Raw genomic sequence first — 57,671 nt, 5'->3', positions numbered from 1 at the left:
GCTGTCTGGTACTTTCGTGAACAATGCTCCTGCAGAAGTTAAGTTCAGCACAAAGAATGAAAGCAAACAGCTGACAGGCTTGAGCTGGAAAGACTATCTGAACAGAGCTATATGGGTAGATGGTAAGAAGCAGATTTACAATGCACAATCTATGCCAAACGCAGCATTTGAAGTGGACCCATTTAGCAACAATATCTATGCAATGACAAATTGCGTTCCTGTATACTCTATCGAGCAGTCTAATGACTACCTGAAAGTTGATCCAAACACAGGTGTTATCACACTGACTCAGAGCGGTAAGGACAAAGTATTTACCGGAAATTACACTGCAAAATTGATTGTAACCATCAATCAGCCACGTTGGGGCGCTATCAATGGATTAGGTACAGCAACAAATGGTCAGTATAAACTGACATTCAACGTTGTCATCCCAGCAGGAATTCAGTAAAGACTACAGTAATGGCAAAACAGTATAAGCAAAACAGTATAAACCCCTAGCCTTACTGTATTATAGCAGATAGAGTGCGCCGTGAGGCGCACTCTATTGAAAACCAACAGAAGTGCCTGGGACATACCGGTTTGACATTACTGACTCACATTGAAAAGAAACTGTTCAGGGACACAATTTTCATCCCATCTCTCTGAAAGATAGATCTGTAAAATAGTAGGTATACTTAAAATTGTTTTTTTGGGTATTCAAGCAGACCCAGAGTCTGTTTGGTCTTGCTTTTTAGCAAGTATTTATCACGTTTCATTCAATTATTTACCCCGCCTCTGCCACAGACAGAGACGGGGTATTTTTTTCATCCCAATGAAATGAAAAGATCGCCCTGATGATTTATGGAAATCATCAGGGCGATTTTTTGTGCCAACAAAAACAAAAAAGCGTGTGAGCAAATGCTTTTGCATTCAGCAACACACGCTTTATATTTTTCAGCCCGGTTTCTTGTCCGGATCTAAGTTCGTGGAGCATGCGAGACTCGAACTCGCCACCTCTTGACTGCCAGTCAAACGCTCTAGCCAGATGAGCTAATGCCCCAAAAAGATATCCTTTTTCTTTGGACACCACAAAGGTACAAAAAAGCATTTAAACAGAAAAAGATTTTCTCTATTTTTTTCATTCCGATTCAAAAAAACATTCCGAGAAACATTTTGCACCGGCAAAAGAAGTACAGTTCTTCGGAAAACGCAAATTACTAAAATCTATTAAAAATAAATCCAATCATATCCTTTGCTGTTTTTCCGGTAAAGCATACCTCAAAAACAGTCTGCCACTCCTCACATTTCTCCCTCGAAAAACTTAATTGAGAAAAACCTTTTTCCACGCCATGAAAACCGCCATATTTCCGCTCATTTTTAGAAACTTATATTTTCAAAAAACATAAAAAATTATTATCTTTGCATAGAGATAAAAAGCAGATTTCTTCCTATAGAAAAGTCCCCGTTTTTTATCTCAAAATTCCCTCAGCAAATCCCGGTAATCCCCCTCTACAAGCCTGCAAACGACAATTAAATACACGCTTTATATTGCAAAAATAATTTAAAGCAAAATCAACCTAAAAACTATTTTTATGATGAAAAAAACTACTTTTCTGGCCCTATTGCTAGCCGGAAGCAGCATGGGAGCCTATGCACAAAACGAGAAAAAAAGCGAATTTTCTCCACACTGGAGCATGCAGATTCAGGGCGGCGCCGCCTACACCTTAGGAGAAATAGCATTTAAAGAAATGATATCTCCATCGGCTGCCATCTATGCCGGATATCAGTTCACCCCGCTTTGGGGACTGCGTGCCGGTCTGACCGGATGGCAGGCTAAAGGGTCATGGGTAACCCCGCAATATGACTATTCGTTTAATTTCGTTCAGGCCAATATTGATGCCACCCTGAACCTGGGCAATCTTTTTGGAGGCTACAAGGCTACCCGAATTGTCAACCCGTATTTGTTTGCCGGTGTGGCTCTGAATGGAGGTTTCAACAACGACGATGCCATCGCGTGGAACAACCAGGGACACAAACTGGAGTATCTGTGGAGCGGTAAGGAACTCTTCCCCGTGGGCCGCTTCGGCCTGGGAGCCGACTTCCGTCTGACCCGCAATCTCAGTTTCAATCTGGAGGCCAATGCCAATGTGCTTTCGGATAAATTCAACTCAAAGAAAGCCGGAAATGCCGACTGGCACTTCAACCTGATGGCCGGATTCTCCATAAAGTTCGGCGGCAAGAAGAAAGCCGAACCGGCACAGGAAATCATTGCCGCACAGGAAGTAACACCGGCTACGCCTGCCACACCGGTCACTCCGGTCGAAACACCGAAGGAGGAGCAGAAAGTCGTTCAGACGGAACAAGTTACAGAAAACGTCTTCTTCAAGATCAACTCGGCCTCAGTCAGCAAAGAGGGCATGGACAAAATCGCCAAAATCGCAGATTTCATGAAAGCCAACCCCAATACGAAAGTAAATGTATGCGGCTATGCCGACAAGCAGACCGGAACCCGCAGTTATAACAAGACTCTGTCCAAGAAACGCGCCGAGGTTGTCAGCAAGCTTCTCGAAAGCAAAGGCATCAGCAAAGAGCGGATCATCACCGACTACAAGGGCGACAGCGTACAGCCATTCAGCAACAACGTCGAAAACCGCGTAGTTATCTGTATCACGAAAGAATAAAAAACGAAAAATGAAATCCGACAGGACAACGCCTCATCGAGGGCATCTTGCCGGATTTTTTATTTCGGTAAAAACAAAAAAATAAGGCATTCAAGAATTTCTTCTTAAATGCCTTGCTTTAATTTTGTAGCGGGACCGGGGATTGAACCCGGGACCTCATGATTATGAATCATGCGCTCTAACCAGCTGAGCTATCCCGCCGTAAGGTTGCTGTCCTTATCGTTTTGCGTTGCAAAGGTACGCATTTATTTTTAATCTCCAAACTTTTCCGCAAAAAAAATGCATTTTTTCTGCAAAAAATATCCTTTTCCGTTTTGCGAAGATACGATCCGATGAACTCTCCACGCCTCGACAAGCTCTATAAACATATCATATACAGCATTTTATCCATAAAAATCACCAAACGGGACTTTTTATCGGAAAAATCGCACTTTTTCCAGAAATAAAAAAGAAAAAAAACGATATAAGGAATAAAGTTTACCAAAAAAAGACAGGCGCATGCTTTGTTCTGCAATTTTTATCTTAAATTTGCACATCATTCTCACGTGGATCAGATAAAATGAGATTATTCAAGAAACTAGACATATTTATATTCAAGGCATATGCATTGCTTTTTGTAGGCACCTTTTTTATTTGTTTGTTTGTCTTTATGATGCAGTTTATGTGGCTTCACATAGACAAACTGATCGGAAAAGGATTGAGCCTTGACGTGCTGGCCCAGTTTTTCTTTTATGCCAGCCTCACCCTGGTTCCCATGTCTCTGCCGCTGGCCATTCTGCTGGCCTCACTCATCACCTTCGGTAATTTCGGCGAACGGTTTGAGCTTTTGTCCATGAAGGCTGCCGGAATCTCGCTTATCCGCATTTTCCAGCCCACCGCCATCCTGGCTTTGCTGCTCAGCGCCGGATCGTTCTACTTTCAGAATGTAACCAGCCCGAATGCCACCAAGAAACTGGCAGCACTCATCTACTCCATGAAGCAGAAATCGCCCGAACTGGAAATCCCCGAGGGAATATTCTATAATGAAATCCCGGGCTACAATCTGTTTGTGGAGAAAAAGAACAAGGAAACGGGTATGCTCTATGGCGTGATGATTTATAACAACACGAACAGTTATGAAGACACGCAGATTGTGCTGGCCGACTCGGCCCGCCTGCAAAGCACTGCCGACAAGAAGCATCTGCAGCTCACCCTGTATCAGGGAGAGCGCTTCCAGAATATGAAGGGACAGAACTCGGCTCTGAGCAATGCCAATATCCCGTACATGCGCGAGACATTCATCGAGGAAACCGACCTGATTGCTTTCGACGCCAATTTCAATGCGCTGGATGCTTCGCTGCTCAGCGGTAATGCCCAGACCAAGAACATTGTACAGATCAAGGAAGGTATCGACTCCCTCACGGCCATGAAGGACAGTGTGGGACGCGCGGCCTATCGCGAAGCGCAGTTCAGTTTCATGAACAAGGCGACTTCGGTAAGCAAACAGGATTCGGCACGCGTACAGGCGGCCACTCCCCTGCCGTTTGACTCGGTTCTGGCCAAGCTGACTCCCGAAAACAAACAGCAGATCATTCAAAAGGCGGCCTACAAGGGAGCCAATGCCACTTCCGACTATGAGTTCCGCCAATATACCACCAATGATGTGAACCGCGCCTTGCGTCTGCACTGGGTGGAATATAACAAGAAAATGACCCTGTCGCTGGCCTGCCTCATCTTCTTCTTTATCGGAGCTCCGCTGGGTGCCATCATCCGGAAAGGAGGTCTCGGTGTACCGGTTGTCGTATCCGTAGCCATCTTCATCTTCTATTATATAATAAATGTATCGGGTGAAAAGATGGCCAAGTCGGGCGAATGGAACGTCACTTTCGGTATCTGGATGAGTTCTGCCATTCTGATGCCTATCGGTGCCTTCCTGACCTACAAGGCAAACAAAGACTCTGTGGTGTTCAACTTCGAGGCTTATCAGGCATTCTTCAAGAAACTGCTGGGCCTGAGAGTGACGCGTCACATCAACCGGAAAGAGGTGATTATCAACGATCCGGACTATCCGGTGGTGAAAGAACAGATTCGGGAGCTCCTGGAACACTGCCGGGAGTATGCCGCCAAGAACAGATTGCGCCTGGCACCGAATTATTTCAAGCTGTTCTTTACTTACCAGACCGACCATGAGATGACCGAGGTATGTAACCGGCTGGAAGACCTGGTAGTCGTCCTGTCCAACTCGCGCGATGCCGCCATTCTGGAGTATCTCAACAAACTGCCGGTGTTGTCTCCGCATGCACACACCAGACCGTTTGAACGCAAAAAGCTGAACCAGCTGCTGGGAGTTCTCGTACCTCTGGGCCTGTTCTTCTATTTCCGCATCTGGTTCTACCGGCTCCGCCTGTATAAGGATCTGAACAACATCCAGACCTACGGCGAGCGAATCATCAACCGAATTGAGAATATAATAACAACATAAAGATACCTATTATTAAAATGGAGAATTTTAAATTAAACACAATTGAAGAGGCTCTGGCCGACTTCAAAGAGGGTAAGTTCCTGATCGTAGTAGACGACGAGGATCGTGAAAATGAGGGCGACTTCATCACCGCTGCCGAAATGATCACTCCCGAAAAGATTAACTTTATGCTGACCAACGGAAGGGGTGTTTTGTGTGCTCCGATCACCATATCTCGCAGCCAGGAACTGGAATTGCCGCATCAGGTAAGTGACAACACTTCTATTCTCGGCACTCCGTTCACCGTTACCGTGGACAAGCTGGAGGGATGCACCACCGGCGTTTCCGCTCACGACCGTGCCGAAACCATCAAGGCACTGGCCGACCCGAACAGCAAACCGACCGATTTCGGACGTCCGGGCCACATCAACCCGCTTTATGCCCAGGATAAGGGTGTTTTGCGCCGTGCCGGACACACAGAGGCAGCTGTCGATCTGGCACGCCTGTCGGGATTGCAGCCGGCCGCAGCCCTGATTGAGATTTTGAACGAGGACGGAACTATGGCCCGCATGCCGCAGTTGCAGCAGGTGGCCCACAAGTTCGGCATCAAGATCATCGCCATCCGCGACCTGATTGCCTATCGCCTGAAACAGGAATCTATGGTAGAACAGGGACCGGAAGTGGATATGCCTACCGAGTACGGACATTTCCGCGACATCACTTTCCGCCAGAAGAGCAACGGTCTGGAGCACGTGGCTCTGATCAAAGGTACCTGGACTCCCGACGAACCGATTCTGGTGCGCGTACATTCTTCTTGCGCCACCGGAGATATCTTCGGCAGCCAGCGCTGCGACTGTGGTGCCCAGCTGCATGAGTCTATGCGAATGATCGAAAAGGAAGGCAAGGGTGTGGTTCTTTATATGAATCAGGAAGGACGCGGCATCGGCCTGTTCAACAAGATGAAGGCATACAAGCTTCAGGAAGAAGGTATGGATACCGTCGATGCCAACACACATCTGGGATTCTTACCCGACGAGCGCGAATATGGCGTAGGAGCACAGATTCTGCACGATCTGGGCGTGCGCAAAATGCGTCTGCTCACCAATAACCCGGTAAAACGCGTGGGTCTGGAAGCTTACGGTCTGGAAATCGTAGAGAATGTACCTATCGAGGTTGGTGTGAACCCTTACAACGAAAAGTATATGCGCACCAAGAAAGAGCGCATGGGTCACAACCTGCACTTTAACAAATAATCAACAAACTGTATCACTATGGAAGAAAAAGAAATGTTTATTCTGCAGCAAACTCTTGGAAAAGAGCAGAATGCAGTATTCGCAAAACTGATGCGCAGCGTGTACCTTTGGATGGTATTCGCTCTGGTCATCACCGGGCTCACAGCAGCTTATGTAGCCAACAGTCCGGCCTATATCAGTGCTTTGGTAAATAATCCGATGCTGTTCTATGGAGTCATCATTGCCGAACTGGCAGTCGTGTTCATCCTCTCAGGACGCATCCACAAGATGTCGTTCCTGACAGCTTCCCTGATGTTTATATTCTATTCTCTGCTCACCGGTGTATCGCTCTCTACGATATTTCTGGCTTATACAGAGAGTAGCATCGCCACCACATTTCTGATTACTGCCGGCACCTTCGGCACCATGAGTCTGGTAGGCTTTGTCACCAAAAAGGATTTGAGCAAGTTGGGCGGCATCCTGTTCATGGCTCTTATCGGCCTGATCATCGCTACTTTGGTCAATATATTCCTGGTTAGCGACACTCTGGGCTGGATCATCAACTATGTAGGTGTGCTGATCTTTGTAGGATTGACAGCTTACGACACTCAGAAAATCAAGCAGATGATGCGCGAATACGGCACAGACATCAATGAACAGACCCAGAAAATGGCTTTGATGGGAAGCCTTTCCCTCTATCTGGATTTCATCAACATGTTCCTGTACTTGCTGAGAATCTTCGGAAATAGAGACTAAAAGTTGCCAGAATGCACACTGCAGTTGGCAAAATGTTATCAAATTTACGAAAAACTATTAAAGGAGTAGGTTTTTCGAGCGAAAAGAGCTACTTTTGCAACAGCAATAACAAAATTATAATAAACAGAGAGAAAAATGAACCAATTATCAGATCGTCTCAACAGACTGTCACAGTCTGCGACATTATTAATGTCTCAAAAAAGCAATGAACTGAAAGCTCAGGGTATCGATGTGATCAACATGAGTGTGGGCGAACCGGACTTTAATACCCCGGACCATATCAAGGCCGCTGCCATCAAGGCAGTAGAGGAGAATTTCTCACGTTACTCTCCAGTTCCGGGTTATCCGGCTTTGCGTCAGGCCATCGCCAGCAAACTGAAGAACGAAAACGGGCTGGACTACACTCCGGCACAGATTGCCTGCTCTAACGGTGCAAAACAGTCTGTCTGCAACGTGGTGATGACAGTGGTCAATGCAGGAGACGAGGTGATTATTCCGGCACCTTATTGGGTGAGCTATCCGGAAATGGTGAAATTGGCTGATGGTACTCCGGTGGTCGTAGGCGCCGGCATCGAGCAGGACTTCAAGATCACTCCGCAGCAGCTCGAGGCAGCCATCACTCCGAAAACCCGTGCCCTGATTCTTTGCTCACCGAGCAACCCAACCGGTTCTGTTTATTCTAAGGAAGAGTTGGCCGGACTGGCTGCCGTTCTGGCAAAACACGAGCGCGTGATCGTGATTGCCGATGAGATTTACGAGCACATCAACTATATCGGCAAGCACGAGAGCATCGCCCAGTTCGAGGAGATCAAGGACCGCGTGGTCATCATCAACGGTGTGTCCAAGGCGTATGCCATGACGGGATGGCGTATCGGTTTCATCGCCGGACCGGAATGGATCGTGAAGGGCTGCAACAAATTGCAGGGTCAGTACACCAGCGGACCGTGCTCCGTGTCGCAGAAGGCTGCCGAGGCTGCCTACACCGGCTCACAGGAATGTGTTGAGGTGATGCGTCAGGCATTCGAACGCCGTAGAGACCTCATCGTAGAGCTGGCCAAGGAAATTCCGGGATTGGAAGTAAACAAGCCTCAGGGCGCATTCTACCTGTTCCCGAAATGCAGCTCTTACTTCGGTAAGAAGGACGGTGACCGTGTGATCAACACTTCTACCGACCTGGCTCTTTACCTGCTGGAAGTGGGCCATGTGGCTACAGTGGGCGGCGACGACTTCGGTTCTCCGGAATGTTTCCGTATGAGTTATGCAACCAGCGACGAAAACATCAAAGAAGCCATGAAGCGTATCAAAGAAGCTTTATCTCGCTTGAAATAAAAACTTTGATCCATGTCTTGGCTTCTCCCGGAGCCAAGACATTTTTTATTTTCTACAAAAACCATTTCAACCGGTTCCGGACTTATTTATGAACATGCGGAACCGCATTCATCGGTAATCATTTTCTCCGTCAGAAAGGGGTTATTCGAATATTATTCACGGATACAGTCAATTATCAATTATGAGCAAACGTACAATCTGGATTGGAATGTTCGCTCTGTTGTTTGCTACCGACGCAGCGATTGCGGGGCAGGCGGCAGGAATATTCCCTCTGCTTAAGAAGAAAAAGAAGAAAGCCCAAAAAGAAGTTCAAATCTCCGAATACAAGAAACTCACCGGAAGGGATTCCGTAGCCTTCGGCGGAGTGATGAATGTGGTCAAGAAAGAAGATACTTTTTATCTGGAAATCCCCGCGGCGCTGATGGGGCGCGAGTTTCTCGTGACGAACCGCCTGCAGCGCGTTCCCAAGGAACTGAATGAGGCGGGGGTGAACAAGGGCATCAACTACGAGAACCAGACCATCCGCTTTGAATGGAACCGCGCGGACAAGAAGGTGGCCATACGCCAGCAAAGAAACACGCCGGAGTTTCCGCAGGGAAATGCCATCGGCGCTTCCGTGCTCGACAATTATATCGACCCGCTCATTGCCAGCCTGAAGGTGGAAGCCGTGGCTTCGGACTCTTCGAGCGTGCTGGTCAAGGTGAACGATCTGTTCAACGGCAAGCAGAACTGCCTGAATGACGTGTTCAACCTGATCAATCTGGGCACATCGGCCAACACGGACCTGTCGCGCATCCTGGATATCCGGGCCTTCTCCAACAATGTGACGGCTACTTCGGAGCTCACCACCATCGTGCGCGAAGGCATGAGCAAGGTGAACATCACCGTGGTGGTCAGCTCCTCACTGACACTGCTTCCTGAAATCCCGATGCCGGGACGCGAGGAATCTTCTCTTGTGGGCTACTTCACCACGCCGCGCCTGCACTATTCCGACACGCAGCAGGAGCTGAAGGAAAAGAATTACATCACGCGCTGGCGACTGGAGCCCAAGGACAAGGAGGCTTATCTGGCGGGGCAGCTCGTGGAGCCCGTCAAGCCGATTGTGTTCTATATCGACGCGGCCATGCCGAAGCACTTGCGGCCGTATATCGAGAAGGGTATCCTGGACTGGAACGTGGCTTTCGAGAAGGCCGGATTCAAGAACGCGGTGCAGGTGCGCGACTACACGGACAGCATCGCCGCCGAGGGGGACGACATGAAATATTCGGTGCTGACTTATGCCGCATCGGACAAGGCCAACGCGATGGGGCCTTCCGTGATCGACCCGAGAACGGGCGAGATTCTCGAGGCGGACATCATCTGGTGGCACAACGTGCAGTCGCTGCTGCGCGAATGGATCATGGTGCAGACGGGACCGACCAACCCGCAGGCGCGCACCTTGCAGCTGCCGGAAAGCCTGATCGGCGACGCGGCGCGCTTCGTGGCCTGTCACGAAGTGGGTCACTCGTTAGGCTTACGCCATAACATGCGTGCCTCAAACGCTTATCCGACAGATTCTTTGCGCTCGGCAGAGTTTACCTCACGAGTAGGTGGAACTTCTACTTCCATCATGGATTACGCGCGCTTCAACTATGTGGCACAGCCGGGCGACGGCGTTACCGTCACATCGCCGCACATCGGAGTTTATGACCTGATGGCCATAGAATGGGGCTATCGCTGGTTCCCTACAGAAGAGGAAGGAAAGAAACCTTTGGTAGATTTTCTGAAGAAGCACAACGGACCGCTTTACCGTTACAGCGAGGCTCAGCCGGCACGTGCCGCAGTCGATCCACGCTCTTTGAGCGAAGACTTGGGAGACAACGCCATGAAATCGGCCCGCTACGGTATTGCCAACCTGAAGCGTATCATGCCGGAACTGGTAAACTGGACCACTACGGGACAGCCGGGCCAGACTTACGAAGAGGCGGCCAAGCTGTATTCGGGAGTCATCTTCCAGTGGGGTCTGTATCTGTATCATGTCATGGCCAATGTGGGAGGTATCTATCTGGAGAATACCACCGTGGGCGACGGCGAGCAGACCTTCACGTATGTGGAGAAGGACCGGCAGAAAGAGGCGGTGCAGTTCCTGCTGGAGGAAATCTTCACGTATCCGGACTGGCTGTTCAATGCTCCGATCACCAACTATACTTATCTGCTGAAGGACACTCCGGTAGGTCTGGTGGAGCAGAATCCGAACCTGGCTTTCAAGAACCAGCTGAACTACGTGTTCTGGGATCTGCTGCACAACGAGCGTCTGGTGCGCATGATTGAGAATGAATTCCACAACGGCAGCAAGGCATTCACCGCCATCGACATGATGGACATGCTGCACAAGCATATCTTCGGCGCCACCCTCTCCGGCAAGAAGACGGATGTCATGACCCGCAACATCCAGAAAGCTTATGTGGACGCGCTCATCACGGCGGCAGCCGAGGCCGAGGGCGTGAAAATCAACAAGAGCCTGTATGAGAACTCTTTGTGGGACAAACCAAGATTCCTGTGCTCCTGCGGCGAACATCATCTGGAGGGCGAGGCCGAACGCAGCGGCGGTATCCGCAACATCGACCTCTATGGCAAGCAGGCCAACCGCATCAGCGACGCCATCAGTGTGAAGCGCGGCGAACTGGTGCGCATCCTGAATCTGCTGAAGAGCAAGCGCAACAGCGGAGACACAGCCACAAAATTCCATTACGAGGACCTGATCCTGCGTATCCAAACCGCATTAGGACTGAACAAATAAAACAACGTATATGAAAATAATCCAATGTATTCTATTTATATTGCTCTCGGTGACAGGACTGCAGGCCCAGACCCGCACGATCAAGGGAACCATCCTCGACGGAGAGTTTAACAACGAGCCTCTGCCCGGCGCCACCATCTCGGTGCCGGCCTCGGGCGGCAAGGCTATGAACGGCACCACAAGCGACCTGGAGGGTAACTTCACGCTGAAGGTGGATGCCGGAACCGCTTATCTGGAAGTGCGCTTCATTGGCTATCAGACTCAGAAAGTAGCCCTGAAGCCGAACGTAAACCAATACAAGGTCGTCCTGAAGAGCGCTTCCAAAGAGATGGACGAACTGGTCGTGACCGGCTATCAGAAAATCGACCGCCGCAAACTGACGGCAGCGGTAACCACGCTGAACATCTCCGACGAGAAAATCGGAGCGGTAAAGAGTATCGACCAGGCACTGGCCGGACAGATCTCGGGTCTGTCGTCCGTTTCCACTTCCGGAGCGCCGGGAGCACCGACAAAAATCCGTATCCGCGGTACGGCGTCCATCAACGGAACGCAGGAGCCTCTGTGGGTGCTCGACGGAATTCCCCTGGAGGGCACCGACATCCCCGATATGGAGGACCTGAAGGATATTGATAATATTTATCAGACTTCCATCGCCGGCATCAACCCGTCGGACATCGAGAGCATCACCGTGCTGAAGGATGCCGCAGCCACAGCCATCTACGGTGCCCGTGCCGCCAATGGTGTGATTGTCATCACCACCAAGAAGGGTAAAGCCGGAAAGCCGCAGATCAACTTCTCCACAAAACTGACTTACAGCCCGAACATCAACATGGACCGCCTGAATCTGCTGAACTCCGACGAGAAGGTGGATCTGGAGCTGGACTTGCTCCGCTCGGACTATACCTTCCGTGAGAATAAAGGTGACGTGGCCCGCATATTGAACAGCATGGGCCTGACCAACGCTTACAAGCAGGGCGGCTGGGATGCGCTGACTCCGGAGGCACAGACGGCCATCAACCAGCTGCGCCAGATTAATACGGACTGGAATGACATTCTGTTCCGCGACGTATTCAATCAGGAATACAACTTCAGCATCTCGGGAGGCAACGAAAAAGCCAACTATTATACTTCCGTAGGTTACTACGACGAGCAGGGTAACGTCACCGGCGTGGACAACAACCGTTTCAACGTAACCCTGAAAACCAATTATCAGGTAAACAAGCGCCTGAAGCTCGGTGCTTCGGTATTTGCCAACCAGCGCCAGCAGAAGAGCTACATGACCGACTACAACGGTTTCGTGAATCCGGTGTACTACTCGCGTCTGGCCAACCCGTACATGCGTCCGTTTGACGAGAACGGAAACTACATCTACGACGTGAACGTGCAGGGCGGTAAAGAGGACTCCGAGCTGGATTTCAACATATTCGAGGAGCGCGCCAACACCTCGAACGAGCGGACCGACCGCTCAGTGATGGCCATCTTCGACGGAGAACTCAAGCTGAACGACTATTTCAAGCTGACCTCTCAGTTCGGTCTTCAGGTGGATGCCTCAACTTTGGACAAGTACGCCGGCGAGAACAGCTTCGCCATGCGTAAGGATCACGAGCGCGCCCAGTACTCATATTCTGACGGAAAGCGCAGCTTCCTGCCCGAAGGCGGTATGCACAAGGTGACCGAAACCCACAACAATCAGTGGACGTGGAAGGCGATGGCCGAGTATCAGCAGCGCTTCAAGAACAAGCATGATGTGCAGCTCATGGCCGGAACAGAGATTCGTCACTCCGAATACAGCAGCACCTTCTCGGCCGCTTACGGTTATGACAACCGCACGCTGACCTCGCAACCGGTTATTTTCCCGAACGAGGATGTGGCCAAATATTTCCCGCTGCATCAGGAATCCTTTACGGAAAATGCCTTTGTATCCTGGTTCGCCACCGGTTCTTACACCTACAAGGCCCGCTATACTTTGGGCGGAAGCATCCGTTTCGACGGTTCCGACGTGTTCGGTGTCTCCAAGAAATACCGCTATCTGCCGCTTTATTCGGTCAGCGGTTTGTGGCGCGTCAAGGAAGAAAACTTCCTGAAAGACGTTGATGCCATCAATGATTTGGGCATCCGCGCCTCATACGGTCTGCAAGGTAATATCGACAAGACCACCTCGCCTTACCTCATCGGAAGCTACCTGCAGGGCACCATCCTGCCGGGTTATTCCGAAGACATGATTGAATCGGAAACGGCACCGAATCCGTCCCTGCGCTGGGAAAAGACCCAGAATGCCAATGTGGGTATGGATCTGGCTATCCTGAACAATGCCATCCGTCTGGGTGTGGACTATTACTATCGCTACAGTTCCGACCTGATCGGCATGAAGATGCTGCCGCTGGAAACCGGATTCTCCTCAACGACCATCAACTGGGCCAGCATGGAGAACAAGGGTGTGGAAGTATCACTGGCCACACGGAACATCCGCACGAAGGACTTCACCTGGTACACCAATATCAATCTGGGCTTCAATGAAAACAAGGTATTGAAGGAAACCGTGGCCGAAAACGCCACATACCCCGGCCGTGAAGGTTATCCCGTAGGCGCCATCTTTGCCTACAAGACCGCCGGACTGGACGAAGACGGTTATCCACTCTTCCTGACCAAGGACGGAAAGAAGGTGACCGCCACCGAGTTCCTGAAGCTGAACCAGCACGGGGCCAGCACGCTGAGCGCGCAGGAACAGCGCGACCTGTTCACCTACATGGGTACTACCGATCCGAAGGTTTCCGGAGGTTTCATCAATACCTTTGAATACAAGAACTGGCAGTTGGGTGTGAACTTCTTCTTCAATCTGGGCATGAAGGTGCGCGTAACGCCTTCTTACTCCCCGACCAACTTTGACCGTGGCATGAATACCAACCACGACATTCTGAACCGTTGGACTCCGGAGAACCAGAACACCATCTATCCGAAGCTGATGACCAGCAGCGAGCGCCCGGCCGAGTACATCCAGTACTCCGAATACCAGCTCTACAACTATCTGGACATCTGGGTGAGAGACTGCAACTACATGCGTCTGCAGAGCGTCCGTCTGGGCTACAAGCTGCCCGGCGAATGGCTCAAGAAGTTCGGCATCAGCAGTGCTTCGGTATCGCTCGAGGGCCGCAACCTGGCGGTGATTGCCAGCGACTACACCAACTATCTGGATCCGGAGACAATGGGCAACCTCTATGCCCAGCCCATCCAGCGAAGCGTGATCTTTGGACTGAACATTAACTTTTAAGGAAGGAAGAACTGATGAAAATAAGACATTTATTATATTGCGTGCTGGCTTTAGGAAGCTTCACCCTGCAATCGTGTGACGATTTTCTGGACATCCAGCCCATCGGAAAGGTCATTCCCAAGACGGGAGCCGAGTATCGCGCCCTGCTGACCAAGGCCTACGACGATGTGCCCGAAGACCGCGGTCTGGCCACATTCCGCTCGGACGAGATGAAGATGGACGGCGCCAGCAGCGAGGACTACAACGCCTACTTCGACATCTGGAGCTGGAACGACGACGCGCCGCAGGAAACCACCAGCAGTTTCAGCTGGCGCACTTTCTACCACACCATCTATGTGGCCAACTACATCATCGAGCATCAGGACAAGATCACCGAGGCCTCGACCGAAGAGATCCGTCAGCTGGTGGGCGAAAGCTACATGCTGCGCGCCTACATGCACTTCATTCTGGTGAACCTGTACGGAGCGCCTTACACGCATTGCGATCCGGCCACCACGCTGGCCGTTCCGCTGAAGCTCGACACCAATGTGGATGCCGTATTAAAGAAAGCCACCGTGGGCCAGATCTACGACCAGATAAACCGCGATATTGATCAGGCGGAGAATTATCTGAACGTGGAGAAATGGGAAGCCGGAAAGACCTACCGCTTCAACAAGCTCTCGGCTCAGGCGCTACGGGCACGCGTGGCCCTTTACATGGGCAACTGGCAGGGCGCTCTGGACGCTTCGAAGCAGGTGCTCCAGCAGCAGGACACGCTGGTAAACCTGAACAACACCAAGGTGCTGCCCAACCACTACCAGTCGCCCGAGGCCATCGTCTCGCTGGAGCAGGTGATGACCTCCAACTACTTCAACGCCGGCAATCCGTCGGCCGAGCTGCTGGCCAAGTACCGCACCGGCGACCTGCGCAAGTCGAAATACTACAAGCAGATAACGGCCAGCACCACCAAGCTGGTGAAGGGAGGCAGCAACGAATACCGCTGCACGTTCCGCACGGCCGACTTCTACCTGATTGCCGCCGAGGCCTGGAACGAACTGAACCGTCCCGACTCGGCCAAGGTGTATCTCGAAGCGCTGATGAGCAAGCGCTACACGCCGGCCCAGTTCACCGTGCAGCAGGAAGCCCTGCGCCAGATGGACCAGACCGCGCTGCGCGGCGAGATTGCCGACGAGCGTCTGCGCGAGCTGGCCTTCGAGGGGCACCGCTGGTTTGACCTGCGCCGCACCGACCGTCCGGCGCTGACCAAGACCCACAACGGAACGGCCTACACGCTGGAAGCCGGCGACAGCCGCTACACCCTGCGCATCCCGTCGGAAGCCGTTGCCGCCAATCCGGAACTGGGAAAGGAACAGGCACAAACCGTTTTGACTACACAATAAAGATTCACTTAAAAACAAACGATTATGAAGAAAACATTACTTATCGCCTCTTTAGGCCTGCTGAGCATGAACCTTCAGACACAGGCTGAAGGACTTCAGGAATGGACCGCCAAAGTGACGGGCGTCAGCACCATCGACGAGCTCTATCTTCAGGCACCGGTCTGCGTGGACCAGGCCGGAAGCACGTATACCACCGGACAGTTCACCCAGCCGATCACCATCGGCTCCACCACTCTGGAGCCCATCGCCAACAGCGCCTATCTGGCCAAATACCATGCCGACGGCACGGCAGCCTGGGCCATCGGTCTGAGCGGTGCCGCCACCATCACCAGCGTCACCACCGACGAGAGCAACAACGTATACATTGCCGGAACGTTTGCCGACGTGGTTCTTGTGGGCAGCACCGACGGCAAGACCCAGGAGATCAAGGGCGCGGAGAACGAGACCAACAAGACCGCCTCTTTCATCGCCTCCTACAATGCCGACGGAGCGCTTCAGGCCGTGCGCACCTTCCTGGCACAGACCAATGAAGACGCAGCCAACAGCGGTCTGTATTTCCCGGACAACGGCTATCCTTACATCACCATCAAGCATCTGGAGGCCGGCAACGGAAAGATTTACGCTTCGGCCACCCACACCGGCGATGTCCTCATCGACGACATGAAGTGGGGCGGCATGTATCTGAACGTATTCGACTTCATGTACAGCGATCTGGAGAGCGGCGGTATCTTCAGCCTGAACGCCGCCGACCTGAAGGGCGCGGCCTCTGTGGCCCACATCAGTGTGGCCGAGCAGTTCCAGTCCACCCAGATGGGCTTCGAGAACCTGAACTTCACGGTAGACAACGGCACCGTTTACCTCTGCTTCGTGGCCAACGGCAAGGTGAAATACGATGCCGCCGGCAAGTCGGAAGAGATCACACTCACCTACGACGACCTGGGCTCCTTCGAGCACGCCTACATCGTTTCGTCCATCAAGGATGCGACGGTAAAGACCAAGACCTTCCACGCTCCGGCCCACACGGAGTCGGCCGCCTACAACCGCATCGGCGCGCTGAAGGCCGATGACAAGAACCTGTATATCGGCGGAACCTTCTTCCAGCAGCTGGCCTTCGACAACGCGCAGACCCACACCGACGGCACCGACCTGTTCGTGGCCGCCCTGAACCGGGAGACTCTCGAGCTGCAGTGGAGCCACGTGAGCGGTCTGTCTGAAGGCGACGGCAAATATTTCAGCGAGAACTTCAACGCCATGACCGTAAACGGCGGCGTGGTATCCGTTTACGGCTACGTGCTCCAGGACCAGAACAACGAGAAGAAGATCACCGCCCCACTGGAATACAGCTTCGCGGGCAGCGGTGCGGCCAACGAGAACGCCACCGCCCTGATTACGGGTGCCGACCGCCGGGGCGAAACCTCAGCCCTGCGCTCCGTAGACACCGAGAGCCTGGAAACCACGCTCACCGTGAGCGCCCCCACCACCGGCATTCAGGATGTTCCGGCGCTGGAGACCCGCCGTGTGGGCAACACCTTCTTCTTCGACCGCGCCACCGATGTTCAGGTCTACGACCTTCAGGGCCGTCTGTTGCAGCAGGCCCGGAAAGTGACTTCCCTCAGCATCGACCACCTGCAGCAGGGCGTCTACGTACTGACCGACGGCCGCGCCAGCGTGAAGGTGCAGAAGTAACCCCATCCCGAATCCTTTAGCACAGGATTCCCGAAAACAACGGGGGAGAGAGTCCCCTCCCCCCCAATAAAATAAAATGACCGTATCAAACTCCATGTTGAGTTCTGATACGGTCATTTCTTTAGTCTGTCAAGGTGCTCCAATTTCAAATTCCAAGTTCCTCTTCTCAAAAAATGAATTTTGACACATTTACATTTGCAGGATCAATATTCACCCTCTTCCTTTTATCCCCCGGCTCAGGAACTATCTTTTCATCCACACGCGGGTGAGCCACCGCCGCACCGGCTCGTCGTAAATCTTCAGCAGCACCCGGGCCAGCAGAATATTGCCCGCAAAAATCAACAGGGCATAAGGCCAGGCGTCCGCAAAAGTCATCTCATACTTGCGCGATGCCACGAACAGCAGATAGATGGAAGGATAATGGATGATATACAGCGGATAGGAAATGTCGCCCAGGAACTTGCAGACGGCCGCAGAGCGCACATCGGTAGTGCGGCCCGAAGCCGCCAGCCACACCAGCAGCGGGAAGACAACGACCACGCACACCACCTCATAAAGCGCATTCACCCAGGGCCGGCTGCCGTCGCCCATATAAGGCAGGGCCAGCAGCACCACCAGCACCAGCGAACAGATCCAGAAGGCGCCGCGCACCGCCCGCGGACGGAACACCCGCGACAGCAGCAGTCCCGCCGAGAAGGAGAAGGTCATGCGCAACATGCCGCCCGGGAAATTATCGCCGGCAAAGGTCCAGCCCACACCCAGATTGCCGAATCCCGACAGATTGCCCAGCGCAAAGGCCGCCAGACCGGCTCCGGCCAGCGCCACGAAACAGCCCAGCGCGCGGGTGGACAGGCGGCGCAGCCACAGCGCATAGAGCACATTGCCGATATACTCAAAGAACAACGACCACGACGGACCGTTCAGCGGATACATCTCGCCCGCCCCGCGCACCTCGGCGGCCGCCCCCGGCCACACGGGCAGCATCAGCATCTGCATCAGCGCAGCGAGCATCACGCAGGAGAAAGCCACCCGGGTGCCCTCCCACGTCTCGCACCCCTGGATGCAGAAGGAAATGACGCCCAGCACACAGGCCGGCACCACCATGGGATGCAGACGGATCAGACGGCGCCTGAAGAAATCCTTCAGCGTCAGCCGGGTTCCCCAACGGTCGTCATAGGCATAGCCGATGACAAAGCCCGAAAGGATGAAAAAGAAATCCACGGCCAGAAAGCCATGATTCACACGCTGTTCCACCGGACTGGCGGCAAAGGCCTCGAACACATGATACCAGATCACAATCAGAGCCGCCACGCCGCGCAGCCCGTCCAGCAAGGCATAGTGGGGCTTGGTGTCTGCAAAGGCAGACGAAGAAATTTTACTCATAAGGGTTTCTCTTTAAGATGATATAGAACGGTTGGTTAATCCTCAAAGGCAGACTTTATGGGGCGCGCCAGCCACACCTGAGGCGCCTCGAGCCCGAACAGCCAGGCCACCGTGCCGGCAATGTCGAAAACCATCGTAGATTCCGGAATGCGATAGCCGGCCTTCACTCCCTTGCCCGAGAAAACAATGGCCGTCTGCATCTCTTCCATGGTCTTCCCGCCGTGGCCCTTGCGTATGCCTCCATGATCGGCCGCCAGGATGAATACGGTTTCGTCCGTCATGCCCGCGTCGTCCACAGCCTGCACAATCCGGCCCAGGGCACGGTCCAGATGCGCCAGCATGGCAAAATATTCCGGTGACTCCCAGCCTATGCCGTGGCCCACCCCGTCGGGCTCGCCGAAGATCACCGAGCAGAACAGCGGTTTCTTCTCGCGGATATATGCCGTTACACCGGCCACGGCCTGCTCCGTGTTCCCGGCAGACAGGGCCAGAGGCTCCAGCCGGCTCACCGAAAGGGTATCCACCAGACGGCGCATGCCGCCCCACTCGTAGAAGAATCCCAGCTCGGCTTCGGGGCGCGCCTTGCGGAGCAGGTAATAGATGTCCGGAAACATTCCGTTGTCCGTGAGCACGCGCGGCGGCAGGTCGGGACGCGCGCTGCCCCACTCCGTATATCCGTGCAGCTCCGGACCGGCCCCCATGAACATGGACGCCCAGTTCACCGCACTCGAGGAGGGGAGCACGGAGCGGTTCTCCAGCGTGCCGGCACCCCGCTCCAGCAGCTTTTTAAATACGGGCATTTTAGCTTTGTCACTTTTCACGGCATGAGCACTCAGGCCGTCGAAGCCAACCAATACCACATGTTTCGGACCATTCTTGATTTTCTTTCCCATACTGTTGCGCCCGGTTGCACAACTCAACAGACTCAGGCTGAACAGACAGACCAGCCCTAAAAATAAAAAATGCTTATTCATAGTAAGTAAACAAAATAGATGATAAGCAAAAGTAGTTTATTTTAGAGAAAGTATCAAGAAATCGCGGTGGCAAGAATTCCGTAACCGCACAAAAAAGTCATCAGCACGTTTTTTCAAAATCATTTCGATGATTTTCCACAATCATCGAAATGATTTTTCGCCGGCATTCCGTGCCCGGCAAAAACAAAGAAAGGCCACTCCGAAGAGCAGCCTTTTAAATCCGTGATTCTGTATTGCTAATTACAGAGAAATTGCACCTGAAGGACAAACATCAGCGCAAGTACCGCACTCAGTGCAAGCGTCAGCGTTGATTGAATAGATATCACCCTCAGAAATTGCACCTACTGGACACTCGTCAATGCAAGTACCGCATGCAATACAATCATTACCAATTACGTAAGCCATTTTATCAATAATTTTAGTTATTAGTTCTTTTTGTTCGATGCAAAAGTACATCATTTTTTAGAAATTCCTAATCAATAACCATGATTTTTTCATCGGGTATAGTTAATATATATTAAAACAGAAATATTGTGATTTTCTCGTCGTTATTTTGTATGAAGAAAGATATTTTGGAATGATGAAGAAAATCCTATTGACTTTTTGTCTGCTGCTGGCAGCTCTTTGCAGCCAGGCCCAGACCCGCAAGATACAGAACCGTCCCTATCTGGACCAGCGCCGCTTTCACTACGGATTTCTGCTGGGCTTTCATCTTCAGGACATGGAGCTGAAGAATACCGGTGCCATTGACGAGAGCAGCGGCGAACAGTGGTATGCCGATGTGGATACCTACAGTCCGGGCTTCAGTGTCGGTGTGCTCGGCGAAGTGCGCCTCAACACCTATCTGGCCCTGCGCACCACGCCTACCCTGCATTTCGGCCAGAAAACCGTGCGCTTTCACGAACAGATTTCAGGACGCGACTCCAGCCAGAACCTCAAATCCATCTATATCTCCGTTCCGATTGACGTGAAGTTCACTCCGCCGCGTTTCAACAACTACCGCCCTTACTTTCTGGCCGGTATCAGTCCCACGGTTGACCTGACGGTGAAGAAAAACCGTGCCCTGCTGGTCAAGCCTTTCGACTGTTATGTGGAACTGGGTATGGGTTGCGACTTTTATCTGCCCTTCTTCAAGCTGATTCCGGAACTGAAATTCTGCTTCGGTTTGGCAGATATCCTGCAAAAAAAACGCAACGACCTGACGGACAAGTCGTTGCTGAAATATACTTCCGGTCTGGAAAGCGCCTCATCGAAGATGATCGTCCTGACCCTCTATTTTGAATAATCTTATTTCCGGACGGGCTGCATCTCTACCTCCAGACTGCCTACAAAGCGGCCGCTCTTGCCCATCTGGTTGCAGATGACAGGCTGTCCGTCGGCATTGGGCACCTGCAACGGTGTGGTAAAATAGGTGTGCGAATGTCCGCCCAGCACCATATCGATATAGCGGGTGTTGTTGATCAACACTTCATCATTCATATTGCCGATGGCCCAACCCAGATGCGACAGGCAGATCACCAAGTCGCAGCGCTCCTGCAACTTCAGATGGGAAGCCACCTCGTTGGCCACCTTCACGGGGTCCTGATACACCACATCGCCGTATGAACTTTTGGCCACCAGACCTTCCAGTTGCGGACTGATGCCGAAAACACCGATCTTCATGCCCTTGCGGTGCAGAATCGTATAGGGCTTGACCACATCCTTCAGAATGGTCTTGCTGAAATCGTAATTGGCACACACTATCGGGAACTGAGCCATCTCAAAGATGCGCTTCATATTCTCCAGTCCGAAATCAAACTCATGGTTGCCGATCGTAGCAGCATCATAGTGCATGCGGTTCATCAAACCAACCTCCACCTCTCCGTGAAACAGGTTATAATAAGCCGATCCCTGAGAAAAATCTCCGGAATCAAACAGCAGCAGGTCCGCATCCTTACGGCGCATCTGCTCCACAAAAGCCTCGCGGCGTAAGTAACCGCCCTTGTCGGCCAAAGCCGTATCGGCAAAATTCTTATTGATCGGCATCACACAGCTGTGCGTGTCGTTGGTGTGCAACACGTTCAGGGTGATTACCGTGTCCTGTGGTCCCTGTGCACCGGCCTGCTGCACCAGCGCCAGACAGAACAAAACAAGCCAAAGAGAAATATTAGTTCTTATTTTCATATCCTTCCACCGTTATACGGCCCTCAATTTTAGCATCTACTTTCAGACCTTTGCGGGCCTGTTCCTTAATATACGACATCAACACCTCACGAACGGGCAATGTAGTGGTTTCCACACAACTGGCCTTCTTGAAGGCATACAGTTTGTCATTGCCCTCCGACAGATAATCCAGTGTGGCAATACGGTAATCGCGCTTCGGCTCCACCGGTTTTCCGGCCACTGTGGCCTGAAGCAGCTTGCCTTCGCTGCTGATTTTCAGTTTTATTCCGCTGACTCCCTCACCTTTTACGGCAGCAATCTGGCTGAAAAGTTCCAGCAGATGTTCGCCCGAGAGCGTCACCACGCAATACATGTTCTCAAAAGGAGCGATCTCCAGAATGTCGCCCACTGTTACCGGTCCCTGTGGCAAAGCACTGCGGATGCCCCCGATGTTGCACACAGCCAGGTCCACCGGTTTGCCGGTTACATTGACCGCCTCCACCCGGAGAATATCGGCAATCAGGTTCGACAACGGGCTTTCCGGACGGAAGGAACGCATATAGGAAGCACTCTCGCCCAGCACCGGGCACATCATGGAATCGACCTTCTGTTTATACGGAGCCAGAAAATCCCGGGCTCCCTGCGGGATAGATGCGTCGAGCGCCGAAGTAATTTCATAACGCCCTCCGCGAATGCTTTTTACCTCAAAGTTTTGTGCCGAAACCCACAACGGAGCGGAACACAAAGCCAGTAAAAGAAATGTCCTTAGTTGGTTCATAAAACAAAATCTGTTTGCGGTTATCCCTGCAAAAGTACAAATTTACGGCGAAGTAAACTCCTCCGGACAAAAAAAGAGCACAAATTATTGCATATGTTACAGAATATTAGTTACTTTGCAACCGCTTTCCGTGCAATCGCTGGCAGGATGTAGAGTTCCCTGTTATGTTGCACCGGGACGACAAACAATTTAATTAATAAAAGAAAAATGGCAGATTTAATTAAAATTGCAGAAGAAGCATTTGCTACAGGCAAAGAGTTCCCAAAATTCAAGGCTGGTGATACTATCACTGTAGCATACAAGATCGTCGAGGGTAACAAAGAGCGTATCCAGTTGTATCGCGGTGTTGTTATCAAGATTGCTGGTCATCAGAACAAGAAGCGCTTCACAGTGCGCAAGATGTCAGGAACTGTTGGTGTAGAGCGTATCTTCCCAATCGAAAGCCCGAACATCGACAGCATCACTGTAAACAAGGTAGGTAAGGTACGTCGCGCTAAGTTGTACTACCTGCGTAACCTGACCGGTAAGAAGGCTCGTATCGCTGAAAAGCGTACTATCGCTGCTGCAAGCGCAGAGTAAACTGCAAAAAACGAAACAACATAAAAGGGACATTCCAATCGGAATGTCCCTTTTATGATATTATCGTTTGCCCTTTGGCAGGGTTATCAGATCCCGGAACAGCCATCCGCGCTTGTCATACTGGGCCTGAATATAACGTCCGGGCAGAATGCGCCCGTCAGAAGTATACAGGCCATGGAAAATTCCATGACGAAGACGCCGAACAAAACCGCGCAAGCGTTTAAAAGCCCACTGGGTAGCTTCATCGGGAGTCTTGGGAGCCAGCAACTGGGCATCCTGTTTGCCTTTCGAGTCTATGGTAAGTAACCAGGTGAACTCGATCGGCTCCTCACTGGTAGCAGGAGGAATCTCTCTGCTGGCATCCAATGAGAACAGATACATGCCCTTGGTTATTCTGTCAGCCCAGCTACCGTCTAGTCCCAATACCCGGGAAGAATAATAATCCGGAGCACCTTCCATATAAGTACTATACACCAGACGTCCTTCATCATAATAGAAGAACCACGGAGTACCGGAAACGACAAAACCCATATAATATGCCGGATCATCCAAAAGTATCAAAGACCCGTCAAACCATTTCGGAGCCACAGCGGCAAAGGAGGCAGACTTGTCTTTATTTTTAACGTCGGTCTTCAAGGGATATTTTTTGACCAAACGGTCAAAAGCCGCCACAGCAGACTTATCTCCCTGAATGCCCCGCAACTTTAAAGGTGGAAATATCCAGACACCCCTACCGGAACGGGCCTCCTTGACCGGAGCGTCGGCCAAAGGAGAACGCACCATAAGCATATTCCAGATACCTCCTACAGAATCCTTTCCAGCATAGACATTGGCCGGAGGAACCGCATTCACATAACGGTCGTAATATTCACGCATCTCATCCCATGAAACCGTGTCTATCTGAAAAAGGCGTTTGATACCATCCGTATCATGCTTGTATTTATAGCTATAACGTGTCAGATACTCATAATCGGACTGATAGTCCGGAAATCCCTCACTTCCTAACGGACTGTCAACGTATCTCTGTGCAAAGAGAGATACTGCAGGAATCAACAGAAGGCTGGTTCCCAACAAAGTTTTCAAATAATTTTTCATAAGCCTTCCTCTTTTAATGATTAGAATTCTATACTACACGCATATCCAATACCGAACGGACTACAGAACACGCTTTAATTTCTTTACCTCTGAAAAAGAACTGCGGACAAAGCGTTTTTTGGAATCCTTTGCCGGATCAATCAGATACAGCGCCGAGCCTTCTTTCAACAGTTGGAATTTCTTGTTCTCCAAAAATTTAGTGAAATGATAGGAGTTGGTAGAAACAGGGATACCCTTGACAAAATCACCGGAAAGGCAGGTGACCGGTACCGGCTTTTCAAAAACCTTTTTTCCTTTTATTGAAAGAGTAAAAGACAGCGTATCCCCTTTCTGAACAAGATCTTCACCATTCAAGACAAAGAACCCCGGCAAATATCCCTCACGAGCCTCATCAAATTCATCCGTTGTTCCCCAGAAAACAAGATCGACAGCCTTTTGGTGATAGCGCAAAGCAATGATCTCATCTTCTGCCGGTTGCCGTACCGGCTCTTCATAAGCATAATGATAATAAACAATGGAATCGGGCTCAGAGGCCAAACAAACGCTTCCAAGAAGCATACTCAACATAAAGAAGTATTTTCTCATATTCTTTCTGTTTTTTAAGGACTTACAATGTCCTGTTTTTTAAACTCATATTTCCCGAAAAACAATACTCCCTCTTTGCTGATCGGCATGCATGCGGAAAGATACATCCGATAGCAGCAAACCCACAATCTGCTACTCATTCAGCTTGAAAGTCACCGGAAGAAAGAATTTCACGTTAACCGGTTTTCCGTCCTTCTGTCCGGGCACCCATCTGGGCATACGCTCAAGAACACGCACCGCCTCGGCATCCAGCAACGGATGAGCACTTTTGATGACTTCCACATCTTTAATACGTCCTTTCTTGGTGATCGTGAATTGCAATACAACTTTTCCTTCGATCTTTTCTGTTACAGCCTGTGCCGGATAAACGATGTTTTTAGACAAATAATTCACTACAGCAGGAGTTCCACCCGGGAAATAAGGCTGGATCAAATCTTTATCTTCTGCGCTTACACCGGTTACCACTTCTGTTGCAACAGTAACAGACTGGGCAGCCTCAACATCAGAATAGGGAAATGATATAAAAGAAAATAATGCCAAGGACCATAAGTATGATTTTCTCATACCACCCCAGCAATCGTTCTGCATCTTTTTCATGGTTCAAATAAATTAAGTAACTCTATAAAATTAGAGTCTAAAATAAGGTTTTAACTCTATTGTTCGTTCAAAAATAGAAATTCATTTTCTATCAAAAAAAAATTCATAGGACTTTTTTCACAAAAGTATACTTAAGTATACCTTAAAGGTATATATTATAAATTATCAAAACATCAGATGTATAAATCTTTATACCAGCATAAATAAAAAATAATATATTATTTAATACATTTATAAATAATATATATATTTGCATATCATCAGGCATTATATAGAAAATAAAAGAATAAAAACAATAAATATATGCCTCAACATATATATAACATATTCAATTATTGGAAGCAGATAAATGAAACATCTTCTAATCTGCAAGCACAAATCCCCCAAATGGTTCATTTCATCAAAAGAATTCTCATTGATGAATACCAGAGTTTCTATATCATTGATGCATTAAACAAGAAGTTTGTCTATGTTCATGAAAATGCATTATTTCTATGCGGACTTACTTCTCGTGCGTTCATGAATATGGGATATGATTTCTATACCCAATATGTACATCCTGAAGATATCCCGATTCTATTGGAAGTCAATAAAATCGGATTATCCGGTTATCAAAAACTTTCAAAAGAAGATCAGGAAAAAGATATTTACATTTCCTACGATTTCAGAATAAAAAACGGAAAAATCTACCTACCCATTCACCATACCCTGATTCCTTTGGTTAAAAATAACAAACAACAGATTACACTGGCACTCTGCAAAGTATCACTTACAGATCAAAAAAACAGCAGTCTGATTACCGCCCGACTCGAGAATAAAACAGTTTTATGGAATAAAGAAAAGGAAGATTGGGAAGAATATTTCCAAATTCAGTTAAGTAATAAGGATAAAGAAATCATTTGCCTATCCAGCCAGGGATATACAGAAAAAGAACTGGCCCACCAATTGCAACTCTCGGAAAGCAGTATAAAAAAGAGAAAGAAAATCTTGTTCCAAAAACTGAATGTCACTAATATGTCGGAAGCCATTGTAGCATGCTGCACCAGAAAGTTACTTTGACCGAAATAACAACAGCGATAAAACAAGAACGCTCTTTTTCTGCGTCTTCTTTATCGCTGTTGTTCTGAAATCGGAAACCACGGTTCAGAATTTCCGATAATTTCTTATAAATCTGTAGCCTCGTCAGTAAGGTGCAGGCCCTCCGGAGTAATCTCTATCAGGCGGCGCTTATACAAATCGCCAACGGCTTTCTTGAACACTTTCTTGCTCACCCCGAACACGGAATAAATCTCCTCGGCCGGACTCTTGTCACCTAGCACCGTGCTGCCACCGTTCAGCTGTAGATGATGAAGCAATACCTCCGAAAAATCGTCCACAGCATGCATTCCCTGACGCTGCAGGGTCACGTCGATTTTTCCATCCGGGCGCACGCGCTTGATGTATCCGCGCAGACGGTCACCGGTATGCAAGGGGCGGAAAAGCTCGTTTTCATAAAGCAGACCGCTGAACTGATTGTCTACAATGACCTTAAATCCCAGATCGGTCTTCTGCCATACCAGTACATCCACTTCTGCTCCCGGCTTATAAGGTGGCATTTCCTTGGAGAGATAGCGCTCCACCTTGGCCGAAGCCATAATGCGATAGCTGTCTTCGTCCACATGAAGGTGCACGATATAGCTCTGTCCCTTCTGCATCTTCATTTTCTGTTCACGGAAAGGAACAAACAGGTCTTTCAGCAGTCCCCAGTCAAGAAAAGCTCCGAAGTTATTCACCCAGGCCACCTGAAGATAAGCAAAATCGCCCACCATCGCCTTAGGGGTTTCTGTAGTGGCAATCAGGCGCTCCTCACTGTCAAGATAGAGGAACACGTCCAGTTCATCGCCAATCTTGCATCCTTGCGGAGCGAGCTTGAGCGGAAGCAGAATCTCACCTTCCACTCCTCCATCGAGATAAAAGCCGAAATCTACCTTCTTGACGACCTTCAAATGGTTTATTTTACCTAATTCTATTTTCATAAAGGATAATTTTCAAAATCAAATTCATAAGTGGAGAGATAGCGTTCTCCGGTATCGGGCAGAACAACCACGATGCGCTTTCCGGCATAAGCCGGGTCCTGCGCCAGCATGCGGGCAGCATAAACGGCCGTGCCGGAAGTGATACCGGCCAGAATTCCTTCGTCGGCAGCCAGTTCGCGAGCGGTACGGATGGAATCATCGTCGGTCACCGTCAGCACACGGTCCACGACTGATGCGTCATAATTCTCGGGAATAAAGTTGGCACCGATACCTTGCAACTTGTGCGGTCCGGCCTTGCCTTCGGTAATCAACGGGGATGCCGCCGGTTCTACGGCCACAATCTCAATCTGCGGATTCAAGGCTTTCAGGCCACGTCCCAGACCGGTAATGGTTCCGCCCGTACCGACTCCGGCAATAACGACATCCACCTGTCCGTCGGTGTCTTCCCAAATCTCGCGGGCCGTGGTCTCCTGATGTGCCAGCGGATTGGCCGGATTCTCGAATTGGGCCAGGATAACGGCGTTCTCAGTGGTCTGCTGCAACTCACGGGCCATACGTACCGAACCGGCCATACCTTCGGCTGCCGGCGACAAGACCACACGGGCATTCAAGGCACGGGCCAGGTTACGGCGCTCCAGACTCATGGTTTCGGGCATGACCAGCACCATCTGGTAACCTTTCACCGCTGCTACCATCGCCAGACCTACACCCATATTTCCGCTGGTAGGCTCTATGATGGTGGCTCCGGGACGCAGAATGCCTTTACGCTCGGCATCCTCAATCATATACAGTGCGGGACGGTCCTTGGCACTGCCCGCCGGGTTGAAACTCTCCAGTTTGGCAATCAGATCAATGCCCAGACCGTATTTCCGGGAATAGGCATTCAGGCGCAACAGCGGCGTACGTCCGATCAACTGGGTTAAACTTTCTGCGATTTTCATATCTGTACGCTTTATTCCTTGATGGTATCTTCCGTATAAATCAATCCGTCGCGCATGTGAATCGTGCGGTCGGTAATGCGTGCCAATTCTTCGTCGTGCGTCACGATGACAAACGTCTGTCCGTACTGGTCGCGCAGGTCGAAGAAGAGTTGGTGCAGTTCGGTCTTGTTCTTGGTGTCCAGACTTCCCGAAGGTTCGTCGGCCAGGATCACGGCCGGATTGTTGATCAGAGCGCGGGCTACGGCTACACGCTGCTTCTCACCTCCCGAAAGCTCATTGGGCTTATGCTCGGCGCGCTCCCGTATTTTCATAAAATCGAGCAGTTCCAGAGCACGCTGGCGCACCTCCTTTTCTCCTTTTCCGGCAATGAAAGCCGGCAACATAATGTTTTCCAAAGCTGTAAACTCGGGCAACAGCTGATGGAACTGAAAGATAAAACCAATCTGCGTGTTACGGAACTCAGCCAGTTTGTTCCGCTTCAGAGCAGCCACGTCAACCCCGTTAATCAGAACCTGTCCGGCATCGGGCTTGTCCAAAGTACCCATAATCTGAAGCAGTGTTGTCTTTCCGGCTCCGCTGGGACCGACAATGCTGACTACTTCGCGCGGAGCGATATGCAGGTCGATTCCCTTTAATACTTGCAATGCACCAAAACTCTTGGTCACACCTTTTATATCTATCATGATTCTTTCTCCTTTCGTTTATATCATAATCGGGTAAGCACATACTGTGCCAGATAGCATCCGAACACGGCCGGCATATAACTGATGGTTCCGGTGGTGGACTTCTTGTTGCGTTCATTCACGCACAACACGGCATTCGGATCGGCCTGTTCGCTGGAGAACACCACGGGCACCTTACGCCGCACTCCCTCTTTCTTAAGACGGGTGCGCACAGCCTTGCTCAGCCCGCAATGGTAAGTTTCCCAAAGATCGGCAAACTGCACCTTGGTAATGTCGGTCTTGGCACCGGCTCCCATACTGCACACAATGGGGATTTTCCGCTTCAGCGCTTCTATAATCAGGGCACACTTGGGTGCGATGGTATCAATGGCATCGACAATAAAATCGTATTTCTGAGCATCGAGAAGCTCCGGTACGCGTTCCGCCTCCAGATATTCCGGAAGGACGGTCAAATCAATGTCGGGATTGATTTCCCGGAAACGCTCGGAAAGGATTTCCACTTTCCGGCGGCCGACCGTGGAGTGCAGGGCACACAACTGGCGATTTATGTTACTGGGCTGCACACTGTCGGCATCGACCAAAGTGAGATACCCCACTCCGCCACGTACCAACAACTCGGCGGCATAGCCTCCGACTCCGCCTACACCCACAACCAAAACCCGGGCCTGACGGTATCGCTCCATCTGTTCGGGGCCTACTAACTGACAGGTTCTCTCCTGCCATTCTGCTGTTATCATATTGTTTTTATTCCTTTAATTTACGCCACGGGCCAAACCACTCGTTGCCGGATTCGTAACGGTCGCGCGCGGTGCGTGGCTGCATGATGCTCATGGCCGGCATGGCTCCGGTAGAATAAGTATCCGGAAAGACCAGCAACAAGCTATTCTTCATATAATATTTCTTGATCTGATGCGGGATATGCTCAAACGACGGACGGAAAGAGATGGAACCGCGGCGGGCACATACCACCACCAGCAAATGATCTTCACGTATGATCTGTGACAGACGTTTCAGTTCGTTACCGCCATCGGTTTCATGATATTCGGCACGGATGGCAGGATGCTTCTTCAGCAAATATTTCCGGATGTGTTTCAGCGTTTTGGGATGACCGTGGTAATCGATACGGCACCCCAGTCCCTCGGCCAGACGACCGATACGCTCAACCCAATGCAGGAAGCCGGCTTCGAACTCCGCTTTCTCAGGAATGGCCACATGAATGCGCCGGATGGTGTTGATCGGCATCGTGCTGCGCACCATCATAATCTGGCGGTTCAGTCCGCTCAACAGTCCGAGCAATACCGGACCGAAGAACGATTCCGTCGGCGAAGACTGTACGTGCAAGCCCACCACCACCTCGGAATAGTCATTCTCTCGCATGGCATGAATGATTCCGTTGGCCAGGTTTGTTGCCAGACGCACTTTCGTCTGCATCTGCACATTGGCAGCCGAAGCCACATGAGTAGCCTGCTCCAGAAGTTTCTGTCCGCGCTCGCGGGCAGCATCATCGTCATCAAGCACCACATTCAAGGCCACCATCGGAAATTCGCAATGCTCCTGTCGCATCATCAGAGCCAGGTTCACAATCGGATCCACCGTCTCTGGATAAGCCAATGCAATGAGCACCTTTTCATCTTCCAAAGGCTGGTCTTCAATGGTCTTTTCAGTCTGTAAGGTGATTTTGCGCGCCGCATTTTCCGTAATGAATGAGCTGACGATACAGGTTACGAGAATCAGAATCACGGTACCATTAAGCACATCTTCGCCCAGCAAGCGGCTGCCGTCGGGCATGATGATGTTATAACCAACCAGCACTGCGGCCAGTGTGGCTGCGGCCTGCGCATTGCTCAGACCGAACATCAGGTCGCGTTCCAGATTGCTCATCTTATAAATTTTCTGGGTAACGAACGAAGCAATCCATTTTCCCAGCAAGGCAATGACAATCATCACGGTGGCCACCCGCAAGGCGTCTCCCTCGCCAAAAAGAATCCGCACGTCGATAATCATACCAACACTAATCAGGAAATACGGAATGAACAGCGCATTACCTACAAACTCCAGATGATTCATCAAAGGAGAAGACCGGGGAATCAGGCGGTTCAGCACAATACCGGCCAGGAAAGCGCCCAAGATTCCTTCCATACCGGCCAGTTCCATCAAGCCGGCTCCCAGGAAGACCATGGCCAACACAAAGATGTACTGCACCACTCCGTCGTTATATTTCTTGAAGAACCAGCGGCCGATGCGCGGAAAAGCATAAATCATAAAGCCACCCACGGCCAGAACCTTGACAAACATCAAAGGCCAGAACCAGTCGCTGGCAGACTCTTTGAACATTCCGGCAATCACGGCCAGCACCAGCAACGTAAGGGTATCCGTAACAATGGTTCCGCCCACGGCGATACTCACACTCCGATGCCGGGAGATGCCGTAACGGATAACAATCGGATAGGCAATCAGCGTGTGCGAGGCATACATACTGGCCAGCAATACAGAAGTGATGAGGTTATACTCCAGAATCCACACATTGGATATGATACCCAACCCCAAAGGAAAGAGAAAAGCCAGGATGCCCAATACAAAAGCTTTATTGCCGATGCGTTTCATATCCTGCAGGTCCATTTCCAGACTGGCCAGGAACATGATGTAATACAAACCGACTTTTCCGAAGAGCTCAAAGCTGCTGTCTTTGTCCAATATATGCAATCCGTGAGGCCCGATCAGCACACCCGCAATGATCATGCCGATGATATGCGGTATCTTTAATCGTCCGAGCAACACCGGGGCAAACAATATAATGCATAACACGATGAAAAAGATCCACGTAGGGTCTGTTATCGGTAAATAGGCAGATAGTACGGGTATTTCCATATTCGGTACAAGTTTTAATCTTTTTGCAAAGAAACGAAAAAGTTTCGGTTTTTTTATCTTATATATATAATAAAATGCCTATTTTTGCAGCCGAAATCATCAAATATTTAAAGATAGATAAAATGAAAGTAGCAATTGTTGGTGCTAGCGGCGCCGTTGGTCAGGAATTCCTGCGTGTGTTGGAAGAAAGAAACTTCCCACTGGATGAGTTAGTGTTGTTCGGTTCTGAGCGTAGCGCCGGAAAGAAATACACTTTCCGCGGTAAGGAACTCGAAGTGAAACTTCTGCAACATAACGATGATTTTAAGGGTGTGGATATCGCCTTCACTTCTGCCGGTGCCGGTGTTTCCAAGGAATTTGCAGCCGACATTACCAAGTACGGTGCTGTGATGATTGACAACTCAAGCGCATTCCGTATGGATGAGGATGTACCATTGGTAGTACCGGAGTGCAACGGTGACGATGCCCTGAACCGTCCGAGAGGAATCATTGCCAATCCGAACTGTACAACCATCATGATGGTTGTTGTGTTGAAACCTCTGGAAGAACTCAGCCACATCAAGCGCATCCACATTGCCAGCTATCAGGCTGCCAGCGGTGCGGGAGCTGCTGCCATGGACGAGCTGGAAACCCAGTACCGTCAGGTGCTGAACGGCGAAGAGGTTACTGTAAACAAGTTCGCTTATCAGCTGGCCTATAACGTCATCCCTCAGATCGACGTATTCCAGGACAACGGATACACCAAAGAGGAAATGAAGATGTTCAAGGAAACCCAGAAGATCATGCACAGCGATGTTCAGTGCTCGGCCATGTGTGTTCGCGTTCCAGCTTTGCGTTCTCACTCTGAGGCTGTATGGATTGAAACAGAAAGACCATTGTCTGTAGAAGAGGCACAGAAGGCCATTGCCAACGCTGAAGGCGTACAGTTGATGGATGATCCTGCCAACAAGGTTTATCCGATGCCATTGTTCCTGGCTGGAAAAGACGATGTATATGTAGGTCGTGTGCGTAAGGACCTGGCTAATGAAAACGGTCTGACCTTCTGGTTGGTTGGTGACCAGATCAAGAAGGGTGCCGCACTGAATGCCGTACAGATTGCCGAATATCTGATTAAGGTAGGAAACATCAAATAAGCTCTGTTTCCAATCTTTTTGACCCATAAATAAGGTCGGGAAGCGACTCTTTCATCCGGAAAGAGACTTCCCGACCTATTTTTTTGAAAAAATTTCCGGAACACATAGGGGTATTTTCCAGTACCTGCGTTATGAATACGAAAGCGGCTCAGAAAGCAGCGTTCAAACAAGAACCGAAACGCTTCTGATCATTTCCGAAAGGCGGACCCGGTCCGACCAACAAAGTTTTGAAATTTAGGAAAATAAATATTAATTAAAAAATCAAATCTTATGAAATTGAAAGCTATCGTATTATCTTTGTGTGTTGCCTCTTCTATCAGTGCAGTTCGTGCGGAATCTAAATTCACTCCGTCGGAGAACAAACACGACATCCGACTGTCTGTCAGCGACGGAACCACGTTAACCATGACCAATGTCTTTGGCAGCGGACTGTCGGACGCACTACTGGGCAGCAAGCGTACTGATGACAAAGTGATTGGCGTGTTTGGTCTGGGCTACCGCTACAACATACAACGCTTCAGAGTGGGTGGTGATTTGGGCTTTGCCATGCAGACCAGCAAGCTGACTCTGAACGGACAGACCGCCCCATCGATTCAGGAGCGCAAACTGAACTTCATGATTCTGCCTACCGCCGAATTCATCTATTTCAAGCGTAACCTCGTAGAGCTTTACGGTTCTGCTGCTGCCGGAATAAACCTGTGCAGAGAATCAGAAAAAGGACTGAACGATGAAGGAAAGGAAATGGCAGCCAAGAAATCAACCCTCTCTACCTCATTTGCCTATCAAATCAATCCGATTGCCATCAGAGTAGGCAACGATCGTATCGGAGGCTTCGTAGAAGCCGGTTTCGGAACCAAAGGATTTGTTACCGCCGGCCTGAGCCTGGGATTCTAACCTCTCTCAAGAACATCTGTTTCTATTCTATAATATAAAACCAGTACACCCGTTAGTATGAAATCGAACCGGAAAGAACTATTTGAAACCAAATTCAAGGAATACTATCCCAGGCTATGCAGCATAGCCTACGGATATGTTCCCGACGCAGAGACCTGCGAGGATGTCGTTCAGGAAGCGTTTATCTCCGTGTGGGAGAAAGGAAAAGACGCATTGCCCGACAATGAATTCTATGCTTACCTGGTACGTTGCGTACGAAACGGGTGTATCTCTTATCTGAGAAAAAACAAAAAGGAACTCGTTCTGTCCCTAGACGATGTGAATCCGCCACAAATGGAACATTGGAACGAAAGTCAGGAGCAGGAACAGCCGCAAGCGCATCCGGAGGATCTGCTGAATGAGATCATGAAGATTCTCCCCGAAAGATGCCGTGAAATCTTCTTGATGAGCAAGCTGCACACCATGAAGTACCGCGAAATTGCCTGCAAACTGAACATATCAGAGAAAACGGTGGAAAATCAAATGGGAAAGGCCATCAGACTGCTGAGACAATACACGGCCAGCCGGCCGCTGCCGTTCTTACTGACATTTCTTATATTTGAACTATTTATCCATTTATGGCAATGAAAAATCAAGATTATATCAATGAACTCCTGGGAAAATACTTTGCCAAGGAAGAGCTCAACGGAGAACAGCGAAAAGATATAGAACTCTGGATCCAGAACAATCCGGAGGAGTTCCACAAACTGAAACGTGTTATGGAACATACTGAAGAAAAGCTTCATCAAGCCCCGATGTTCAATGCCGACCTCGCCTGGCAGAAGATAGAGCCCAGACTGAAGACCCAAAAGAAAATTCACCGGATCACCTGGACGGTCATTTCGGCCGTAGCCGCTTCGCTGATTGTGGCCTGGATGGCTATCCGCCTGATTCCGACAAGCGATGCTCTGCGTTTTGAGAACCGCACCGCCAGCATCCAGAACTATCTGCTGCCCGACAGCTCTGAAGTAATCCTCTTCCCGAATGCGGTTGTAGACTGCAGGATTGCTCAGAATGAAGGCGACCGCAAGGTGGATATGCAGGGTAAGGTATTCTTCAAGGTGAAGAAAAGCCACGGAAGAAAATTCCGCATCAAGGCAGACGAAGCCTTTGTCGAAGTGCTCGGTACATCATTCATCGTAGAGACCGCTGCCGACCGCCGCATGAATGTGCAGGTACGCACCGGAAAGGTGAAAGTAACCTCCGGCAGCTCGGAAGTGGAGCTTGAGAAAAATGAACAGGTGGAAATCACCGGAAGCAAGATTATCATGAAAAAAATAGACCAGCCCGAAGCAGTATTCGGCTTTGTGCAGAAACAGCTGGTAGTGCAGAACGAACCTCTGGAGGAGGTGGTCAAGCAAATCGAGACCATCACCGGAGTACAAATTACCATGGATGCTAAAGTAGGAAAGAACAAGATAAGCACCCGCCTGGACCTGAACCAGATGGAACAGGTGGTACAGGAACTGGCAGAACTGTGCAAGTGCCAGTATGAAAAAACAGACAACAGCCACTACCGGCTTGTCATAAAACAATAGGAATGTTAAAACGCTCGTGGATTCTATTTTTTCTGTTTTGTTGGCTGTGTCCCGTCGGGGCACAGCCACAAACGTCATGTGCCGGTGAGGTGATTTACCTGAAACCGGCAAAGACTTCCTTACAAGGATGGCTGACATGGCTGGAACAGGAGCAGAACGTAACTCTGGCCTATAACACCTCGCAACTGAACCTGAACGAACAAATATCCATAAAAGAACCCGACACACTGACCGTAGCGCAGTTTCTTTCCCGCCTGATGCCGGCCTGCAAAATGAATGTGCAGGAACAGCCGGGGCGCAAGCTTCTGTTGCAGATAGACGCGCGCCGCAACTATCAACTGGAAGGAAGCATCCGAGAGGAGGAAACGGGAGAAAAGCTGAACGATGCCTTTGTTGTGTTTCTGGAAACATCCACGGGAAAAAACTACACAGCCCTGACTGAAGACGGGAAATTCAGCCTGAACATGCTGGAAGGTACCTACCGCATGCGCATACATTATATGGGCTATCACCCGATACAGAAAGACATTACGCTGAATCAGAACCAGCAGTTGGATCTCCGGATGAAACCGCTCTCCATAGAACTTCAGGAAACGACCGTGCGCCCGGAGATTCCCCCGATGGAGCTGGACGAATCCCTGCCCACCAACAAGCTGACCTTTACCAATGCCAATCTGTTTTCGCAAATGAGCATCCTGCCGGGTGTCATCGGTTCGCCGATGGGCATCCATTTTCAGGTTAACGGTGGCGGCGACGACGAGAATCTGCTGCTGGTGGACGGAGTGCCGCTGTATCATTACGGGCACATGAATAGCATGATGTCGCCGTTCAATGGCGATGCCATAAAAAACGTAACCTTTCACCGCAGTTTCTTCCCCACCCAGTTTGAGGGACGGCTCTCTTCAGTAACGGAGGTCGAAATGAAAGAGGGCAACAAACAGGAGCACATGCGCACTCTGTCGCTCGACATGCCGGCCGTTGCGGGCACCCTCGAAGGACCGCTCATCAAGAACAAGCTTTCTTATATCGTGGGTGGACGGCGCAGCTGGCTGGATTTCTTTGACGAACTGGTCAACGAAGACAGACGCATGAACCATTCCTACAACGACTGGCACGCCAAGTTGGCATGGGACATCAGCGCCCGCCAATCGTTGCAGGCACTGGTCTATCAGGCCAATGACAGATTCTATTATCCCAACGAACAGAACAAGAACGAAACGCTCATGAAGTGGAACAACCAGATTTACCAACTGGGATATAACATGCTGTTCGGAAAGCATTTCTCTTTTTCTTCCGCACTGGCTTATACCTATTATACCAACAGGGCCCAAATGGTCGATGCGGATTTTGAGAACATGCAATTCCTGAAGAGCGGCATACGCTCCATGTCGCTGATGGCCTCGTTCAATTACCAGCAGGATCCGGTATTCCATGCCAGCTGGGGCATGCGCCTGTCGCGCGAGATTTATGAAATGGCGGTTTTCGGAGATACCTTGATGAACCGGAACGAACCGGTGAACCAGCTCTCTCTGTTCTACGACAACCGAATCCGCATCTCTCCGCGTCTCTCGGCGCAGGTGGGAGTGAACTTCGTGTTCTATGCGCCCGACAAGCACCGCAAGTATGAAAGCATACAGCCCCGGTTCATGCTGAGATATTCTCTGGGCAACAAGGATCTGCTTTATGCCAGCGCTTCGCGCATGGAACAGTTCTACCACTATATCTGCGTCGACAATTTTGCCCTACCCACTGACTTTCGGATGCCCAGTATCGGCGGATTCCAACCGCGCACCTCGGAACATTATGAAATAGGCTGGAAGCATTTTCTGTCGAAAGGCTACTGGGAAGTGTCTTCTTTCTTCAAAACCCGAAGAAATGTGTTGGCCCTGCGGCCGGACGTATTCCCGGAGGATGACCAGTGGAAACACTACATCATGTCGGGCAAGGGCCACAGCTACGGTGCCAAGGTCTACTTCACCCAGCGGTGGCAGAAATGGTCGGTACAGGCCTCGTATGCCTATATCCGGAGCAAGGAAAGGTTCACGGAACTGAAAGACATGGGCACGCTTCCTTCGCTGTACGACATCCCCCACTCTTTTGCCACAGCTGTAAGTTTCCAGTTTACCAAGTATTCTTCGGTTTCCGTGGGTGGTGAAGTGCGCTCCGGTCGGGTGAGGGATTTTAGTGATGACTGGGATTTCGATTCGGAAATACAGTTCAGAGGATTCCGCGAACCGACGATGTACCGCCTGGATGCCGGATATGGTTATCAGCGGGCTTTCAAGAAAATCCTTCTGGTGCTGCGCGCCGGTCTATACAGCATTGTAGGCAACCCACCCGATGAGGAGATTCAGGACTTTTATTTTGTCAGCTATCACCGGAACTGCCTGCCTTATGCCACCATCAGCTTTAAGTTCTGAAAACAAAGTGGCAGCAGAATACGGGTTTCTGATTCTTGGAGAACGGATTTGACTGTTTTTCCTGACAACTCATTTTTGCAGAACCGGGCATCCGGAAGGCAAACTGCATAAAGATTCTATTTGGAAAGGACAAAAAGCTGCATATATACGCTTTTTATACAGAAAAGATACGCGGAAACCTGAATTTTGTTTCCCCAATAACGCCAAAAAGGCTTCGGTGACTGCAACAAATCACCGAAGCCTTTTTTTCAAATCATCAGTATGCCGTGCCAAAAGCGGTATCGAAGACTGTTTTATTCACACTTTCCGCACTGTTTCGGGCAGGAGCCGACAGCTTATTTCCACATATAAGCCATTGTGTTTTAATCTTATAACCCTCAAAGAGGCGTGCCGAGATTCCGTTATTTTCCCTCTGCGGCATGGTCGGCTGCATAATCGGCAATCTCAACCCTCCGATTTATCAAAATGTCATTCTGACTAATGCGCAGAAACACAAAACGGGGAAGTCTGAATGAACAGACTTCCCCGTTTGGATATATCTCCACCCTTCCGCATCCGTTCGGATGTTTCCGGAACCGGTGTTCTGAATTACAATGGAATATTTCCGTGCTTCTTCGGAGGCAGGGTATTCATCTTGTTGCGGGCCATCTCCAATCCCTGAATCAGCTTCTTACGGGTATCCTTAGGCTCGATGATCTCATCGATATAACCCAGTTCAGCCACACGATAAGGATTGGCAAAGTTTTCCTTGTATTCCTGAATAGCCTTCTGCTTGGTCTCCTCGTCGGCCTTGCGGTACAAGATATTTACAGCACCCTCGGCACCCATCACAGCCACCTCGGCAGTAGGATAAGCGAAGTTCACGTCCGAACCGATCTGCTTGCTGGACATCACGATGTAGGCACCACCGTAAGCCTTACGGGTAATCACGGTCAGTTTAGGAACAGTGGCCTCAGCATAGGCAAACACGATCTTGGCTCCGTGACGGATGATACCGTTGTGCTCCTGGTTGGTTCCGCACAGGAATCCCGGAACGTCTACGAAAGTAACCACCGGAATGTTGAAACAGTCGCAGAAACGGATGAAACGGGCCATCTTGTCTGAAGCATCAATATCCAGCACACCTGCCAGATAAGCCGGCTGGTTGGCTACGATACCCACTGAGCGGCCGCCCAGACGACCGAATCCCACCAAAGCATTCTTGGCAAAATGCGGCATAATCTCGAAGAAGTAGTGATCGTCGAGTACCGGCTCGATGATGTCCTTCATATCGTAAGGCATGTTCGGATCTACCGGAACTACAGTCTGCAAAGCCTCTTCAATGCGGTTTACATCGTCCTTAGACGGGCTTACCGGCGCATCGTCCATATTGTTTGACGGCAGGAAAGTGAGCAGTTCACGGATTGCCATGAGCACCTCTTCCTCGCTGTTACCTAGGAAGTGTGACACACCGCTCTTGCTGCTGTGTGTATAGGCACCGCCGAGCTCTTCCTTGTTTACATCTTCGTGAGTCACGGTCTTCACAACATCCGGTCCGGTCACGAACATGTGGCTGTTCTCCTTCACCATGAAGATGAAGTCAGTCAGAGCCGGAGAATAGCAGGCACCACCGGCGCAAGGACCCATGATGGCAGAAATCTGCGGAATCACACCCGAAGAAATGGTGTTCTGATAGAAGATGGAAGCGTAACCGGTCAAGCTCTCTACACCCTCCTGAATACGGGCACCGCCTGAATCGTTCAGGGCAATGATCGGAGCGCCGTTCTTCAGCGCCAGTTCCTGCACCTTCACAATCTTCTTGGAGTTTACGGCACTCAGCGTACCTCCGTAAACGGTAAAGTCGTAAGCATAAACAAAGACCAGACGGCCGTTGATCTTACCGTATCCGGAAACGACACCGTCGCCCGGAATATGATTCTTGTCCATACCGAAGTTGGTGCACTTGTGGATGGCCAGCTTGTCCATCTCTACAAATGTGCCCTTATCCAACAGCATGTCAATACGCTCGCGGGCAGTCATCTTGCCGCTCTCGTGCTGCTTCTGGATGCGGTCTACACCGCCGCCAGCCTCGGCAGCCTTGTTTATCTCATGAAACTTGTTATATTGTTCTTCTCTTTCCATGTTTATTTATCCTCGTCTAAAGTTAAAAGAATAAGAACTTGATCGGCAGCAACCGTATCTCCTTCTTTGATTAGGATCTCCTTTACAGTACAGTCGGAACTTACCTTGTAATTGCTCTGCATCTTCATGGCCTCAATCACCACGGCAGTATCACCGGCATTCAGATGATCGCCCACCTGCACCGGCACGCTGACAATCTTACCCGGCATCGGCGATACGATCTTATTGTCCTGAAGTTCGTCCGAACCTTTCTTCATGCGCAGATACTTGGCGCTGGAATCAATGATCTCCACGTCATAGGTAGAGAAATTGGTATTCACCTTGTAGTTCTTTCCGTTGTCCGAACGCACGAATTCCGCATTGTAAGATTTTCCTGCATAGAGAACAGAACATCCACCGCGTTCTACCATCGCCACGTCCACTTCATACTCAACACCGTCAATGCTGATATGAACGTTGTTGCCTTCTTTGCTGAGCAGCTGCACATCAGCCACTCGATCACCAATACGTATTTCCATAATTAAATTCTTAGAACACCTTTATGTAAACCGAAGGCTCGCCAGCGACTGATCGGACTATTGTCCTTCAAACCGGCAGAAGCATTCTCTTCCAAATTCATCAGATAGTCAATATAGGCTGCAATGATTGCGATATTCTCGGCAGTACCCTTAGAACTGTTCTTGTGCTTCAGGGACTCGGCATTCTTTGCAATGAAGCCTGTATCGTAATGTCCTTCCACGAAATCCGGAGTGGACATGATCTTTCTCAAATAACTGATATTGTTCTTTACGCCTGTTATCTTGAACTCGTAGAGCACACGACGCATACGCTCGATGGCATATTCGCGGTTCACCGCCCAGACGATCAGCTTACCGATCATCGGATCATAGTGAATCGGGATTTCATAACCCTCGTACACATAGCTGTCGAAGCGCACACCGATACCGTTCGGCTCAACCAGCTGACGGATCATTCCCGGCGACGGCATGAAATTGAACTCGGTATCCTCGGCACAGATACGGCACTCGATGGCGTGTCCGCGCTGCTTGATGTCTTCCTGCTTCAGGCGCAAAGGCAGTCCGCTGGCCACATTGATCTGCTCTTTTACCAGATCCACGCCAACCACTTCCTCGGTAATCGGATGCTCCACCTGCAAACGGGTGTTCATCTCCAGGAAGTAGAAGTTGCGGTTCTTGTCTACCAGGAACTCAATGGTACCGGCGCCGACATAATTTACGGCCTTGGCAGCTGCAACGGCAGCCTGACCCATCTTTTCGCGCAGTTCAGGAGTAACGAATGGAGAAGGACTCTCCTCTACGATCTTCTGATTGCGGCGCTGTACGGAGCACTCGCGCTCATACAAATGGATCACATTGCCATACATATCTCCCAATATCTGGAACTCAATATGATGCGGCTCCTCTACAAATTTCTCAATATAAACCGTGTCGTCACCAAATGAAGACAAAGATTCTGACTTGGCAGAAAGATAGGCTTCCTTCACTTCGCTCTCGTCGTGAATCAGACGGATACCTTTACCGCCACCTCCCATAGAGGCTTTCATCATCACAGGGAAACCGATCTCCTTGGCTACAGCCAAAGCTTCTTCAGGACTCTGCAATCCTTTCTCTGTGCCCGGAACGACCGGAACCTGAGCGGCTTTCATGCAGGTACGTGCCGAGATCTTGTCTCCCATCATATCCATGGTTTCTGCTGTAGGACCGATGAAGATAATTCCTTCTTCCTTGCAGCGACGCGCAAACTCTGAGTTTTCCGAAAGGAAACCATAACCCGGATGAATGGCATCAACCTGATGCTTCTTCGCCGCAGCGATGATCTTATCTATGTTCAGATAGCTGTCCTTCGATGCAGCAGGACCGATGCAGCAGGCTTCATCGGCATACAATACATGCTTGGCTGTTCTGTCGGCTTCTGAAAACACAGCCACAGAACGGATCTCCATTTCTCGACAAGAACGCATGACACGCACAGCAATCTCACCGCGGTTGGCGATAAGAACTTTGCGAATTGCAGTGTGATGCGGGGTATTATTAGATACAACCATATTTGTTTATTTTATTTGTTGTAGTTTTGTTTACACGGGATATTGATCTGTTGCAGACATCAGACTGTTCGCAAATCAGTATCATACAGAAACAGCCCCAATGTCACAAAATCCTAGCAATTGTGCAAAATTAATGTTTTTTTTCGGATTCTACACCCCAAAGCCTTATTTTTCTCTTATTTATATCTTGTTAGAACATTTAATCACAAGTATGCCTCAAATAAGAGCACGTCAGAACTTTTTTACCCGGTTTGTCTCATAAAGACAGGCCTGCATGCCCTTGAAAATTCAAGAGCATGCAGGCCTGATTGTTTTCTCTTCTAATGCCAGTCCGGAATATTCGATCCCGGAGAATAATAGTCTACCAGCGTCACATCAAACATGATGGTCGAATAAGCCGGTATCTTGTCCTGAGCCGTGCTTCCATAACCCAGTGTTTCAGGTATGTAAAGCATCCATCGGTCACCGCAATGCATATACTGCAATGCCGTACCGAAACCGACAATCGTACCGGATACGCCCAGCAGCTTCGGGAAAGCCAGATTCAGATCCAATGGAGGTACAAAACTGTAATCAAAGACTTCCTGTACCAGCGTGTCCTTTCCGTTTACGATATCCTTTGTTGGCATCAGCATACCCCGATAATGCACACGGACGGTATCTGTTGACATGGGACAGCCCTTGCCTGTTCCGGTATTCAGAACTTTTACACAGATTGAATCGGTCAGGGTGGCTGCACTTCCAGCTACCTTATAATAGCTCTGAAACATTCGCCAGTCGCAATGTTGCTCCCACTGGTCGCCATGCTCGGCTTTGGCCGCAGCAATCGCGCGTCGGGCCGTATCGGCCACTTGCTCAAAATATACCTTATTACGCTGCTGCCATCCTTCGTATTTGTCAAAGGTCGCATCGTTTTCGTCACAAGCGACAAATGCAAAGGCCGACAGAAACAGGCAACACAGATACCATACGCATTTTCTCATTTCTTTATCGGGTTTTATAGATTATAAAATTTTCTTCAACAAAGAAGTGATGCTCACCTGATCTTCAATCAAAGCGCGCAACTCACTTACCGGCACACGCTTCTGCTCCATCGTGTCGCGATAACGCAATGTAACGGTATTATCTTTCAGGGTGTCATAGTCCACTGTCACACAGAACGGAGTTCCCACAGCATCCTGACGACGGTAGCGCTTACCGATAGAATCCTTCTCGTCGTACTTGCAGTTGAAGTGGAAACGGAGTTCGTTGATGATCTCGTGTGCCTTCTCTGGCAGACCGTCCTTCTTTACCAACGGCATAACAGCCAGCTTCACAGGAGCCAAAGCTGCCGGCAACTTCAATACGACACGAGTTTCGCCGTTCTCCAATTTTTCTTCCTGATAGCTGTGACTCATGATAGTCAGGAACATACGGTCTACACCGATAGAAGTCTCGATCACGTACGGAGTATAGCTTTCGTTGGTTTCCGGATCAAAGTACTCGATCTTCTTTCCTGAGAACTTGGCGTGCTGGCTCAGGTCGAAGTTAGTACGGCTGTGAATACCTTCTACTTCCTTGAATCCGAAAGGCATCTTGAACTCAATGTCAGAAGCAGCATTAGCGTAGTGTGCCAACTTCTCGTGATCGTGGAAACGATAGTTCTCTGCACCGAAGCCCAGAGCCTGATGCCAAGCCATACGGGTCTTCTTCCAGGTCTCGAACCATTCCAGTTCAGTTCCCGGTTTTACAAAGAACTGCATCTCCATCTGCTCAAACTCACGCATACGGAAGATAAACTGACGGGCCACAATCTCATTACGGAATGCTTTACCAATCTGCGCAATACCGAACGGAAGTTTCATACGGCCGGTTTTCTGCACATTTAGATAGTTCACAAAGATACCCTGTGCAGTCTCCGGACGAAGATAGATGGTAGAAGCACCTTCAGCAGTAGATCCCATCTCAGTCTTGAACATCAGGTTAAACTGACGAACATCGGTCCAGTTGTGTGTGCCGCTGATCGGACAAACAATGCCTTCATCCAAAATAATCTGCTTGATCTCGGCCAAATCGTTTGCGTTCATGGCATCGCTAAAACGCTGATGCAACGCATCACGCTTCTGCTGATGCTCCAACACGCGCGGGTTGGTGCTGCGGAATTTCTCTTCGTCAAAGCTGTCGCCAAACTTCTTGGCAGCCTTGGCTACTTCCTTATTGATCTTCTCGTCGTATTTGGCAATCTGATCTTCAATCAGCACATCGGCACGATAACGCTTCTTGCTGTCACGGTTGTCAATCAACGGATCGTTGAAAGCATCTACGTGACCGCTGGCTTTCCAGGTTGTCGGGTGCATAAAGATTGCTGCATCAATACCCACAATGTTCTCGTGAAGCAGCACCATGCTCTGCCACCAGTACTGTTTGATATTGTTCTTCAACTCTACACCGTTCTGTCCATAATCATAAACAGCTCCCAAACCGTCGTAAATCTCACTGGAAGGAAAAACAAAACCATATTCCTTGCAATGGGATACGATTTTCTTAAATACATCTTCTTGCTGTGCCATATTTTTGTATATTATTGAATATTCTATAAAATGTCATCCAATCGGACAAAGTGCAAAGATACAGAATATTATAGAATAATCCCATTTATCCGTTTATTTTTAGTTGAGTTTCACAAATAATACAGCCAAAGAAAAGAGCAGTCTTTCGAAAGAAGTTATCCGATCCGCCACGACCCTGCTACCGGATTATACCTCTGGTGCGTTCTTATTCCGGGCTCTTCACGAACCGATATTCAAGGAGAAAGGAGGAAATGGAAGTCTCATTTATCATTTATGATAATAAAGATTGTTAATCACTTACATATATATTATAAAGTTCTTATTTTTGTGAAAATTCAACATGGAATGATGAAAAAGGATCGTGAAGATTCTCTTATAAAATTGGCGTTTTGTATCGCCAAAGTTCGCATAAAGAGCACAGCCTCAGCAAGCTATAAAAACGATTCGGAAAAAATACGTAACTTCTGAAAGGGAACCTGAATCAAGTTCATTATTTTTCATATCGAACCGGACGTCTACAGTCCATGTTCGGTGCATTATTCATAAATCTAATTCCAAAATGATTAAAAAACTACTATTTCTTTTGTGCACATTATTGGGAATCACCCAGGTACAAGCAGTTGATTTTCCGGAAATCAGTACTCCGGAAAAAAGTGTATGGTATCTTATTCAATTTCTGAACCAAGGCAATGTTCTGGAGGCTCAGGGCGACGGTGCGCTTGTCCGCACAGCTGCGGCTTCGGGTTCTGACGCCCAGCTCTGGAAGATAGAAGGCGACGAAAGCAATGGTTTTAAATTGACCAGTAAGACCAATCAGGTGCTGTATGTCAACTCGGCTTCCAAGAATGGAAAGTTCTATTCTGGCAGCGCCCCGTCAGACAATCAGCTGTTCCGCATTGTCAGCACCGAAAACGCATCTTATCTGGGCGGATTCGAGATACAGCCCCAAAGCAATGCTGCCGTATCCATGAACCAGTTCGGTGGAGCCGGAGTAGGTAAAGAATTGGGTCTGTGGGACAAGAACGACGGAAACAATCCGCTCAAGTTCATGTCTCTTGAAGAATACCAGTCTATTGGCAAGTACGGCATCATCCCTTACCCAACTTCACTCAAAGAACGGAAAGAAGGAACTTTAGCCCTGAACACCCTGACAGCCATCACTTATGTTCCTAGCGAAACTCAAGACATTCAGAACACAGTCAGCAGTTTTGCCGAGCAATTAAAGAAGACTTCTGGAATAGAACTGGCTCTTAAAGAGAGTACCGGTACCAGCGAAGCAAAAGCCATCAACCTGATTCAGGATGAAAGTGTTGAAAAAGAAGCTTACACCCTGCAGGTTGAGGATGACCGGATTACCCTCAAGGCCTCTACCGGCGCCGGTTTCTTCTATGGTCTGCAAACCCTGAAGCAGATGATGCCGCGCGAAATCTATGCTCAGGCCAAAGCTGAAAACACCGTATGGGAGGTTCCGTTCCTAAGCATTGAGGACAAGCCGAATGTAGGCTACCGTGGCTTTATGCTCGACATAGCCCGCCACTTCTTCAGCAAGGAAGAGGTAAAGCGTATCATCGACCTGATGGCAACTTACAAACTGAACATCCTGCACTGGCATTTGACTGATGACCAGGGCTGGCGTATCGAGATTCCGGAATATCCGAAACTGACCGAAGTGGGCAGCATCCGAAGCGGCTCTTTCGTAAGCCCGGGCGACGGCAGCGGCAAATTCTTTGACGACACAGAATACGGCCGTGGCATGTGGTACACTCAGGATGACCTGAAAGAAATTGTAGCCTATGCCAAGGAACGCTATATCGAAATTCTTCCGGAAGTGGATTTTCCGGGCCACATGGTGGCCGCCGTTACAGCCTATCCGGAGTTGAGCTGTGACCCGACAAAGAAATATTCTGTCCGTCTGGACAGCGGTGTTTCCGAAGATGTGCTGAATGTCGGCAAAGACGAAGTCATCGACTTCCTGAAATGTATTCTCGACAATCTGGCCGGCATTTTCCCATATCCTTATATCCATTTTGGCGGCGACGAGTGTCCGACAACCCAATGGAGCACCAATGCCGACTGTCTGAAACGTGTGCAAGACGAAGGACTGGCCGGTGTGCAGGAACTGCAATCCTGGCTGGTTGAGGAACTGGGTATATATGTAAAAGAGAAATACAACAAAGACATCGTGGTATGGGACGAGCTGTTGTCACACTGGCATGCCACCAACACCGTCAAGCCGGTAGTCATGGCCTGGAACAGCATCAACAAGATGAGCGAAGCCGCCGACAAAGGCCTGAAGAGCATTGCCACTCCTCATTCTCATCTGTATCTGGACATGATGCAGGTCGGTCCTGGTCAGACTGTTGTAGACGAGCCGTACTACGGAGGATGGAGCGAGACCAAAGTCGTTTCTTTGGAAACCGTATACAGTCTGAATCCATTATCTCCTCTCTCTGGCCGCGAAGACTTTGCCTTGGGCGTACAGGCCAACATGTGGACCGAGACCTGTAACGACAGCATCGAGCTGGAGTATCAGCTGCTCCCCCGTCTGCTGGCGCTTTCAGAAATTGCCTGGTTGCCCAACAGCAGCAAGGACTGGACCAGTTTCCTGCGCCGCCTGCAGACTCATACGGCAATCTTTGAATACAAAGGTCTGAATTACGCCAAGCATTACATCACTCCGGAAGAACTGGACGAGAACGAACAGGCTCTGAAGGATGCCAAGGATATTCTGGACCAGGCCGTTCGCGGCGGTGTGGGTTATCCGTCCGCAACATTGCACGATGCTCTGGATGCAGCCTATACCCAAGCGGCAGCAACACCGGAAGAAGCCAATATCGCAGCCTTGAAGGAAGCTACCGAGAATTATAAGAATGGTGCCATACAGATGCCGCAGGCCGGCAAGGTCTACCAGCTGATTTCTGCATCAACTTATTACAAGCAGCAGTATGCCGGTTCAAGCATGTATCAGGACGGAGACAACATCCGCATTCATTATACTCCTCAAACCGAGCCGGAAGAACTGTGGATTTTCGAGCAGAACAATGACAGTTACCTCATGAAGAACTACGGTTCAGACAAGCAGGTACAGATGAACAGCTTCGGCAGCAATGCCACACTGGGCACCGAAGCCGGCACTCCGCTCCGCATTGACAAAGCCACTATAGCCAATGGCAGCTATACTTACATTCCGGGCGTTGTAACGATCTCGGCTGTATCCGGATATTCAGATGCGGCAACAGGTAATGTCAAACGCCTCACCGGAACCGGAAGCGGCTTCGTAATGGCCAAGAACGAACCGAAGTTATGCAGTGCAAGTACCTGGTATCTGGTAGAAGTGACAGACTTCAGAAAGCAATTGGAGGGACTGGTGTATAAATGCAACCGCATTGCAGAAACTCCGCTGACCGGAGGATATGGCGAACCGACCGAAGAGGCCATCACTTTCCTCAAGAACGATCTCATCGCTCCGGCACAGGCTGTATTGAGCGGAACGGAAATCATCTCCGAAGCTACTTACAAGAGCTATGTCGCCCTTTACAACCAATTCCTGGAAATGCCGAGAAAGAGCCTGTTAGACAATATCTCTGAAGAGTATTACTATCAGATTCAGAATGCATACTTCACGACTTACTACGCTTACGCCAATGTCATCAATGCCATGCCGAAGACACTGAGCTCTGATCAGAAAGGCTTCCTGTGGTACTTTGTCAAGCAAGATGACGGCACTGTGATGATCTACAGTAAGGTAACCGACAAGCCGGCCTATGTTTCTTCATCCACGGAAGGCCAGACCATCAAAGTAAACAACAGTACCAGCGGAAGCAAGAAATGGACTCTGGAAGAAATCAGCACCGACCAGTCGAACAAGGGCATTGCCATCATCGATCCGACCGGTACCTACAGCTGGTATACCAACCCAAGTTCCTTCTCTACCATTATCCTGAAGCCGAAAAGCTGGGGTGCTTCTATCTGGAATCTGATTAAAACAGACCAGAAAGTCATCACAACCGGCATTGACCAGATTGAAGAAGAGCAAGAAAGCGACCCGGTGTTCTATGACTTGACCGGACGCCGCGTTTCTGATCCTCAACACGGAATCTACATTCCAAAAGGCAAAAAGGTAGTCATTCCATAAAGCTATCTTCCGCCCCAACCATACAGCCGGCCGGAATCCGCCAATACAGGATTCCGGCCGGCTTTTTTATTTTCTCAAATCAAGTTTTTCAATCCGCGAAGGAAGTCTTCTCGCTTTTTTTTCGTATTTTTGTAGCAAACGTTTATAAACCACTGTATTAAGGAATACTCATGAGCAAAGATACGACAGAAATAGAAGAACATTCTGACTATAAACCCGCAGCCAAAGACGATGAAAACGTAAAGCATCATCTGAGCGGCATGTACCAGAACTGGTTTCTGGACTATGCCTCGTATGTGATTCTGGAGCGCGCCGTGCCGCATATCATCGACGGTTTCAAACCGGTGCAGCGCCGTATTCTGCACTCCATGAAGCGCATGGACGACGGACGCTACAACAAAGTGGCCAACATTGTGGGACACACCATGCAGTTTCATCCGCATGGCGATGCCTCCATCGGCGATGCTCTGGTACAGCTCGGGCAAAAGGACTTGCTCATTGACTGTCAGGGAAACTGGGGAAACATCCTTACCGGAGACTCGGCTGCCGCACCGCGTTACATTGAGGCACGCCTCTCCAAATTTGCCCTGGATGTGGTGTTCAATCCCAAGACTACAGAATGGAAACTTTCTTACGACGGACGCAACAAGGAGCCGATCACGCTCCCTGTAAAATTCCCTTTGCTGCTGGCTCAGGGAGTGGAAGGCATCGCCGTAGGTCTGTCCTCCAAGATTCTGCCGCACAATCTGAATGAAATCTGCGATGCCGCCGTCAGCTATCTGCACGGCGAAGAGTTCCAGCTCTATCCCGATTTCCAGACAGGCGGCAGCATTGACGTGAGCAAATACAACGACGGACAGCGTGGCGGCGCCGTCAAGGTGCGCGCCAAAATCAACAAAATAGACAACAAGACGCTGGCCATTACCGAAATACCTTACGGAAAGACCACCACATCGCTCATCGATTCTATCCTGAAAGCCATCGAGAAGGGAAAAATAAAGGTGCGCAAGGTGGAAGACAACACCGCGGCTCAGGTCGAGATTCTGGTGCATCTCACACCGGGAGTCAGCTCGGACAAGACGCTCGATGCGCTGTATGCCTTTACCGACTGTGAGGTAAGCATCTCGCCCAACTGCTGTGTCATCGACAACCAGAAACCTTGTTTCCTGAGTGTGAGCGAAGTATTGAAACGCTCAGTGGACAACACCCGGGAACTGATCCGGAAAGAACTCCTCATCAAGAAAGGAGAACTGACCGAGAGCCTGCACTTCGCTTCGCTCGAAAAGATTTTCATAGAAGAGCGTATCTATAAGGACCGCCAGTTTGAACAGGCCAAGGACATGGATGCCGCCTGCGAACATATTGACGAACGCCTCACTCCGTTCTATCCCAAAATGATCCGTGAGGTGACCAAAGAAGACATTCTGCGCCTGATGGAAATCAAGATGGCACGCATCCTGAAATTCAACAAGGACAAGGCCGACCAGGCCATTGCCCGCATGCAGGAGGAGATTGCCCTGATAGACCGTGACCTGAACAACCTGACGGAAGTGACCGCCAACTGGTTCCGCTTCCTGAAAGAAAAATATGGCGCAGCGCACCAGCGCCGTACCGAATTGCGCAACTTCGACACCATTGTGGCTGCCAAAGTGGTAGAGGCGAACGAAAAACTGTATATCAACCGCGAAGACGGCTTTATCGGCACCTCGCTGAAGAAGGACGAATTCGTGGCCAACTGCTCGGATATCGACGACGTGATTCTGTTCTACCGCGACGGAACCTACAAGGTGATCCGCAACAGCGAGAAAGTCTTTGTGGGCGAAACGGAAAAGAGCAAGAAGGAAAAACGGAAAGCCGAAATCATTCATGTGGCTATCTTTAAGAAGAACGACAAGCGCACCATCTATAATGTGGTGTATCGCGACGGAAAGAACGGAAGTTTCTACATCAAACGCTTCTACATCACTTCGGCCACACGCGACCGCGAATACGACATCACCCAAGGCAAACCGGGTTCACGCATCGCTTACTTCACCGCCAATCCGAACGGTGAGGCTGAAGTCATCAAGGTGACACTCAAACCGGTGCCCAAACTGAAAAAGATATTCTTTGACCGCGATTTCAGCGAAATCAACATCAAGGGAAAACAGAGTATCGGCAACCTGCTCACCAAACTGGAGGTGCAGCGCATCGGCCTGAAGAGCCGGGGCGGCTCCACCCTGGGCGGACGAAAGGTGTGGTTCGACCACGATGTGAACCGATTGAACTATGACGAGCGCGGTGACTATCTGGGCGAGTTCATGAGTGACGACCAGATTCTGGTCATTCTGGACAACGGACAGTTCTACACCACCAACTTCGATGTGAACAACCACTACGAACAGAACATCATGCGCATTGAGAAGTTCGTACCCGAAAAGGTGTGGTGCGCCTGTCTGTTTGATGCCGACCAGCAGGGCATGCCTTATATCAAGCGGTTCACCTTTGAATCATCGGCCAAGCCGCTCAGCTATCTGGGCGAGAACAAGCATACCCGCCTCATCCTGCTGACCGACACACCGGCTCCGCAGCTGAAGGTTACTCTGGGAGGAAACGACCAGTTCCGCGATCCGATTCTGGTAGATGCCAACGAATTTATCGGACTGAAGAGCTACAAGGCCAAAGGTAAGCGCATCACGACATGGACCATCGACTCCATCGAAGAGCTGCCGCCGGCCCCTGTTGCAGAAGCCGAAGAAAGCGAAGAAACAGAAACAGGCAATGAAAGCCCCAACGGATTGCCTCTATTTGATTTCTCTGATACAGAAAATAATGATTCCAACAACGAACAAGATAACTAAACCTACAGTCCTCAAGGCCCTTTGCCTTTGGGGACTGTTGCTCTTTGTCCTTCCGGCAAGGGCACAGACCGACCTGAACCGCTACACGACGCACAGCACCCTCTTCGGCATCGGACACCTGAACCAGATGGATACCTATCTGTCGCCCTTTGAGTACGAGGGGCTGCAGGGAAGCATCGTGCATGAAAAGTTCCGCCCTACACACTGGCTCGACGGACGCATCGTCACGCAGCAGAAAACCGAAGGTTATCTGGGCCTCTCCAAGAATCCTGCCCAAAGCGCCAGCGCCATTTCGGGTTCCCTGTCCTACAAAATCGGATGGCACTACTCCTGGACACTGGCTTCTTCGCTGCGCCTGTTTGCCGGAGGCGGCATCCAGATGCTGGCCGGAGGAGTGTATAACACACGCAACGGCAACAATCCGGCACAGGCACTGGCACGAACCGGCCTTTATGCCTCGGGCATTGCCGCCTATCCCTTTCATATCCGGAAACAACCGTTCCAGATACGTTATCAGATTGACCTGCCTTTCTGCGGCATGATGTTCTCGCCCAATTACAACCAGTCATACTACGAGATTTTCACCCTGGGCAATTACGACCACAACATCCGCTTTATCCATCCGGGAAATGCCCCGACCCTATACCAGTCACTCACACTGGACTTCCCGATCAAAGGATTTACCTTCCGGGTGGGCTACGGCTGCGACATCGAGCAAAGCCGCGTGAACGGCATCAAGAACCACTCCTACCGGCATTCATTCCTGATTGGTTACGTCAAGGATTTCTATTTCCTGAAGAGAAAAGAGAACCGGCATAAGAATCTTCCAAACTTCTAATCATATTTATGAAACTCAGCAATATCCTCTCCCGCTCCATACTCCTGCCGCTCCTGATTCTGGTGTGCGGCGCCGGCTGTGTGCGCGAAGACGAGTACCAGAACGATCTGGCCGGCAACTTTGACGCCCTCTGGCAGTGCATGGACCGCAACTATTGTTTTTTTAACTATAAAAGGGAAGTCTATGGTCTGGACTGGGATTCCGTCTATGCCGTATACCGTCCGCGCATCAATAATCAGATGACGCAACAACAGTTCTTTGAGGTGTGCTGCGACATGCTGGGCGAGCTGAGAGACGGCCATGTGAACCTTTACAGCAGCGGCGATGTGGGACGAAACTGGAGCTGGCGCGAGGACTATCCGGCAAACTTCAACGACAGTGTGCACCAGCTTTACCTGGGCACGGACTATAAGATTGCCTCGGGACTGAAATACCGCATTCTGGAAGACAACATCGCCTATGTGTATTACGAAAGTTTCAGCTCAGCCATAGGCGACGGCAATATCACCGCCATGATGACCGAACTGAAAACCTGCAACGGCATGATTCTGGATGTGCGCAACAACAGTGGCGGCAACCTGACCTATGCCACCAAGCTTTCGGGGTATTTTACCAATGAAAAAAGACTGGCCGGCTATATCGCTCATAAAAACGGACCAGGGCATTCCGACTTTTCCACTCCGGAACCTGAGTATATCGAACCGGCAAACGGTCTGAGATGGCAGAAGCCGGTTGTGGTGCTTACCAACCGTTCGTGCTACAGCTCGACAAACACCTTTGTACGCAACATGAAGGTGTGCCCGCAGGTCACAATCATGGGCGACCGCACCGGAGGCGGCTCGGGCATGCCTTTCACCTCAGAAATGCCCAACGGCTGGCTGGTACGCTTCTCGGCCTGCCCGATGTATGATGCCGATATGCAGCAGATTGAGTTCGGAATAGAACCGGATATCCCGGTGAGCATGAACCTGGAAGACCTGAAAAAAAACAAGGATACACTGATAGAAGCAGCCCGCAGTTTTTTGACACAAAAGTTTGCAGAATAAAAAAAAAGTACTACCTTTGTGTTATAATCCTGCGCCTGTGGTGAAATTGGTAGACACGCCAGACTTAGGATCTGGTGCTTTGCGGCGTGTAGGTTCGAGTCCTATCAGGCGCACCAAAAACAAAAGGAATCTTATCGGACTGATAAGATTCCTTTTGTTTTTTTACAGGGAAAAAGCAGGCATGAGGCTTCTCTTTCGGCAGCACTCCTACCCTACGGAAATTCCGGTTGCACTCTCCTCAAAAAATCATCACCATCAAAAGAAAAATTCATCCCAATCGTTTCTGAAAATCATCAGGATGAAATTTTCGGCTCCTGAAAGTCAAAAAGTTTTCTACTGCGATGCCTTGAGATAATGACGGCCATATTCATAATCGCGGTAATGAAACAAAACAGTATCCTGCTGCATCCGCTGACGGAAGTTCTCGAAATTTTTCTTCGAAGCAGGCGACCATCCGCTCTCGGCTACTGCCATCAGACGTGGAAACGCCATATACTCCAGATGCTTGTCGGCTGAGATATATTCTGTCCACATACATGCCTGTACTCCTTTATAGTAATGCAACTTGTCTGCAGCTACATTGTTTGCCGGAGCATAGTTATAAACCGCTTCAAGGGTTTCATTACCATTTCCCGGTCCGGTCGGTTCCGTCGGGTCTGCGCTCTGTTTACGGTTGATATAATAAGTAGGCTGCGGCGCCAGGATATTGCTCAATCCCAAAGAGTATGCCTTTTGTGCGGCTGCCTCTGCACCGGTCCAGCAAACGATGTCTGCTCCCGTGCTCTTAATCAGATTCAGATCAGAACCTGTTGCGGTGATCGTTTCATTCCAAGCCATCAGTTTATAGCCTCGGGTGGCCACAAAGTCGGCCATTTCTTTGGTAAAGTAGCTCTGCAAGGCTCTGACATGAGAGAAATTCATTTTCTTCATAAAAGCCATACATTCCTCGTTCCGTTCCCAGTGGCTGGCATCACATTCGTCACCGCCGATATGAATGTAAGGATAAGGAAAGAGGTCCATGATCTCACTCAGAATGTCCTTGGCAAACTGCAAGGTCTTTGGATTGGCCACATTCGGAATGGTCGGTGTGTGACTCTCATCAGAAATCACCGGATGACGCACATCAGGTTCACAACTGAACTCCGGATAGGCGGCCATAGCGGCACCGAAATGACCGGGCATATCAATTTCCGGAATAATGTCAATATGAAGTTTCTCGGCATAAGCCACCAGTTCGCGAATCTGTTCCTTGGTATAATAATACGGACCGTAGGGCTTGTAAGTATGAATTCGTTTGCCCGATCCTCCAAAGTCTGTGCTGTAGGAATCATCACGGATACTGCCGATGGTATTCAGACGGGGATATTTGGTAATCTCCACACGGAATCCCTGATCATCCGAAAGATGCAGATGCAGCTTGTTCATCTTGTAGCAGGCCATCATGTCCAGAACCCGTTTCACCTCATCCACATCAAAGAAATGACGGGCTACATCCAGCATAAAACCGCGATAACCGAACCGTGGCTCATCGGTGATCTGCACCAAAGGCAACGCATAGGAAGTAACTTTCGGGTCTTTTACTCCGGCCATCACATTGGCCGGAAGCATCTTCTTGAGCGTCTGGAAGGCATAAAAGAAACCGTCGGTACAGGAGGCTTCCACCAGAATACCGGAATCGGTAACCCGCAAAACATATCCTTCGGAATTTTTAATCTCGGGATTCAAACGTACTTGCAACAGAGCCTTGGCGTCTCCTGTGGTCTTAACCGAAATGCCGGAAGACGCTCCGAGCACCTCTATAAACTGATCTACTTCCTGAATCACCGAATCTCCCAACTGATTCACATTGGCCTCAAAACTGGAAGGCAAAGTCAGCATCCCTTCCTGAACCTGTATATCCTTGGGCTGCGGCGTCAGATTCACATTTTGAGCCTCTGCCTCAAAAGCACTGCATGCGGCCATGCCGAACAAACAAAAACGGATGGATTTCACAACCCCCTTCATGCTCATCAAAGAGCCGGTAATTCTCCTCACACTATTCCACATCATTCTTTTTAGGTATTAGTATTTAATCATTGGGTTACAAAGATAATAAGCAGCAAGCGTAAAGAAAAGATTATTATTCTCTGCATTCCTAAAAAATATTCAAAGATCTTTTTAAAAGAAAAAGGAAAGTAGAATATTGCATATATCAGGAAAAAAACTTATCTTTGCAAACGCAAAAAGCAAATAGGCTGATTCGCTAGCTCAGCAGGTAGAGCACAACACTTTTAATGTTGGGGTCTTGGGTTCGAACCCCAAGCGAATCACAAATAAACGGAGTTGTATCGCAATCACACGATACAGCTCCTTTTATTTTAGTTGTATTTCATCACATTTCCCTCCACGACACAATAAAATATTCCTCACCTAAGAAATGCTTATTGAACCGTTTTTTACCAATCCGAGCCACTCCATAAAAAATTCCATTACCACAAGGCAATCCGAACCACAAATTTATTCTCACCATTCACAGTCTACAGGACATTACGAAAAAGCTCATTCAGTCCCTATGCAAAAGATGCTCATATCTACTTTAGGCTTTATATAAGGCCCTTTAAAGCCATTTATAAGTAGAGAACAACCTAACACATATTTCATAATCAAATACTGCTAAAACGCCTGTATACAGGAATTACTCGATAACTCGTGGAGATAGAATAATTACGCATAAATTTTAGTAAGTATAAAATGGAAGAAAGCTACATTTATGACACCTCAAGATCATGTTCTGGATTGCTTGATTTTGGCATTAAAGAACTCTGCAAAAATATTGGCAGACCGGTTTACGGAGAGGTTCAGGACACCATCATGGTGTTCTGTCAAAGTAGAAATAATAACCTGGAAACTTTTGAACCCGGATCTGTCGACCTCGCCGTAGCATTTTGCCGAAGACTGTCTCTCCGCATCCTTATGGGTATTCTTGAAGAAAATCATCCTCAAGGAATGTGACAAGGAATAAGTTTCCTGCAGGTTTGGATACTGAGCGAAAAGAATCTTTCCCAACTCCTTTTGTTTCCGAAGCCATTTTCTAGGGGCTTGAACAGCAAGTATCGTGAACGTGCCAGCAGTTGTCTTAAAGAGTCGCCATTTGAAAAAACAAACGGAAAATATATTTTCCCCTGAATCGTGACTCTCTCATGGCATCAGCCTCCTGCCGGATTGCTTCCCAACGATGGGCGATGCACAATTCCTGCACAGCCTCAAAGGTCATCTGTTGGATATGGAAGCCTATTGTCCGGATAGCCTTGGGAAAACAGCATCGGACTATCTAGACTATACTGTTGGACATATCCAAGGTAACCTCCCTTACTTTTAAACGCTTTGAAAAAGGTATCCTGCGTCTTAGTACGTCAATGATATAATCACTTTACAACGTTGATTATGGCTACCAGACTTCCTTTTCTGCCATGACTGTTCGGATTGGATACAATGGTATAAAGTTCCCCGTCACTGAATGGAAGTCTCGTCTATACAGATACGGGGCCGATATTTTCCGGAAACACCAACCATTCTGCCGTATGATCCTTATCCGTCCACTGCCGGTAGCCACTCAATACCTCCTTGTACTGTTTCTCAAATGTATCTCTGTTGATGTGATAATAGAGCTCAAGTGAAGGAAGGTCGTAAGACAAAATGTCTGTATTACTTTCTACTTTTACTACTATAAAACGGAATAATATATTAAAGGGTAATATAAAACTTACCAAAGACTCTATCATTGAATTTCCCACGATACATAGATAAGCTTTTTTATTTTCCCCCACTAAATATCGGGTGGGCCATAAGAATATAGAGAACAAGAATTGGAAGAAAGAGGTAGATACAAAAAAGAATCCCTCCGG

42 protein-coding genes, 4 tRNA genes and 1 pseudogene (1 of these 47 running past the window's edge) are annotated in these 57,671 nt (G+C 49.5%); 24 read left to right on the top strand and 23 right to left on the bottom strand.

Annotation, left to right across the window (positions count from 1 at the left end):
* Positions 1 to 448 carry the final stretch of a hypothetical protein gene (locus tag DXA74_RS01210; RefSeq protein WP_147400993.1) on the top strand. Its footprint begins 2,561 nt before the window's first position, so the window shows 448 of its 3,009 coding nt (coding positions 2,562-3,009); the start codon falls outside the window, past its left edge; its stop codon occupies positions 446 to 448.
* A 517-nt stretch (positions 449 to 965) separates the two neighbouring features.
* On the opposite strand, the gene DXA74_RS01205 is transcribed toward DXA74_RS01210, so the two are convergent.
* Positions 966 to 1,039 (bottom strand) — tRNA-Ala (locus DXA74_RS01205).
* Positions 1,040 to 1,571: 532 nt separating this feature from the next.
* Between DXA74_RS01205 and DXA74_RS01200 the strand changes: the two genes are divergently transcribed.
* Positions 1,572 to 2,660 (top strand): OmpA family protein, encoded by a 1,089-nt coding sequence (locus DXA74_RS01200; RefSeq protein WP_118525009.1) that lies wholly within the window; start codon positions 1,572 to 1,574, stop codon positions 2,658 to 2,660.
* Positions 2,661 to 2,787: 127 nt separating this feature from the next.
* Here DXA74_RS01200 and DXA74_RS01195 read toward each other — a convergent pair.
* A tRNA-Met gene (locus DXA74_RS01195) sits at positions 2,788 to 2,861 on the bottom strand.
* Positions 2,862 to 3,219: 358 nt separating this feature from the next.
* Between DXA74_RS01195 and DXA74_RS01190 the strand changes: the two genes are divergently transcribed.
* The 8 genes from DXA74_RS01190 to DXA74_RS01155 all read left to right on the top strand — a co-directional run bounded on the left by DXA74_RS01190 (position 3,220) and on the right by DXA74_RS01155 (position 17,529).
* A complete protein-coding gene (locus DXA74_RS01190; RefSeq protein WP_118525008.1) occupies positions 3,220 to 5,121 on the top strand; it encodes an LptF/LptG family permease in 1,902 nt (633 codons plus the stop codon).
* 17 nt (positions 5,122 to 5,138) lie between these two features.
* Positions 5,139 to 6,353, top strand: a complete 1,215-nt coding sequence (locus DXA74_RS01185; RefSeq protein WP_118525007.1) for a bifunctional 3,4-dihydroxy-2-butanone-4-phosphate synthase/GTP cyclohydrolase II — start codon at positions 5,139 to 5,141, stop codon at positions 6,351 to 6,353.
* 18 nt (positions 6,354 to 6,371) lie between these two features.
* A complete protein-coding gene (locus DXA74_RS01180; RefSeq protein ID WP_118525006.1) occupies positions 6,372 to 7,088 on the top strand; it encodes a Bax inhibitor-1/YccA family protein in 717 nt (238 codons plus the stop codon).
* 135 nt (positions 7,089 to 7,223) lie between these two features.
* Complete coding sequence (locus DXA74_RS01175) at positions 7,224 to 8,417, top strand: pyridoxal phosphate-dependent aminotransferase (RefSeq protein ID WP_118525005.1); 1,194 nt, start codon at positions 7,224 to 7,226, stop codon at positions 8,415 to 8,417.
* A gap of 181 nt (positions 8,418 to 8,598) precedes the next feature.
* On the top strand, positions 8,599 to 11,196 hold the full coding sequence (locus tag DXA74_RS01170) for a zinc-dependent metalloprotease (protein ID WP_118525004.1): 2,598 nt from the start codon (positions 8,599 to 8,601) through the stop codon (positions 11,194 to 11,196).
* Between the two features lie 10 nt (positions 11,197 to 11,206).
* Entirely contained in the window at positions 11,207 to 14,464 is a 3,258-nt protein-coding gene (locus DXA74_RS01165) for a SusC/RagA family TonB-linked outer membrane protein (RefSeq protein WP_118525003.1), read from the top strand.
* Between the two features lie 14 nt (positions 14,465 to 14,478).
* Complete coding sequence (locus DXA74_RS01160; RefSeq protein ID WP_118525002.1) at positions 14,479 to 15,843, top strand: RagB/SusD family nutrient uptake outer membrane protein; 1,365 nt, start codon at positions 14,479 to 14,481, stop codon at positions 15,841 to 15,843.
* A 24-nt stretch (positions 15,844 to 15,867) separates the two neighbouring features.
* On the top strand, positions 15,868 to 17,529 hold the full coding sequence (locus DXA74_RS01155; protein ID WP_118525001.1) for a T9SS type A sorting domain-containing protein: 1,662 nt from the start codon (positions 15,868 to 15,870) through the stop codon (positions 17,527 to 17,529).
* A 243-nt stretch (positions 17,530 to 17,772) separates the two neighbouring features.
* Here the strand turns inward: DXA74_RS01155 and DXA74_RS01150 are convergent, their stop codons facing one another.
* The 3 genes from DXA74_RS01150 to DXA74_RS01140 form a co-directional block, all read right to left on the bottom strand.
* Positions 17,773 to 18,912 carry an acyltransferase gene (locus DXA74_RS01150; RefSeq protein WP_118525000.1) on the bottom strand — a complete coding sequence of 380 codons (1,140 nt, stop codon included), beginning with the start codon at positions 18,910 to 18,912 and terminating at the stop codon, positions 17,773 to 17,775.
* Positions 18,913 to 18,947: 35 nt separating this feature from the next.
* Positions 18,948 to 19,886 (bottom strand): alkaline phosphatase, encoded by a 939-nt coding sequence (locus DXA74_RS01145; RefSeq protein ID WP_118524999.1) that lies wholly within the window; start codon positions 19,884 to 19,886, stop codon positions 18,948 to 18,950.
* Positions 19,887 to 20,126: 240 nt separating this feature from the next.
* Positions 20,127 to 20,291 carry a DUF362 domain-containing protein gene (locus tag DXA74_RS01140; RefSeq protein ID WP_118525125.1) on the bottom strand — a complete coding sequence of 55 codons (165 nt, stop codon included), beginning with the start codon at positions 20,289 to 20,291 and terminating at the stop codon, positions 20,127 to 20,129.
* A gap of 175 nt (positions 20,292 to 20,466) precedes the next feature.
* Here DXA74_RS01140 and DXA74_RS01135 point away from each other — a divergent pair, with 175 nt between their 5' ends.
* Entirely contained in the window at positions 20,467 to 21,171 is a 705-nt protein-coding gene (locus DXA74_RS01135; RefSeq protein ID WP_118525124.1) for a porin family protein, read from the top strand.
* A 2-nt stretch (positions 21,172 to 21,173) separates the two neighbouring features.
* Here the strand turns inward: DXA74_RS01135 and DXA74_RS01130 are convergent, their stop codons facing one another.
* Both DXA74_RS01130 and DXA74_RS01125 read right to left on the bottom strand, forming a co-directional pair.
* Positions 21,174 to 22,049 (bottom strand): bifunctional UDP-sugar hydrolase/5'-nucleotidase, encoded by an 876-nt coding sequence (locus tag DXA74_RS01130; RefSeq protein ID WP_118524998.1) that lies wholly within the window; start codon positions 22,047 to 22,049, stop codon positions 21,174 to 21,176.
* On the bottom strand, positions 22,033 to 22,806 hold the full coding sequence (locus DXA74_RS01125; RefSeq protein WP_118524997.1) for a 5'-nucleotidase C-terminal domain-containing protein: 774 nt from the start codon (positions 22,804 to 22,806) through the stop codon (positions 22,033 to 22,035). The genes DXA74_RS01130 and DXA74_RS01125 overlap by 17 nt, the downstream gene beginning before the upstream one ends.
* Before the next feature lie 207 nt (positions 22,807 to 23,013).
* On the opposite strand from DXA74_RS01125, the gene rplS reads away from it, so the two are divergent.
* Entirely contained in the window at positions 23,014 to 23,385 is a 372-nt protein-coding gene (gene rplS, locus DXA74_RS01120) for a 50S ribosomal protein L19 (protein WP_118524996.1), read from the top strand.
* 60 nt (positions 23,386 to 23,445) lie between these two features.
* Here rplS and DXA74_RS01115 read toward each other — a convergent pair whose 3' ends face one another.
* The 3 genes from DXA74_RS01115 to DXA74_RS01105 form a co-directional block, all read right to left on the bottom strand.
* Positions 23,446 to 24,480, bottom strand: a complete 1,035-nt coding sequence (locus tag DXA74_RS01115) for a DUF5030 domain-containing protein (protein ID WP_118524995.1) — start codon at positions 24,478 to 24,480, stop codon at positions 23,446 to 23,448.
* A 60-nt stretch (positions 24,481 to 24,540) separates the two neighbouring features.
* Positions 24,541 to 25,065, bottom strand: a complete 525-nt coding sequence (locus DXA74_RS01110) for a hypothetical protein (RefSeq protein WP_147400992.1) — start codon at positions 25,063 to 25,065, stop codon at positions 24,541 to 24,543.
* 132 nt (positions 25,066 to 25,197) lie between these two features.
* On the bottom strand, positions 25,198 to 25,662 hold the full coding sequence (locus tag DXA74_RS01105) for an energy transducer TonB (RefSeq protein WP_118524993.1): 465 nt from the start codon (positions 25,660 to 25,662) through the stop codon (positions 25,198 to 25,200).
* 303 nt (positions 25,663 to 25,965) lie between these two features.
* Here DXA74_RS01105 and DXA74_RS01100 point away from each other — a divergent pair, with 303 nt between their 5' ends.
* Complete coding sequence (locus DXA74_RS01100; protein ID WP_118524992.1) at positions 25,966 to 26,721, top strand: response regulator transcription factor; 756 nt, start codon at positions 25,966 to 25,968, stop codon at positions 26,719 to 26,721.
* A 104-nt stretch (positions 26,722 to 26,825) separates the two neighbouring features.
* On the opposite strand, the gene DXA74_RS01095 is transcribed toward DXA74_RS01100, so the two are convergent.
* The 5 genes from DXA74_RS01095 to DXA74_RS01075 are packed head-to-tail and all read right to left on the bottom strand — an operon-like array spanning position 26,826 to position 32,169.
* Positions 26,826 to 27,677, bottom strand: a complete 852-nt coding sequence (locus DXA74_RS01095; RefSeq protein WP_118524991.1) for a S1 RNA-binding domain-containing protein — start codon at positions 27,675 to 27,677, stop codon at positions 26,826 to 26,828.
* Entirely contained in the window at positions 27,674 to 28,618 is a 945-nt protein-coding gene (gene cysK / locus DXA74_RS01090) for a cysteine synthase A (protein ID WP_118524990.1), read from the bottom strand. Before cysK ends, DXA74_RS01095 begins: the two co-directional genes overlap by 4 nt.
* Positions 28,619 to 28,629: 11 nt before the next feature.
* Positions 28,630 to 29,301 carry an ABC transporter ATP-binding protein gene (locus DXA74_RS01085; protein ID WP_118524989.1) on the bottom strand — a complete coding sequence of 224 codons (672 nt, stop codon included), beginning with the start codon at positions 29,299 to 29,301 and terminating at the stop codon, positions 28,630 to 28,632.
* Between the two features lie 23 nt (positions 29,302 to 29,324).
* Complete coding sequence (locus tag DXA74_RS01080; RefSeq protein ID WP_118524988.1) at positions 29,325 to 30,038, bottom strand: ThiF family adenylyltransferase; 714 nt, start codon at positions 30,036 to 30,038, stop codon at positions 29,325 to 29,327.
* Positions 30,039 to 30,045: 7 nt separating this feature from the next.
* Positions 30,046 to 32,169 (bottom strand): cation:proton antiporter, encoded by a 2,124-nt coding sequence (locus tag DXA74_RS01075; protein ID WP_199666051.1) that lies wholly within the window; start codon positions 32,167 to 32,169, stop codon positions 30,046 to 30,048.
* Positions 32,170 to 32,291: 122 nt separating this feature from the next.
* Between DXA74_RS01075 and DXA74_RS01070 the strand changes: the two genes are divergently transcribed.
* The 5 genes from DXA74_RS01070 to DXA74_RS01050 all read left to right on the top strand — a co-directional run bounded on the left by DXA74_RS01070 (position 32,292) and on the right by DXA74_RS01050 (position 38,193).
* Positions 32,292 to 33,302: an aspartate-semialdehyde dehydrogenase gene (locus DXA74_RS01070; protein WP_118525123.1), complete on the top strand. Its 1,011-nt coding sequence runs from the start codon at positions 32,292 to 32,294 to the stop codon at positions 33,300 to 33,302.
* 270 nt (positions 33,303 to 33,572) lie between these two features.
* Positions 33,573 to 34,196, top strand: coding sequence for a hypothetical protein (locus DXA74_RS01065; RefSeq protein WP_118524987.1), 624 nt, complete (start codon positions 33,573 to 33,575; stop codon positions 34,194 to 34,196).
* 57 nt (positions 34,197 to 34,253) lie between these two features.
* Positions 34,254 to 34,823 carry an RNA polymerase sigma-70 factor gene (locus tag DXA74_RS01060; protein WP_118524986.1) on the top strand — a complete coding sequence of 190 codons (570 nt, stop codon included), beginning with the start codon at positions 34,254 to 34,256 and terminating at the stop codon, positions 34,821 to 34,823.
* A complete protein-coding gene (locus DXA74_RS01055) occupies positions 34,820 to 35,773 on the top strand; it encodes a FecR family protein (RefSeq protein WP_158576000.1) in 954 nt (317 codons plus the stop codon). Before DXA74_RS01060 ends, DXA74_RS01055 begins: the two co-directional genes overlap by 4 nt.
* 2 nt (positions 35,774 to 35,775) lie before the next feature.
* Positions 35,776 to 38,193, top strand: a complete 2,418-nt coding sequence (locus tag DXA74_RS01050; RefSeq protein WP_118524984.1) for a TonB-dependent receptor domain-containing protein — start codon at positions 35,776 to 35,778, stop codon at positions 38,191 to 38,193.
* A 588-nt stretch (positions 38,194 to 38,781) separates the two neighbouring features.
* On the opposite strand, the gene DXA74_RS01045 is transcribed toward DXA74_RS01050, so the two are convergent.
* The 5 genes from DXA74_RS01045 to DXA74_RS01025 form a co-directional block, all read right to left on the bottom strand.
* A complete protein-coding gene (locus tag DXA74_RS01045) occupies positions 38,782 to 40,314 on the bottom strand; it encodes an acyl-CoA carboxylase subunit beta (protein ID WP_118524983.1) in 1,533 nt (510 codons plus the stop codon).
* 2 nt (positions 40,315 to 40,316) lie between these two features.
* The gene (locus DXA74_RS01040; RefSeq protein WP_118524982.1) at positions 40,317 to 40,832 is read right to left on the bottom strand and encodes a biotin/lipoyl-containing protein; all 516 of its coding nucleotides are present in this window, start codon (positions 40,830 to 40,832) and stop codon (positions 40,317 to 40,319) included.
* A 2-nt stretch (positions 40,833 to 40,834) separates the two neighbouring features.
* On the bottom strand, positions 40,835 to 42,379 hold the full coding sequence (gene accC / locus DXA74_RS01035) for an acetyl-CoA carboxylase biotin carboxylase subunit (protein ID WP_118524981.1): 1,545 nt from the start codon (positions 42,377 to 42,379) through the stop codon (positions 40,835 to 40,837).
* A gap of 320 nt (positions 42,380 to 42,699) precedes the next feature.
* The gene (locus DXA74_RS01030; RefSeq protein WP_118524980.1) at positions 42,700 to 43,362 is read right to left on the bottom strand and encodes an FKBP-type peptidyl-prolyl cis-trans isomerase; all 663 of its coding nucleotides are present in this window, start codon (positions 43,360 to 43,362) and stop codon (positions 42,700 to 42,702) included.
* A 21-nt stretch (positions 43,363 to 43,383) separates the two neighbouring features.
* Complete coding sequence (locus tag DXA74_RS01025) at positions 43,384 to 44,928, bottom strand: glycine--tRNA ligase (protein ID WP_118524979.1); 1,545 nt, start codon at positions 44,926 to 44,928, stop codon at positions 43,384 to 43,386.
* A 583-nt stretch (positions 44,929 to 45,511) separates the two neighbouring features.
* Here DXA74_RS01025 and DXA74_RS01015 point away from each other — a divergent pair.
* The 5 genes from DXA74_RS01015 to DXA74_RS00995 all read left to right on the top strand — a co-directional run bounded on the left by DXA74_RS01015 (position 45,512) and on the right by DXA74_RS00995 (position 53,903).
* Positions 45,512 to 49,063: a family 20 glycosylhydrolase gene (locus DXA74_RS01015; RefSeq protein ID WP_158575999.1), complete on the top strand. Its 3,552-nt coding sequence runs from the start codon at positions 45,512 to 45,514 to the stop codon at positions 49,061 to 49,063.
* Positions 49,064 to 49,233: 170 nt separating this feature from the next.
* Positions 49,234 to 51,903, top strand: a complete 2,670-nt coding sequence (locus DXA74_RS01010; RefSeq protein ID WP_118524976.1) for a DNA gyrase/topoisomerase IV subunit A — start codon at positions 49,234 to 49,236, stop codon at positions 51,901 to 51,903.
* Positions 51,875 to 52,741: a DUF3316 domain-containing protein gene (locus DXA74_RS01005; RefSeq protein ID WP_158575998.1), complete on the top strand. Its 867-nt coding sequence runs from the start codon at positions 51,875 to 51,877 to the stop codon at positions 52,739 to 52,741. Before DXA74_RS01010 ends, DXA74_RS01005 begins: the two co-directional genes overlap by 29 nt.
* A gap of 8 nt (positions 52,742 to 52,749) precedes the next feature.
* Entirely contained in the window at positions 52,750 to 53,787 is a 1,038-nt protein-coding gene (locus tag DXA74_RS01000) for a S41 family peptidase (protein ID WP_118524974.1), read from the top strand.
* Between the two features lie 31 nt (positions 53,788 to 53,818).
* Positions 53,819 to 53,903: transfer RNA gene (locus DXA74_RS00995), tRNA-Leu, on the top strand.
* Between the two features lie 217 nt (positions 53,904 to 54,120).
* On the opposite strand, the gene DXA74_RS00990 is transcribed toward DXA74_RS00995, so the two are convergent.
* Complete coding sequence (locus DXA74_RS00990) at positions 54,121 to 55,836, bottom strand: beta-N-acetylhexosaminidase (RefSeq protein WP_118524973.1); 1,716 nt, start codon at positions 55,834 to 55,836, stop codon at positions 54,121 to 54,123.
* Between the two features lie 187 nt (positions 55,837 to 56,023).
* On the opposite strand from DXA74_RS00990, the gene DXA74_RS00985 reads away from it, so the two are divergent.
* A tRNA-Lys gene (locus DXA74_RS00985) sits at positions 56,024 to 56,096 on the top strand.
* Positions 56,097 to 56,550: 454 nt separating this feature from the next.
* Here the strand turns inward: DXA74_RS00985 and DXA74_RS16900 are convergent.
* The gene (locus DXA74_RS16900; RefSeq protein WP_370448472.1) at positions 56,551 to 56,832 is read right to left on the bottom strand and encodes a transposase; all 282 of its coding nucleotides are present in this window, start codon (positions 56,830 to 56,832) and stop codon (positions 56,551 to 56,553) included.
* A 464-nt stretch (positions 56,833 to 57,296) separates the two neighbouring features.
* A pseudogene (locus DXA74_RS16895) lies at positions 57,297 to 57,671 on the bottom strand (hypothetical protein); the annotation flags it as partial.

The sequence above is a fragment of the Bacteroides sp. OF04-15BH genome (assembly GCF_003477995.1).
GTDB lineage: Bacteria > Bacteroidota > Bacteroidia > Bacteroidales > Bacteroidaceae > Paraprevotella.
The sequence above is the reverse complement of the archived record's forward strand: the minus strand, read 5'-3'. Positions and strand labels throughout refer to the sequence as shown.

What these genes read in the sequence shown, in the direction of transcription:
- DXA74_RS01200 (WP_118525009.1), top strand. Translation starts at nt 1,572, where the DNA reads ATGATGAAAAAAACTACTTTTCTGGCCCTATTGCTAGCCGGAAGCAGC.
- DXA74_RS01190 (WP_118525008.1), top strand. Translation starts at nt 3,220, where the DNA reads ATGAGATTATTCAAGAAACTAGACATATTTATATTCAAGGCATATGCA.
- DXA74_RS01185 (WP_118525007.1), top strand. Translation starts at nt 5,139, where the DNA reads ATGGAGAATTTTAAATTAAACACAATTGAAGAGGCTCTGGCCGACTTC.
- DXA74_RS01180 (WP_118525006.1), top strand. Translation starts at nt 6,372, where the DNA reads ATGGAAGAAAAAGAAATGTTTATTCTGCAGCAAACTCTTGGAAAAGAG.
- DXA74_RS01175 (WP_118525005.1), top strand. Translation starts at nt 7,224, where the DNA reads ATGAACCAATTATCAGATCGTCTCAACAGACTGTCACAGTCTGCGACA.
- DXA74_RS01170 (WP_118525004.1), top strand. Translation starts at nt 8,599, where the DNA reads ATGAGCAAACGTACAATCTGGATTGGAATGTTCGCTCTGTTGTTTGCT.
- DXA74_RS01165 (WP_118525003.1), top strand. Translation starts at nt 11,207, where the DNA reads ATGAAAATAATCCAATGTATTCTATTTATATTGCTCTCGGTGACAGGA.
- DXA74_RS01160 (WP_118525002.1), top strand. Translation starts at nt 14,479, where the DNA reads ATGAAAATAAGACATTTATTATATTGCGTGCTGGCTTTAGGAAGCTTC.
- DXA74_RS01155 (WP_118525001.1), top strand. Translation starts at nt 15,868, where the DNA reads ATGAAGAAAACATTACTTATCGCCTCTTTAGGCCTGCTGAGCATGAAC.
- DXA74_RS01150 (WP_118525000.1), bottom strand. Translation starts at nt 18,912, where the DNA reads ATGAGTAAAATTTCTTCGTCTGCCTTTGCAGACACCAAGCCCCACTAT.
- DXA74_RS01145 (WP_118524999.1), bottom strand. Translation starts at nt 19,886, where the DNA reads ATGAATAAGCATTTTTTATTTTTAGGGCTGGTCTGTCTGTTCAGCCTG.
- DXA74_RS01140 (WP_118525125.1), bottom strand. Translation starts at nt 20,291, where the DNA reads ATGGCTTACGTAATTGGTAATGATTGTATTGCATGCGGTACTTGCATT.
- DXA74_RS01135 (WP_118525124.1), top strand. Translation starts at nt 20,467, where the DNA reads ATGAAGAAAATCCTATTGACTTTTTGTCTGCTGCTGGCAGCTCTTTGC.
- DXA74_RS01130 (WP_118524998.1), bottom strand. Translation starts at nt 22,049, where the DNA reads ATGAAAATAAGAACTAATATTTCTCTTTGGCTTGTTTTGTTCTGTCTG.
- DXA74_RS01125 (WP_118524997.1), bottom strand. Translation starts at nt 22,806, where the DNA reads ATGAACCAACTAAGGACATTTCTTTTACTGGCTTTGTGTTCCGCTCCG.
- rplS (WP_118524996.1), top strand. Translation starts at nt 23,014, where the DNA reads ATGGCAGATTTAATTAAAATTGCAGAAGAAGCATTTGCTACAGGCAAA.
- DXA74_RS01115 (WP_118524995.1), bottom strand. Translation starts at nt 24,480, where the DNA reads ATGAAAAATTATTTGAAAACTTTGTTGGGAACCAGCCTTCTGTTGATT.
- DXA74_RS01110 (WP_147400992.1), bottom strand. Translation starts at nt 25,065, where the DNA reads ATGAGAAAATACTTCTTTATGTTGAGTATGCTTCTTGGAAGCGTTTGT.
- DXA74_RS01105 (WP_118524993.1), bottom strand. Translation starts at nt 25,662, where the DNA reads ATGAAAAAGATGCAGAACGATTGCTGGGGTGGTATGAGAAAATCATAC.
- DXA74_RS01100 (WP_118524992.1), top strand. Translation starts at nt 25,966, where the DNA reads ATGCCTCAACATATATATAACATATTCAATTATTGGAAGCAGATAAAT.
- DXA74_RS01095 (WP_118524991.1), bottom strand. Translation starts at nt 27,677, where the DNA reads ATGAAAATAGAATTAGGTAAAATAAACCATTTGAAGGTCGTCAAGAAG.
- cysK (WP_118524990.1), bottom strand. Translation starts at nt 28,618, where the DNA reads ATGAAAATCGCAGAAAGTTTAACCCAGTTGATCGGACGTACGCCGCTG.
- DXA74_RS01085 (WP_118524989.1), bottom strand. Translation starts at nt 29,301, where the DNA reads ATGATAGATATAAAAGGTGTGACCAAGAGTTTTGGTGCATTGCAAGTA.
- DXA74_RS01080 (WP_118524988.1), bottom strand. Translation starts at nt 30,038, where the DNA reads ATGATAACAGCAGAATGGCAGGAGAGAACCTGTCAGTTAGTAGGCCCC.
- DXA74_RS01075 (WP_199666051.1), bottom strand. Translation starts at nt 32,169, where the DNA reads ATGGAAATACCCGTACTATCTGCCTATTTACCGATAACAGACCCTACG.
- DXA74_RS01070 (WP_118525123.1), top strand. Translation starts at nt 32,292, where the DNA reads ATGAAAGTAGCAATTGTTGGTGCTAGCGGCGCCGTTGGTCAGGAATTC.
- DXA74_RS01065 (WP_118524987.1), top strand. Translation starts at nt 33,573, where the DNA reads ATGAAATTGAAAGCTATCGTATTATCTTTGTGTGTTGCCTCTTCTATC.
- DXA74_RS01060 (WP_118524986.1), top strand. Translation starts at nt 34,254, where the DNA reads ATGAAATCGAACCGGAAAGAACTATTTGAAACCAAATTCAAGGAATAC.
- DXA74_RS01055 (WP_158576000.1), top strand. Translation starts at nt 34,820, where the DNA reads ATGAAAAATCAAGATTATATCAATGAACTCCTGGGAAAATACTTTGCC.
- DXA74_RS01050 (WP_118524984.1), top strand. Translation starts at nt 35,776, where the DNA reads ATGTTAAAACGCTCGTGGATTCTATTTTTTCTGTTTTGTTGGCTGTGT.
- DXA74_RS01045 (WP_118524983.1), bottom strand. Translation starts at nt 40,314, where the DNA reads ATGGAAAGAGAAGAACAATATAACAAGTTTCATGAGATAAACAAGGCT.
- DXA74_RS01040 (WP_118524982.1), bottom strand. Translation starts at nt 40,832, where the DNA reads ATGGAAATACGTATTGGTGATCGAGTGGCTGATGTGCAGCTGCTCAGC.
- accC (WP_118524981.1), bottom strand. Translation starts at nt 42,379, where the DNA reads ATGGTTGTATCTAATAATACCCCGCATCACACTGCAATTCGCAAAGTT.
- DXA74_RS01030 (WP_118524980.1), bottom strand. Translation starts at nt 43,362, where the DNA reads ATGAGAAAATGCGTATGGTATCTGTGTTGCCTGTTTCTGTCGGCCTTT.
- DXA74_RS01025 (WP_118524979.1), bottom strand. Translation starts at nt 44,928, where the DNA reads ATGGCACAGCAAGAAGATGTATTTAAGAAAATCGTATCCCATTGCAAG.
- DXA74_RS01010 (WP_118524976.1), top strand. Translation starts at nt 49,234, where the DNA reads ATGAGCAAAGATACGACAGAAATAGAAGAACATTCTGACTATAAACCC.
- DXA74_RS01005 (WP_158575998.1), top strand. Translation starts at nt 51,875, where the DNA reads ATGATTCCAACAACGAACAAGATAACTAAACCTACAGTCCTCAAGGCC.
- DXA74_RS01000 (WP_118524974.1), top strand. Translation starts at nt 52,750, where the DNA reads ATGAAACTCAGCAATATCCTCTCCCGCTCCATACTCCTGCCGCTCCTG.
- DXA74_RS00990 (WP_118524973.1), bottom strand. Translation starts at nt 55,836, where the DNA reads ATGATGTGGAATAGTGTGAGGAGAATTACCGGCTCTTTGATGAGCATG.